Source organism: Rhizobacter sp. P2_H3, assembly GCF_056403355.1.
The window spans coordinates 1-50,549 of record NZ_JBFUFQ010000021.1 but is presented as its reverse complement, the minus strand read 5'-3'; the positions used below and the strand labels follow the sequence as shown (position 1 = coordinate 50,549).

Genomic DNA, 50,549 nt, shown 5'->3' with positions numbered 1-50,549 from the left:
CTGTGGTCGGCCGTGCCGGCCAACCCGGCCGCCTGCACGCTGCTGCCGGCCGACTGGGCGCGTGCCAAGGCGGTGGCTGGTTCGCCCGGCTGGACGGCGCTGGCCGACCAACTGGAGGGGCCGGCCGCGATCTGCTGGTACCCGCGGTCGCAGTTCCAGACGCCGCTGGTCGTCGCGCAGATGAAGGAAGGCGCCGCCGATCCGTCGGCCTCGCTCGACGCGCTGACCGACTGGCTGCTGCCCGCGAAGTCCACCAAGCTGACACCGGCCGCACGGGCCGGCAGCAACCGCTGGCAGCGCGAGGTCAAGGCGCCCTGGGGCCCGCATGGCGATGACGCGGCCACCACCTACCGTCCGACGCTCGCGCGCCAGGGCCGCTGGATCACGTTCTCGCCCGACGATGCGCTGGTCGACCAGGCGCTCGATGCCCAGGCCCGGCGCTTCCCGAGCGTCGCCGACAGCCTGCCGGCCGCCCGTGCGACGCTGGCCGTGATCGCGCCGCGCCAGGTGGCCGAACTGGCCCGGCGCGAGGCCTTCGAGGTGCTGCCGCCCGAGCAGGAGCTGTTCCGCCAGGCGGCCGAGCGCCAGCTGGTGCCGCGGCTCGATGCGCTCGCGAAGCTGCCGCTGTCGCGGGCGGTGGCCGATGGCCCGCCCGATGCGAAYGGCTGGGTCGCGGTCGAGTGGCAGTCGCTGGCGTCGAAAGCCCGCTGATGGGCCACCCGATGGATCGCCCGATGCTGACCCGGCGCGCGCTGCTGCTCGCCGGCGCCCTGGCCGCGAGCGCCGGCCACGCCGCGCCGACGCGGCTCGACCGCGAGCAGTCGCAGCGTTTCCGCGACTGGATGACGCTGCTGATCCATGCGCAGATCGAACGCGGCCCGACGCCGCGCTGGACGCACCGCGACTGCGCCGGCCTGGTGCGCTTCGCGGTCGCCGAATCGCTGCGCGAGCACGACCTGGCGTGGAAGCGCGCCAACGGCCTGCTCGGCACGCGCCTGCCGCCCGACCTCGAGGCCGGCAGCAGCCAGGGCCTGCGCCATGCGTGGCGCCGCGCCGACGGCACGCGCGATGCCTTCGTCGGCGCGCTCGAGCTGGTGCAGGAGAACACCCGCCCGGTCGCGCGCCAGCTGACGCAGGCGGTGGCCGGCGACCTGCTGTTCTACGACTTCGGCGACGAGCAGCACCTGATGGTCTGGATGGGCCGCTACATCGCGTACCACACCGGCCGCATCGAAGCCAACGACAACGGCCTGCGCGCAGTGCGCGCGGACCAGCTCCTCGGATGGAAGGACACGCGCTGGCGGCCTTCCGACGACAACCCCAACTTCTCGGGCGTCCATCGACTGGCGTTCCTCGCATGAAGCACCTGCACAAGATCTCCTGGCCCGCACTCGCTCTGGTGGCGCTGCTCGCGCTGCCGCCCGTGGCGCCAGCGGCACCGTCGTCACCGATGCCGTTGCCGAATGCCTGGGCACCGTTCTCCGGCGAGCCCTTCTTCCTGCTGTCGGACGCGACCTTCGGCAGCACCGAGCTCGCGAAGGTGCGGCTCGAGGTGAACTCGCCGCAGATGCTGGAGCAGGCCGGCGGCGTCGACGTGCTGGTCTACCGCATCCCGCAGCCGCTCGACTTCCTGCAACGCCAGAAGCACCTGCACCGCGTGCAGGTCGATGCGCGGCCGGCCGAGCCGGGCCTGTCGAACACGCTGACGCACCTGTGGGACAACTGGTCCGTCAAGTCGCGCCTCGCGTGGCAGAAGCTGTTCTCCAGCGACGCGCGCCAGGCCGTCACCGCGCAGGCGCCGCAGCTGAAGACGCCGAAGGAACTGACGAAGCCGTCCACCTTCGAGGAGCCGCCGCAGTTCAAGCCGATCGCCGGCCTCACGGTGATCGAGCGCTTCCGCTACCCGGTGCAGGCCGCCAGGCCGATCGAGCCGCCGAAGGACCTGAAGCTGGCCGGCAGCAGCAGCGAGTTCATCAACCCGTCGCAGGGCAACGTCTGGGTGCCGATCGGCAAGCGCGCGCCCGGCCTGTACCTGGTCGAGGCGATCGCCGGCCGGCACCGCGCGACGACGCTGCTGTTCGTCAGCGACACCGTCGCGCTGACCAAGGTGTCGGGCGAGCAGATGCTGGTGTGGGCCGCACAGCGCGGCAACGGTGCCGCGGTGCCGAAGACGCGCGTGGTGTGGACCGACGGCATCGGCGTGCTGAAGAGCGGCGCGGCCGATGCGCAGGGCCTGGTGCGGCTGGACCGCAAGGCGCCCGAGCAGACCTACGTGTTCGGCGAAGACCCGGCTGGCGGCGTCTTCATCTCCGAAAACTTCTACTACGACAGCGAGATCTACGCGGCCAAGGTCTACGCCGTCACCGACCGCCCGCTGTACCGCCCCGGTGACTGGGTGCAGGTGAAGGTGAGCGGCCGCGAGTTCCGGAGTGCCCGCGAATCGGTGAGCCTGAAGGACGGGCCGCTCGCGCTGCAGGCGCTCGACCCGGCCGGCCAGATGATCGCGACGCAGTCGCTGCGCTTCAGCGGCACGCAGGGGGCCGACACCCGCTTCGCGCTGCCCGACAACGCGGCCGCCGGCGGCTACGAGCTGCGCCTCGCTATGGGCGAGGACGTCTACACCGCGGCCTTCCGCGTTGCCGACTACCAGAAGCCGCATTTCGAGATCACGCTGCTGGCCGACAAGCCCGACTTCGCGACCGGCGACCGCATCGGCGGCAAGCTGCAGCTGAACTACCCGGACGGCAAGCCGGTGGCCCATGCCCGCGTCAGCCTGACGGCGCGCGCGCAGAAGCTGACGATGGTCGAGGGCGAGCTGGACTACAGCGGCCAGTTCCCGCTCAAGCTGACGCAGGACGAGCTGCAGACCGACGGCAGCGGCGTCGCGAGCTTCTCGCTGCCGCCGGCCACCGAGCCGAGCCGCTACCTGCTGACGGCGCTCGCGACCGACGGCGCGGCCTGGCGCGTGCGCGCCTCGAAGGAGATCCTGATCGAGCGCGGCAGCGGCTCGTACAAGCTGACGCCGGAACGCCAGTTCTCGACGCCCGGCGAGGCGGTGGCCTTCAAGGTCAGCGCCGGCGCGCAGGCCGCGGCCGACGGTGCGCGCCCGGCGCGCTGGGAGTGGCTGCGGCTCGAGAACCGCGCGAAGGAATCGGGCGCGATGCCGGCCGCGGCCGGCGATGCGCTGAGCCTGCGCTTCCCGCAGCCCGGCGCCTACACCGTGACGCTGCGCGACGACAAGGGCCGCATCGTCGCGGCCACCTCCCACTGGGTCAGCGGCGACGGCCTGAAGGCACCGGCCGGCAGCGTCACGATGGTGTTCAACCGCGCCGCCTACCGCGCCGGCGACACCGCCGAGCTGCTGCTCGGCTTTCCGGAGCCGGTCGACAACGCGCTGCTGACGCTGGAGCGCGACCGCGTCGAGGCGACGGCCGTGCTCGGCCAGCCGGCCGACTGGGTCAGGAGCGAGCGGCTGGGGCCCACGCAATGGAAGCTGACGCTGCCGGTGCGCGAGGCCATGAGCCCCAACATGACCGTCTCGGTCGCCTACGTGAAGAACGGCGACTACGTGTTCCAGAACCAGGGGCTGATGGTCGAGCAGCCGCGCGTCGCGGTCGGCGTGCGCACCGACAAGCCGGTCTACGCGCCGGGCGACACCGTCACCGTCGACATCGACACGCGCCTGAACGGCCAGCCGGTGGCGGCCGAGGTGGCGGTGGGCGTGGTCGACGAGATGATCTACGTGCTGCAACCGGAGATCGCACCGGCCATCGAGGATTTCTTCTACCACCCGCGGCGCAACAACGTGCGCACCAGCGCCAGCCTGTCCTTCATCGGCTACGACCTCGCGACCAGCAAGCTCGGCGTGCTGCCGTCGTCACGCCAGGTGAACCAGCGCGCGGTCAAGGTGCTGGAGCGTCCGCGGCGCGACAACGTCGACACGGCGGCCTGGGAGCCGCGGCTCGCGACCGATGCGGACGGCCATGCACGGTTCACGTTCCGCATGCCCGATTCGCTGACGCGCTGGCGCATCACCGCGCGGGCGATGCAGGCCGGCGGCGCGGTCGGCCAGCAGGTCGGCTGGGTGCGCTCGGACAAGCCGTTCTACGCCAAGTGGACCAGCCCCGACTGGCAGCGCGAGGGCGACCGCGCGCAGGCCTCGATCGCGCTGTTCAACCAGACCGGCAAGCCGGCGCGCATCGAATGGGAGGCGCGCGGGCCGGGCGTCGAGCGCAAGGACACGCTGAGCGTGCAGCCGGGCATCAACTTCATCGCGCTGCCGATCGCGGCGGATCGCATCGGTGCGGCCGGCGTCAGCCTGCTGCTGCGCCAGGACGGCCGCGTCGTCGACCAGCTCGACACCACGCTGCAGCGGCTGCCGGTGGCCTGGCGCGCCGCGCGCGAGCAGGCGCTCGACATCAGCAGCGGCAGCGCCGCGCTGAAGCTGCCGCCGGACGCGACCCGCGTGCGGGTGGCCTTCGCGCAGGATGCGGCGGCCGGTGCCTTCAACCGCTGGATGGAGGACCTGATCGACTTCCCGTACGGCTGCGTCGAGCAGACGGCCAGCCGCATGCTGCCGCTGTCGATCGCGCTGCAGTCGCTGTCGCCAGCGCAGCAGCCGCTCGCGCCGCAGTTGACGCAGCGGCTGTCGACGGCGCGGCTGTCGCTCGCGCAGATGGCCGGCCCGCAGGCGCGCTTCGGCTGGTGGGGTCGCGGCATGAGCGACGACGCCTTCCTGACCGCGTATGCCTACTACGCCGACTGGCGTGCGACGCAGGCGCTGCGCACCAGCCTGCCCGACGAGCACTGGCAGCGGCTGCTGGACGTGTATGCGAAGGAGGGCAGCGCGCTGCCGCGGATCCAGCGGGCACTGGTGCTGTCGTGGATGCAGGAGATGGGGTTGTCGGTGGGCGCGATGAATGCGAGCCTGATCGAGGAACTGGGCGCTCAGGCGGCCGCGCCCGTGCCGGCCTCGATGCGGGATGGCAGCTGGGTGATGACGGAGGGGCCCGCCGCCGGTTCGCGCGACATCGCGCTGGTGCTGGCGCTCGACACCGCGCTGCGGGCGAAAGGCTCGGTCACGGTCGACGAGCGCGCGGCGGGCGATGCGGCCGCCGCGCGACTCGGCGACTCGCCGTCGCCGTTCGTGCAGTCGCTGCTGATGGCGACGCGCCGCAGCGGCACCGAGAAGGCCGGCGAGCTGCTGGGCCAGGTGGGCGCCGACATGCCGACCTTCGATCGCGCGCAGACCTTGCTGTGGCTGCAGCGCGCGCTCGGCCGCAAGCCGGAGGCAGCCGCCGATGGCGTGACACTGGCCGCACCGTGGCAGCGCAGCATCAGCAGCAGCGGCGACGTCACGTGGACGCTGCCGGCCGGGGCCGCCCTGCCGGCGACGCTCGCGCTGCCGGCCGGTGCCAAGGCGGCCTGGGCCTACGTCAGCTACGAGAGCCGCGAGGCGCAGGCCCCGGCGCTGCCGGTCAGCATCAAGCGCACGCTGTGGCGCGTGGTGACGGAAGCGAAGCCGGCGGCGGCGTCGCAGCCGGCCGGGCAGCAAGCCTCGCCCGACAACGCCCGCATGAACGTCACGCTGGAACGGGTCGAGCCCGGCACGCCGCTGGACACCAACGCGCTGTACCTGGACCAGGTCACGCTCGGTGCGCCGAAGGCGATGCGCTGGGCGCTGCTCGAGGTGGCGCTGCCGCCCGGCGCCGCGGTGGAGGCCAGCACCTGGGGCCTGGACCTGAGCGGCCAGCCGCTGGAACGTGCGCGGCACGAGCCAACGCCGCAGGGCTATGCCGTGCCGGTCGAGAAGCTCGAGGCCGGCGGCTCGGTGACGCTGCGCCACCTGGTGCGCTTCGCGCAGCGCGGCCAGTTCAAGCTGCCGCCGTCGCGTGTGCACCGCATGTACCAGCCGGAGGCCAAGGGCGTCGACGAGAGCGGCGCCTGGTCCACCGTCGAGGTGCGCTGAGGTCGGCATGTTCATCCGCTTCCCGATCGCCATTGCCCTGTTCRCTGCCTGCAGCGTGCAGGCGGCGCCTGCCACCCGGCTGGCGTGGCTGCAAGGCGACCAGACGAGTGCGTTGCAGCGCAGCGGGGAGGGTGCGCAGCCGCTCGCTTCGCTGCCGCGCATGCCGCTCGGCAGCACCTGGAAGCTGTTCGTGCACGGCTACCTGGTGGCGCGCGGCGAGCAGGAGCCGGCCTACCGCTGCACGGCGGCGCAGCGGCCGCCCGACGATGACTACTGCTGCGACCCTGGCGCCTCCGTCGGGCGCGACGAGGCGCTCGCGCGTTCCTGCGGTCCGTATTTCGAACCGAAGCGGCTGGCGCTGTCGCCCGACGACTGGGCGCGCTTCTGGCGCGAGCAGCAGGCGCCGGCCTGGCTGCAGCGGCTGGACGCGATGCAGCCCGGCACCGAGGTCGCGCTGCCCGAGCTGCTGCAGGCGCTGCGCCATGTGCCGGCGGCGTCGCGCCTGGCGGCGCGGCAGGCGCTGCTGCCGTCGGCCACGCGCGATACCGCGGTGCTGGCAGCGCTCGGCGGTGGCCCGCGCTACAAGACCTGGTCGTGGCGCATCGATGGCGAGCGTGCCGGTGGTGCCGTCGGCTGGCTGGCCGACGGCACGCCGTTCTGGTTCGGCGCCGCCGGCACCAGCCGCACCGCATTGCAGTCACAGGCGGCGTGGATCGCGCGGCAGTGGTCGGCCCACGGGCTCGCCGCGCCGCGCGCCGACGCCGCCGCGCTGGCGGCGCAACCGTGCATCGACGTGCGCTTCTTCCAGCGCTACCCGATCCGCGCGGTGCTGCGGGCCGATGGCAGCGAGGCACCCGCCGGCCCGCTGAATGGCCGCCACCGCATCGCATTCCGCAACGGCACGCAGCTGCCGGTCGATGCGGTGCCGGCGCTGCAACTTCGCCTGGAACGCGACGGCCCGGTGATCGATGCCCGGCTGCCGCTGGAGGACTACGTCGCCCGCGTCGTCGACCGGGAAGGCCGCGCGACCGAGCTCGAAGCCGCCCGGGCGCTGGCCATCGCCGCGCGCACCTACGTGCTGCAGAACGCGCCGCAGGCCGAGGCCTGCCGGCAGATCGCCGACGACAGCCGCACGCAGCGCGTCAGCCCGAACCCGCCGAGCGAGGCGGCGCGCGCGGCGGCGGCCTTCACCGACGGCCTGGTGGTGGCCGGTGCCGTGGTGCGCTACCACCGCGACCAGGCCTCGCCCGGCGTGCTGTCGTGGCAGGCCGCGGTGACGGCGAGCCGCCGCGGCGACGGCTTCGAAACCATCCTCCGCAAGGCCTGGCCCGGCATGACGCTGGCCGGCGCACAGGTCGCCGCCGATTGCGAGGCGGTGCCGCAGGCGCACGACTGGCTGCTGCAGCGCCAGCAGCGCTGGCGCGAGCTGCTGCGCCGCGAGGCCGGCTACCAGCCGCTCGGCCCCGAGCTGCGCGTGTGCCAGCTCGCGATGGGCACGCCGCACTCCGACCAGCGGCGGCTGGAGATCCGCGTGCGCGAGTGGCTGAGCCGCGAAGGGCGCGTGACGCTGATCCACGAATACCTGCACCTCGCCTTCCGCGACCATCCGCGCGGCCAGGACGAGGCCTACATCGAACAACTGGCTCAACGACTGGCCGATTCATGAAGATGCTCATTCCCCTCGTGCTGGCCGCTTCGGCCACCGGTGCCGCGGCACAGGCCGTGATCGACGCGCCGACCTCCGGCTGGCGCAGTGCGCCGCCGCGCCAGCGCGACTTCGTGCAGGAAGTCCACTACCCGGCGGCCAGCGTCAACGTCAACGGCCGCTCGGCCACCGCGCTGATCCGCGGGCACATCGGCGCGGCCGCGAAGGCCCGTGCCGACGGGGCGCGCCAGCCGGCGCGGCTGGTGGTCGACGGGGTCGCGATGCCGCTGTCGACGGATGAAGACGGCGGCTTCGCGCGGCCCTGGTCGTTCGGCAGCGGCAGCCACGGCGTCGAGGTGCGCGCACCCGGCGGCGGGCCGGTCAAGCGCACGCAGTTCTACGAGGCGCAGGCCGGCCGCGTGCCGACGCGCCTGCGCGTCGTGCTGAGCTGGGACAGCGACAACACCGATCTCGACCTGCACGTCGTCTCGCCCGACGGCGAGCATGTGTTCTACGGCGCGCGCGTGGCCGGCAACGGCGGCGCGCTCGATGTCGACGTGACGACCGGCTTCGGCCCCGAGATCTTCGCGACGCCCAGCCCGGTGCGCGGCGCGTACCACGTGTTCGTCAACTACTACGGCGCCGGCGAGCGGCGCGACGTGATCACCACCGCGCAGGTTGCGATCGTCGAGGACGAAGGCACGCCGCGCGAGAAGCAGCAGGTGTTTCGCGTGCCGATGCGCAAGCCGGGCGAGCTGACGCTGGTGCATTCGTTCCTGGTGCCATGAAACGCAGGCTGCTTGCGGGGCTGGCCGCCGCGGCACTCGGCACCGCGATGGGCCCGGCCCATGCCGACCCGGAGGTGACGATGACGCACCCGCCCGGCGGCTGGACCTACAGCGGCATCTCCGACGACCCCGGCCGCGTCAGCTACGCCTACCCGAACAACCTGATCGAGCGCGGCGGCCAGCGCGGGCGCACGCTGATCGAGGGCCGGCTGAAGCAGGTCGGTAACGCGCGCGGCACGCCGACGATGGTGGTCAACGGCAATGCGATGCCGCTGTACACCGGCGATGACGGCCGCTTCGCGCGGCCGTATGCCTTCGGCCCCGGCTCGAACGGCATCGAGATCCGCGACGCCGAGGGCCACAGTCGCAAGCGCGTGCAGTTCTACGAGGCGAACCGGCTGAAGAGCCTCGCGAAGATCCGCATCATCCTGGCCTGGGACGACCCGCAGGCCGAGCTCGACCTGCACGTGATCACGCCGGACGGCCAGCACGCGTTCTTCGCGGCGCCGGTGCTCACCAACGGCGGCGGGCTCGATGTCGACAGCGTCGACGGTGCCGGGCCGGAGATGTTCTCGATGACCGCGCCGATGCCGGGCGTGTACCACGTGTACGTCAACTACTGGGGCAACTTCGGGCCGGGCGGCTACCACTTCGACGAGTCGACGCGCCAGCAGCCGGTGATCACCGCCCGCGTGACGCTGGTGTTCGACGAGAACACCGGCGCCGAGCGGCGCGAGACCTTCACGGTGCCGATGCGCAAGATCGGCGACCTGATGCTGGTGCGTTCGGTGCGGCGCGGCTGAGAGGCATCGAGAAGGCGATACTCCCCGCGCCATGCGCATCAAGCACGTCGAAGTCTTCAACGCCATCATGCTGACCGGCACCGTGAGCGGGGCCGCGCGCCTGCTGCACGTCACGCAGCCGGCCGTCACGCAGACGCTGCAGCATGCCGAGTTGCAACTCGGCTACGCGCTCTTCACGCGCCAGCGCAACCGGCTGGTGCCGACGCGCGAGGCGCAGGCGCTGTACCCCGAGGTGCAGCGGCTGGTCTCGCAGCTCGAATCGGTGCGGCGCCTGGCCGGCGCGCTGCGCGGCGGCCAGCAGGCGGCGCTGCGCATCCTGGTGGTGCCGTCGCTCGCGGTGCATGCGCTGCCGCAGGCGCTGGCGCTGTTCCGCCAACGCCATCCGTCGCTGCCGGTGGCGATCCGCACGCTGCACTCGCCGGAGATCGCACAGGCCATCGCGCTGCAGGAGGGCGATGTCGGCATCGTGTTCGGCCCCGGCCAGCATCCCGCGGTACAGCAGGTGCCGGTCGCGCAGGGGCGCATGGTGTGCGTGTCTGCGGCGCGCAGCGGCGACCGGCGCAGCACCGTCGAGCTGGCCGAGGTGCTGCGCAGCAGCTTCATCCGCATCGACGAGCGCGACCCGATCGGCGCGATGCTCGCCGAGCAATGCGCCCGCGAAGGCCTCGCCCCCGAAGGGGGCATCACCGTGCAGACGCACCACATCGCGATGACGCTCGCGGCGCAGGGCTTCGGGCCGGCGCTGATCGATTCGTTCACCGCCGCGGCGGCCGACGACACGCTGCAGGTGCGCACGCTGGTGCCCGAGGTGCCGGTCGTCATCAGCGCGCTGCTGCCGCAGGGCGAGCGTTCGCCGCAGCCGGTCGACGACCTGATCGACGCGTTCCGCCGCGTCGTCAGCCCGGCAGCCTGAACGGCGTCGCGTCGATCGACGGTGTGCGGTCCTGCATCAGCTGCGACAGCAGCCAAGCGCTGCCGCACGCGAGCGTCAGGCCGAGCGCGCCATGGCCGGTGTTCAGCCACAGCCCGCCGATGCGCGTCGGGCCGATCAGCGGGCGCGAACTCGGCGTCGACGGGCGCAGGCCGGCCCAGGGCTCGGGGTCGCCGGTCTGGAAGGCGCCGGGGAAGGTGTCGGTGGCAGCCTGCAGCATCGCCTGGATGCGGCGCGGATCGATGCGCAGATCGGCACCGCGCAGCTCGGCGAAGCCCGCGATGCGCACCCGCTCGCCCAGCCGCGCGTAGACCAGCTTGCGCGCCGCATCGGTCACGCTGACCTGCGGTGCCCGCGCGGCGTTCGCGACCTGCAGGCTGACGCTGTAGCCCTTGATCGGCTCGATCGGCAGCTGCACGCCGAGCGGCCGCAGCAGCGCGGCGGCGCCGGGGCCGGCCGAGACGACGAAGGCATCGGCCTCGATCTCGCGCTCGCGATCGGGTCGGCCGGCATCGACGCAGCGCAGCGCGTGCACGCGGCCATCGCGCTGCACGAAGCCCGCGACGCGCGTGTCCATGCGCCAGCGCGCACCGCTGGCCGTGGCCAGCGCCTGGCTCAGCTGCTGCGCATCGGTGACGGCCTCGTCGGGCGTCCAGATGCCGAAGGCGATCGGCGCGCGGTCGTGCGCGAGCGCGGGCTCCTGCCGCCGGCACGCCTCGGCGTCCAGCACGCGCTGCCGGCAGCCGAACCGGGCCTGCCAGGCGACCTGTCGCTGCGCCGCGTCGCGCTTGCCGGCATCGCGGTGGATCACCAGCTTGCCGGCGTGGCGCACCTGCACGCCGAGCGGCTGCTCAGCCGGCGCTTCGCGTTGCCAGCGCGCCAGCACGTCGCGGCTCAGGAACGACAGCCGCAGCAGCGCCTCGGTGGTCTGCTGCACGCGCGCCTGCGTGCAGGCGCGGATGAAGGCGGCCAGCCAGCACCAGTGCGACAGCTGCCAGCGCGGCTGCCACGACAGCGGGCTGTCGCGCGACAGCAGCCAGCCGGGCAACTGCCGCAGCGCGGCGGGTGTGGCGAGCGGCTCCACATAGCTGTAGCTGAGCTGCGCGCCGTTGGCGCGGCTGGCGCCCTGGCCGGGGCGGTCGGCGGCGTCGACCAAGGTCACCTGGAAGCCCTCGCGCGCGAGCGCCATCGCGGTCGCACTGCCGACCACGCCGGCGCCGATCACGCAGACGTGCTTCATGCCGCCAGCGCGCCGGTGGCTTCAGCTTCTCGCTGCGTGAGCGACCACGCGACGACGGCGCGCGCCAGCGCATCGGTCGCATCGATCACCGGCAGGCCGAGGCCCGCTTCGTCGAGCACCAGCGGCAGCTCGGTGCAGCCGAGCACCAGCGCGTCGGCGCCGCGCCGCCGCAGCGCCTGCGCGGCCTGCATCAATGCGTCGCGGCCGCGCGCCAGCTCGCCGGCCTTCACCGCGGCGATGCCCGGCATCACCAGCTCGACCATCTCGACCGCGGTCGGCAGCACCCACTGCACCGCACGCGGCTGGGGCCGGTTCAGGTACAGGCCCGAGGCGAGCGTCGCGTCGGTGGCGAGCAGCCCGAGGCGGGCGCCGGGCGCGCGGCGGGCGGCCTCGGCCAGCGCCGCATCGGCGAGGTGCAGCATCGGCAGGCCGAGCGCCGCCTGCAAGTCGTCGAACCACAGGTGCGCGGTGTTGCAGGGCAGCACCAGCAGCCCGACGCCGGCCGCCGCCAGCCGCTCGCCGCAGGCCAGCAGCGCAGGCAGCGGCGATTCGCCGTCGCCGCGAAAGGCTGCTGTGCGGTCGGGCACCTGCGGAATGCTGCTGACCATCATCGGCACATGGTCCTGGTCGCGGCGGGCCGGCGTCGCGGCCAGCACCTTGTGCAGGAAGTCGAGCGTCGCGAGCGGCCCCATGCCGCCCAGCACGCCGACCAGCCCCGCGCTGCGCGGCGTGCGCGCTGCGTCGTTCATGGCCGTGTTCAGGTGGCCGGCTTGTCGCTCAGCGCCTTCAGGTTGTCGCGCAGCTCCTGGCTCATCGGCGCCTGCAGGTTGATGCCCTTCGGCGGAATCGGCGACTGGAACCACTTCTTGTAGAGCGCCTCGAACTCGCCGCTCTGGATCAGCGCGGCGATCGTGTCGTCGACCAGCTTCTTGAAGGCCGGATCCTCGCGCCGCACCATGATGGCGTACGGCTCGACCTGGATCGCCTCGCCCACCACCGCCAGCTCGGCCGGGTTGGCGGCGCTCGCCTTCAGGCCGTACAGCAGGATGTCGTCCATGCCGAACGCGACCGCGCGGCCGGTCTGCACCATCAGCGCCGACTCGGCATGGTCCTTCGCGCCGAGCAGCTCGATGCCGAGCTTCTTCTCCTCGTTGAGATTGCGCAGGATCTTGTAGTTGGTGGTGCCGGTGGTCGACACGACGGGCTTGCCGGCCAGGTCGGCGAGCGACTTCACCGGCGTGCCGGCCTTCACGAGGAAGCGGGTGCCGGTGTAGAAGTAGTTGGTCGCGAAGGCGACCTGCTTGCCGCGCTCGCTGTTGTTGGTGGTGGAACCGCACTCGATGTCGATCGTGCCGTTCTGCAGCAGCGGGATGCGGTTGGCCGAGGTGACGGCCTGCAGCTGCACCTTCAGGTCGGCGCGGCCGGTGGATTTCTTCACCGCCTCGACCACCTTGTTGCAGATGTCGGCGCCGAAGCCGACCGGCTGCGCCTTGTCGTCGAGGTACGAGAACGGGATCGACGATTCGCGGTACGCGACGCCGATCACGCCGCTCTGCTTGACCTTCTCGAGCGTGGTCTCGGCCTGTGCGAGCAGCGGCAGGCCACATGACATCGACAGGGCCAGCAGCGAAAGTGCACGAACGGATTTCAGCGACATGGGGTCATCCTCGGACTGCGGTTGCGGTGCCGGGATGCTAGCCAGCTTCGTGCCCGGCCGGGCATCGGTTCTTGCCCTCAGCCCATCAGCCTGGCTTATGGATTCAACGCTCGACCTGCACGCCTTTCCAGAACGCGACCCGGCCCTTGATCTGCGCGGCGGCCTCGCTCGGTTGCGGGTAATACCAGACCGCATCCGGGTTCGCCTCGCCGTTCACCAGCAGGCTGTAGTAGTGCGCCTGCCCCTTCCACGGGCAGCTGGTGCGGTGGTTGCTGAAGCTGACGTATTCGCGCTTCAGGCTGCTCTCGGGGAAGTAGTGGTTACCCTCGACGACCACCGTGTCGTCGCTCTCGGCGATGGTCACGCCCTTCCAGACTGCCTTCATTGCGTTCCTTTCATGTCGCTGGTGTCGATCGATGGTAGCGGGGCCCGCCCGCACCCCCGTGATTGAAGGAAAAGCCCGCTGTTGCGCCAAGGCCGTTTGGGCTTATCGTGGGCACGGCCGCTCGATCGGCTCGCCCGGGGAGAACGAGACAGCCCCACACGAGGTCGTTGAACAACATGCTCACGGCGCAGGCCCGTTTTCGACGCCGCAGCCTGGCCTGGATCGGCTGGGTCCTGCCGGCGTTGGGATTGCTGGTGATCGTTTTCATGTGGGCCTACGTGCTGCACAGCCTGGAGGCCGAGCGCGACCGGGTGGTTGCCGATTCGTATGCCAGGGCGCGCAGCCTGAACCGGGCCTTCGAGGCCTACACCGAGCGTGCGCTGACCCATGTCGATCAGGTCAGCGCCTTCGTGGCCTACAACGTCGAGCAGCGCGGGCGCGATGTCGACCTGCCCGGCCTGCTGAGCCAGGGGCTGGCCCGCCAGCCCGGCCTGCTCGCGCTGTACCTGACGGACGCGCGCGGCGAGGTGATCGCGTCGACCGGCGACGGCGTCGGGGCGAGCCTGGCCGGGCGCGAGGATTTCCAGGTGCATGCCGAGGGCCGCGAACCCGGGCTGCACATCGGCAAGCCGCAGGGCGGCGGGACCGGCTCGCCCTGGACGATCCAGCTGAGCCGGCGCCTGCAGACCCGGCAGGGCGACTTTGCCGGCGTCGTCGTGGTGTCGGCCGATCCGTCGTACTTCACGCGCTTCTACGACGAGCAGCAGCACGGCCGGCTCGGCCTCATCACCTTTCTCGGGCTCGACCGGACGGTGCGTGCGCGTCGCTCCGGCGACCGGCTGTGGTACGGCGACGCGGCCGGCAGCAGCACGCTGCTGGCCGCGCTGCAACAGTCCCCCGAGGGAACGTACAGCGGAGCGAGCCGGCTCGACGGCGTGCCTCGCCTGCTGGCGTACAAGCGGCTGGCCGACCGGCCGTTCGTCGTGGTCACCGGGCTGGCGGTGTCCGAGGTGATGGCCGGGCATGAAGCGCGCCGCCGCGCGGAACTCGGCACCCTGGCGGCGGTGACGCTCGTGCTGCTGCTCGCGTTCGGCGGGCTGAGCGTGCTGGTGCAGCGGCTGCGGCGCAGCGAGGTGCAGCGCCACATCGCCGACCGGCGGCTGCGCGAGGTGACCGACAACCTGCCGGCGCTGGTCGCCTACATCGACACCGCGCAACGCTTTCAGTTCTGCAACGCGACCTTCCAGGCCTGGCTGCACCTCGACCCGGCGGCCCAGGTCGGCCGGCCGATGGCCGAGGTGCTCGGCCCGGCGCTGTACGAGGCGCGGCGCGCGGCGGTGGAGCAGGCACTGGCCGGCGAGCGCGTCGAGTTCGACGTCGAGACGCCGGTGAACGGCGAGATGCGCTGCCTGCACAACGTCTACATCCCCGACCGGGCCCGCGACGGGCGCGTGCGCGGGCTGTATGCGCTCAGCAGCGACGTGTCGGCGCAGAAGGCGGTGGAGCGGCAGCTGGCGGCGCTGGCCCGCGTCGACGCGCTGACCGGCCTGCCGAACCGCCACGCGCTGAACGAGCGGCTGCACGAGGCGCTGGCGCGTGCCGAGCGCAGCGGCGACCTGCTGGCGCTGATGTTCCTCGACGTGGACCGCTTCAAGGACATCAACGACCGGTTCGGCCACGGCACCGGCGACCGCGTGCTGAAGGAGTTCGCCGAGCGGCTGCGCGGCAGCGTGCGGGCGACCGACACCGTCGCGCGGCTGGCCGGCGACGAGTTCGTCATCGTGCTCGAAGGCCTGGGCACCGATGTGGAGCCGACCGCGGTGGCGCAGAAGATCGTCGCGCAGATGAACCGGCCGTTCGAGGTCGACGGCCACACGCTGCTGGTGACGACGAGCATCGGCGTCGCGTTCCACCGGCACGGCAACCTCGATCCGGCCGCGCTGCTGGCGCGCGCGGACGGGGCGCTCTATGCGGCGAAGACCGCCGGGCGGAACACGTTTCAGCTTTCCCTGCTGTAGCGGGCCGCCGCCTTCGCCAGCCGCGACGCGATCACCGCCGCGAGCGCCTTGTCGCCGGTCACGACGACGCTGTCGCCGTGGCGCAGGATGTCCATCGTCAGCTCGGTCGGGTCGCTGTACGGCACCTGCAGCTCGTAGCGGCCGTCGTCCAGCCAGCGCGCCTTCTGCTGCGGATGCCATTCCTCGTTGGCCACCCATTGCGCCGCATCGGCCTGGAACACCAGCGTCGCCCACTTCAGCGCGCTGCCGGCGCCGCTGTAGATGCCGTAGCCGGCGTCGAGCGCGGCCTCGAGGTCCTTCACCGCGACGTGGCGGGCGCGGCTGTCGAGCGGCCGCGCCTCCTGCACCGCGTCGAGCGCGAAGCGGCGCAGGCCGTCGCTCGCATGGCACCACGCGTCGAGGTACCAGGTGTTGCGGTAGTTCACCAGCCGCTGCGGCGAGACCTCGCGCTCGCTGGTGCTGCGGTCGGTGCGCTTGAAGTAGCGCAGCCAGATGCGCTTGCGCTGCACCAGCGCGCTGCCCAGCAGCTCGAAATGGCGGCTCGGCGTGCGGCGGCGCGCGGTGGCGATCATCTTCACGCGCCGCATCAGCTCGCGCGCCTCGCTCTCGTCGGCGCCGAGCATGCCCTGCAGCTTGTCGACCATCGGCTGCAGGTGGCGCGACAGCACGCCGTCGTCGTCCAGCCCGGCCATCAGCTGGTGCATCGTCAGCAGCGCGTGGATCTCCTTCTCGCTGAACCAGACGCCCGGCAGCTCGTGGCGGGCGCCGGGCAGCGCATGGTCGTCGCCGTGCTCGAAGCGATAGCCGTTCTCGAAACGGTCGTAGACGATGGGCGCGCTGAGGCGGTCGCGCAGGTACTGCAGGTCGCGCTTCAGCGTGGCCGGGGAGATGTCCAGCTCGTCGCGCAGCGCGTCGAAGCTGACGCAGCCGCGGCTGCGCAGCAGCAGTTCGATCTTGTAGAAGCGTTCGGTCCGGTCCATGTCGGTCCAGGTTGCTATCAGGCGGGTAGCTCACCAGATGAGCCAGCCGCGCAAGCATACCTGGATGTCTTTTCGGTGCCACGTGCACCAGTGGCTCATCTGGTGAGCTACCCGGCCGAAATACTTCGCTCCATCGCTGCTTCATGCGGCGGACCACCACGGAGCCGAACGATGACCCCCACCTTGCCGATTCCTATGCCGACCCCCGATCAGCCGACCCCCGCGCAGCCGACCCAGGTCCTGCCGAACAGCCTGACCGCGCACGAACACATCGGCTTCGAGCTGGGCTGGGACTATGCCCACTACGCCGTCACGCCGCCGGCACCGTATGCCAACGAGCCGTCACCGCTGCGCCATGGCTGGCTGTCCGGCCAGGCCGCCTTCGGCCCGCGCACGCTGCCGGCGACGCCGCATGTGCGCAAGTGGCTGCAGCTGCGCCTGCATGCCTGGCTGCGCGGCCGCAGCGTCGAGCTGGTGCAGGTGACGCCGCACTACCTGCAGCAGATCGACGTGAGCCACTGCCCGGTCACGCGGCTGGCGCTGTCGTCCGACACCGCCGAGGGCACCGATTCGACGCTCGCGTCGATCGACCGCGTGCGCAGCGACGCCGGCTATGCCGCCGGCAACCTGGCGGTGATGAGCACCAAGGCCAACCACGCGAAGGCGGCGCACGGCTATCGCGATGCGCTGCAGTTCGTCAAGCTGATCGAAGGCGGCCCGCTCGGCGGGCTGAACGGGTTGACGGCCGAGCAGTGGTCGCGGGTCGCGGTGCTGTGCAGCTTCGTCGAGCCGCTGACGCATGAAGAGGCGAGCGCGTTGCCGCTGCTGGTGCTGCCGCCGAACCGGCTGCGCCTGTTCAACCCGGTGCAGGCGCTGCAGGCCTTCATCAGCCAGCAGCTCACCGTGCCGGGCTGGAGCCACCGCATGACGCGCCTCGAAGACATGCTGCCGGGCAAGCTGCTGCGGCGCGCGTTCCAGACCTTCTTCCATGCGCTGCTGCCGCGCGTGCTCGAAGCCGGCCGCAACAGCACGCCGCAGGCGCTGCGCTGGGCCATCGAAGACGCCTGGCGCCAGCCGCTGGTGCAGCAACGCTGGACGATCTTCGCGCGCCAGCTCACCGCCGCGCAGTGCGAGGCGCTGGTGCAGCGCGCCAGCGCCCGCCAGCTCGGCACGGTGCGCATCGAATGCGTCAGCGACGAGCAGGCCACCGACGGCTGGGACATCGATTCGCGCGGCTACGTGCCGCATGCGGTGCTGATGCGCCGCAGCGCCGGCGTGCCGCGCCGCCTGCGGCCCGATGCCTTCCCGCCGGCCGCCGCCGAACCGCGCCAAGCGAGCCTGCCGCTGCAATGAACCAGGCTGGGCCGCGCCACGATCACCGGGGAGGAAGAGGAGAGCCGCAGGGAGGGGCGGGAAGGGAGTGGCCGTGCCGTGGGCATGGCCTTACAGTGCCGGGCACGGCAATCCTGTGGCCATGCGCTGATGAAATCCCTTCCGCTCCTCCCACGCCGCCACCTGGTCGAGCTCGCTGCCGCGATGCTGGTCTACGCGCTGGTGCTGTGCGCCTCGATCTTCCTGCTGAAGACCGGTTACTTCGACGGCACGGCCGCCGTGCTGGTCGCGTTGCTGCCGGCGCTGCCGTGCCTGGCCGCCGGCTGGGCCGTGCTGCGGCAGTTGCGCCGGCTCGACGAGCCCGCGCTGCGCGTGCAGCTCGAGGCGCTCGGCTTCGCGTTCTTCGGCACCGCGTTGCTGAGCTTCGGCTACGGCTTCCTCGAAGGGCTGGGCTGGCCGCGGCTGTCGATGTTCGCGGTGTGGCCGGTGATGGCCGTGCTGTGGGGCGTCGGCGGGTGGCTGGCCAGGCGACGGTCTCCCTAGAAATTAAATCAATCGTTTGATTTATTTAGGATAGAGTGCCGGGCCATGTCGGCCCACCCCCGCGAAACCACCCGGGACACCGCGCGCGCGCCGCGCAGCGACGGCGAGCAGTCGCGCATGCGCCTGCTGCTGGCGGGGTTGCGGCTGTTCGCGGAGCACGGCTACAACAAGACCTCCACGCGCGAGATCGCCGAGGCGGCGCAGGTCAACATCGCCGCCATCAGCTACTACTTCGGCGACAAGGCCGGGCTGTACCGTGCGGTGTTCGCCGGCCCGCTGAGCACGCCGGCCGACGACATCGCCCGCTACGCCGACCCGGCGATGACGCTGCCCGAGGCGCTGCACGGCCTGTACGCCGGCTTCATCGAGCCGCTGAAGCACGGCGACATGACGCAGCAGTGCATGCGCCTGCACGTGCGCGAGATGCTGGAGCCCACCGGCGTGTGGCAGGACGAGATCGTCAACGGCATCAAGCCGCGCCACGAGGCGCTGGTCGCGCTGCTGGCGCGCCACCTCGGGCTGCGGCGTGTCGACGACGAGCTGCACCGGCTGGCGATGTGCATCGCGGCGCTGGGCGTGCACCTGCAGATCGCGCAGGACGTCACCGACGCGCTGGCGCCGCGCCTGAACAGCCAGCCCCGCGCGCTCGACCTGTGGTCCGAGCGCCTGGTCATGTATGCGCTGGCGATGGTCGATGCCGAAGCCCGTCGCCGCGCCCTGAAGAAAGAGGACAGGAAATGACGACACCGATCCGCACCGTGCTCGCCGCCGTGGCCGCCCTCGCGGGCCTGACCGCCTGCGCCAGCGCGTCGCCACCGCCTGCCGTCGAGCCGGCCCAGGTGCCGGCGCAGTGGCATGCACCGTTGCCGCACAACGGCAGCGTCGCCGACCTGGCGCGCTGGTGGCAGCAGTTCGACGACCCGGTGCTGGCGCAGCTGGTCGATGCCGCGCAGGCCGTCAGCCCGACGCTCGCATCGGCGCGCTCGCGCCTGCTGCAGTCGCAGGCCACGCGCACCGGCGCTGGCGCGGCCCTGCTGCCGACGCTCGACGCCACCGCCAGCGCGACGCGCGGCCGCACCGATTTCGTCACGCCGCTCGCCACCACCAGTTCGGCCGGTCTGCAGACCGCCTGGGAGATCGACGTGTTCGGCGCCGGCCGGGCGGGCCGCGATGCGGCGCAGTACCGCCTCGAAGGGGCCGAGGCCTCGTGGCACGACGCCCGCGTGTCGGTGGCCGCCGAGACGGCGAGCGCGTACCTGGCCCTGCGCGCCTGCGAGGCGCAGCTGGTGCAGACCGAGACCGATGCCACCTCGCGCGCCGAGACGGCCCGCCTCACCGGCCTCAGCGCGAAGGCCGGTTTCGAGCCGCCGGCCACCGCCGCGCTGTCGCGCGCCAGCGCCGCGCAAGGTGCCAGCCTGCTGACCGCGCAGCGCGCGCAGTGCGACATCGCCGTCAAGAGCCTGGTCGCGCTGACCGCGATCGACGAAACCGCGTTGCGTGCGCAGCTCGCCGCCGGCAGCGCCCGCATCCCGCAGCCGGCCGAACTGGCCATCGCCAGCGTGCCGGCCGAGGTGCTGAACCAGCGGCCCGACGTGTTCAACGCGGCCCGCGAGCTGAGCGCGGCCAGTGCCGACGTGTCGCAGGCGCGGGCCAAGCGGCTGCCGCGCATCACGCTGGCCGGTTCGATCTCGCGCGCCCGCGTCGACATGGGCGACACCACGCAGAGCGGCACGGTCTGGTCGGTCGGGCCGATCGCGGTGACGCTGCCGATCTTCGATGCCGGCCTGCGCCGCGCCAACGTCGATGCGGCGCGCGCCCGCTACGACGAGGCGGCGTCGCTGTACCGCGCGAAGCTGCGCACGGCGGTGCAGGAAGTCGAGCAGGCGCTGGTGCAGCTTGACAGCACCGCGGCGCGCAACGAGAACGCCCGCATCGCCGACGAAGGCTTCGAGCAGTCCTTCCGCGCCACCGAGGCGCGCTTCAAGGGCGGCCTCGCCAGCCTGTTCGAGCTGGAAGACGCGCGCCGCAGCGCGGTGCAGGCGCACGGCACGCTGATCGACCTGCAGCGCGAGCGCGTCGCCGCGTGGATCACGCTGTACCGCGCGCTCGGCGGCGGCTGGCGCACCGGCACGCCGGTGGCCGATGCTTCGCAAGACGCCGGCCCCACGAAGGCCACCCCCTGAACATCCCGACGACCCACAGCTCACGCCCACCATGACCCAACGACTGAAGCCCCTGCTGCTGTCCCTGGCCGCTGCCGGCCTGCTCGCCACGTTGGTCGTCTTCGCGACGAGCACGGTGAAGGCCGCCGACGAGAAAAAGCCTGCTGCCGCCAAGCCCGCGCTGACGGTCACCGTGACGCAGCTGCAGCCGGCCAGCCTGCCGGTGCTGCTGGCCGCCAACGGCAGCATCGCCGCCTGGCAGGAGGCGATCGTCGGCACCGAGGCGAACGGCCTGCGCCTGGCCGACGTGAGGGTGAACGTCGGCGACGTGGTCAAGCGCGGCCAGGTGCTCGCGACCTTCGCGCCCGACACCGTCAACGCCGACCTGGCGCAGACCCGCGCCGCGGTCGCCGAGGCCGAGGCCAACGCCGCCGAGGCGGCCGCCAACGCGCAGCGCGCCCGCGACCTGCAGCCCACCGGCGCCCTCAGCGCGCAGCAGACCAACCAGTACCTGACCGCAGAGCGCACCGCGCAGGCGCGGCTCGAGGCCCAGCGCGCCGCTGCCAAGGTGCAGCAGCTGCGCCTGCAGCAGACCCAGGTGCTGGCGCCCGACCACGGCGTGATCTCGGCGCGCAGCGCCACCGTCGGCGCGGTGCTGCCGGCCGGGCAGGAGCTGTTCCGCCTGATCCGCGGCGGCCGGCTCGAATGGCGCGCCGAGGTGCCGTCGTCCGAGATCGCCCCGCTGAAGCCGGGCATGGCGGTGCGCGTGCAGCCGGCCGGCGGCGAAGCCATCACCGGCAAGCTGCGCATCGTCGCGCCGACGGTGGATGCGCAGACCCGCAACGGCCTCGTCTACGTCGACCTGCCGGCCGGCAGCGGCGCCGCGAAGGCCGGCATGTTCGCGYGCGGCGAGTTCGAGATCGGCGCGCAGCAGGGCATGACGCTGCCGCAGAGCGCGGTGCTGCTGCGCGAGGGCTTCAGCTACGTGCTGCGCGTCGGTGCCGACAACAAGGTGACGCTCGTGAAGGTGAAGGTCGGCCAGCGCGTCGGCGAGCGCATCCAGATCCTCGGCGGCGTGCAGCCGGCCGATCGCGTGGTCGCCACAGGCGGTGGGTTCCTCGGCGACGGCGACATGGTGCGCGTGGTCGACGCACTGCCGGTGCCGGCCGCCGCCTCCGCGGCCGCTGCGGCGGCAGCGCGCTGAGCCTGAACACCGAGCGCCTCACAAGGACGACCCCCCATGAACATCAACGTCTCCGCCTGGTCGATCCGCAACCCGATCCCCGCGGTGCTGCTCTTCATCCTGTTGACCCTGCTCGGGCTCTACAGCTTCAAGAGCATGAAGATCCAGAACTTTCCGGACATCGAGCTGCCGACCGTCACGATCTCGGCTGCGCTGCCGGGCGCGTCGCCGTCGCAGCTCGAGACCGACGTCGCGCGCAAGATCGAGGACTCGGTCGCGACGCTGCAGGGCCTGAAGCACGTCTACACCTCGGTGACCGACGGCCTGGTCACGATCACCGGCGAGTTCCGCCTCGAGAAGCCGGTGCAGGAGGCGGTCGACGACATGCGGGCCGCCGTCTCGCGGGTGCGCGCCGACCTGCCGGCCGACCTGCGCGACCCGGTGGTCACGAAGATGGAGCTGTCGGGCTCGCCGATCCTGACCTACACCGTGGCGTCGGACCGGCTCGATGAAGAGTCGCTGTCGTGGTTCGTCGACAACACGGTCGGCAAGCAGATGCTCAGCGTGCGCGGCGTCGGCGCGGTGGCGCGGGTCGGCGGGGTGACGCGAGAGGTGCGCGTCGAGCTCGACGCGGCCCGGCTGCTGGCGCTGAACGCGACCGCGGCCGATGTCTCGCGCCAGCTGCGCATGATCCAGCAGGAGGCCTCGGGCGGGCGCACCGATGTCGGCGGCGCCGAGCAGTCGGTGCGCACCATCGCGACGGTGCGTTCGGCTGAAGAGCTGGCCAGGATGGAGATCTCGCTGGCCGACGGCCGGCGGCTGCGGCTGGAGCAGGTTGCGCGCGTCGCCGACACGGTGGCCGAGCAGCGCTCGACGGCGCTGCTGAACGGCAAGGCCGTGGTCGGTTTCGAGATCACCCGCACGCGCGGCGCCGGCGAGACCGAGGTGGCGGCCGGCGTGCGCGCCGAGATCGAGGCGATGAAGGCGGCGCACCCGGAGGTGAAGTTCGAGGAGGCCTTCAACTTCGTCGACAACGTGCAGGAGGACTTCGACAGCTCGATGGCGATGCTGTACGAAGGCGCGGCACTGGCGGTGCTGGTGGTGTGGCTGTTCCTGCGCAACTGGCGCGCGACGCTGGTGTCGGCGCTCGCGCTGCCGCTGTCGGTGATCCCGGCCTTCGCGTTCATGGCGCTGGGCGGCTTCACGCTGAACGGCGTGACGCTGCTGTCGCTGTCGCTGGTGGTCGGCATCCTGGTCGACGATGCGATCGTCGAGATCGAGAACATCATGCGCCACCTGCGCATGGGCAAGACGCCGCTGCAGGCGGCGATGGAGGCGGCCGACGAGATCGGCCTCGCGGTGATCGCGACCACCTTCACGCTGATCGCAGTGTTCCTGCCGACCGCCTTCATGAGCGGCGTGGTCGGCCGCTTCTTCGTGCAGTTCGGCTGGACGGCGGCGATCGCGGTGTTCATGTCGCTGGTGGTCGCGCGCATGCTGACGCCGATGATGGCCGCCTACCTGCTGAAGCCGCCGAAGGGCGAGCACAAGGAAGGCCGCTGGATCGAGATCTACATGCGCTGGGTGACGGCTGCGCTGCACCACCGCGTGATCACGACGATCGCGGTCGTCGTGTTCTTCGTCGGCTCGTTCTTCCTGGCCGGCATCCTCGAGAAGGGCTTCATCCCGCCGGACGACCTGTCGAAGACGCAGGTCTCGATCTCGCTGCCGCCGGGCGCCACCTTCGCGCAGACGCTGGCGGTGGCCGAGCAGGCGCGCGAGATCGTGCAGAAGAACGAGTACGTGAAGCTGGTCTACACCGCGGTCGGCGGCGGCAACACCGGCGCCGACCCGTTCGCCGGCGCCGGCGCGGCCGAGGTGCGCAAGGCCTCGCTCAGCATCAACCTGACCGAGCGCGGCCACCGGCCGAAGAAGCAGGTGATCGAGCAGCAACTGCGCGATGCGCTGGCGGCGCTGCCGGGTGCACGGGTCGCGGTCGGCTTCGGCGGTTCGGGCGAGAAGTACGTCGTGGTGCTGGCCGGCGAGGACGGCGACGTGCTGCTCGAGCATTCGAAGCAGGTCGAGCGCGAGCTGCGCGGCATCGGCGGCATCGGCGCGGTCACGTCCACATCCAGCCTGGTGCGCCCGGAGCTGATCGTGCGGCCCGATTTCGCGCGCGCGGCCGACCTCGGCGTCACGTCGGCGGCGATCGCCGACACGCTGCGCATCGCGACCGCCGGCGACTACGACCAGAGCCTGCCGAAGCTGAACCTGTCGCAGCGCCAGGTGCCGATCGTCGTCAAGCTGACGGCCGGTGCGCGCACCGACCTCGAGCTGCTGTCGCGGCTGGCGGTGCCGGGCGCGAAGGGGCCGGTGATGCTCGCGAACGTCGCGACGCTGTCGATCGACAGCGGGCCGGCGCAGATCGCGCGCTTCGACCGCAAGCGCAACATCAACTTCGAGATCGAGCTGAACGGCCAGTCGCTGGAGCATGTGCAGACCACCGCCGAGGCGCTGCCCAGCCTGCGCAACCTGCCGGCCGGCGTCACGCTGGCGGGGGTCGGCGATGCCGAGGCGATGCAGGAGCTGTTCGCCGGCTTCGGCCTCGCGATGCTGACCGGCGTGCTGTGCATCTACATCGTGCTGGTGCTACTGTTCCACGATTTCGTGCAGCCGGTGACGATCCTCGCGGCGCTGGTGCTGTCGGTGCCGGGCGCGTTCCTCGCGCTGTTCGTCACGCACACCGCGCTGTCGATGCCGTCGATGATCGGGCTGATCATGCTGATGGGCATCGCGACGAAGAACTCGATCCTGCTGGTCGAGTACGCGGTCATGGCGCGCCGCGAGCATGGGCTGTCGCGCTGGGATGCGGTGCTCGACGCGTGCCACAAGCGGGCCCGGCCGATCGTGATGACGACCATCGCGATGGGCGCCGGCATGCTGCCGATCGCGCTCGGCATCGGCGTCGATTCGAGCTTCCGCGCGCCGATGGCCATCGTCGTGATCGGCGGGCTGATCACGTCGACCTTCCTGAGCCTGCTGGTGATCCCGGTGCTGTTCACCTTCGTCGACGACGTGGTGCAGTGGGTGTCGCGCAAGGTGCGCCGGCACCATCCGACGGACGACGCGCCGGTCGGCGTGGCGAAGCAGCCGCAGTAGCCCTTCGGGGCCGGCCTGACACGCCGGCCCGGTACACTGCGCCTCCCATGGTCTCCCGCACCCTCGTCCTCGTCGTGACGCTCTTCCTGCTGGCAGCCGGCCTGATGGCCCGCCCGCAGGCGAGCGAGATGCCGTCGGTGCAGGCCGTGATGGCCATCGTCGACGACGGCGTCGCGCAGGAGCGTGAGCCCGACGACCGCATCCAGTCGGCCGGCGAAACCGTCGCCGACGTGCAGGACCTGCTGACCGGCGTCCTGCCGGTGCCGGACCCCGGCTTCTCGCTGGCCCGTCCGTCGCTGCACGCAGGACCCGACCGGCCCGCTCCGTGGCTGGACGGCCTGCGCCGCCCCCCGAAGGCCGCCGCACTGCGCGCCTGACTGCCCGGCCGCGGCCCGCCCGCGGCCCCCGGCTGCGTCCCGACCCTCGCTTTTTTTGCCCCGTGCGTTCGCGGCATGCCATCCTGGCGGCCCCGCGAACCACCACTGCCACGCCATGGAATTCCTTCTCGACCCCAATCTCTGGATCGCCTTCGCGATGCTGACCGCCCTGGAAATCGTCCTCGGCGTCGACAACATCATCTTCATCTCCATCCTGGTCGGCCGGCTGCCGGTGCACCTGCGCGACAAGGCGCGCCGGCTCGGCCTCGGCTTCGCGATGGTCTCGCGGCTGCTGCTGCTGTTCTCGCTGAGCTGGGTGATGGGCCTGACGGCCGACCTGTTCACCGTGCTCGGCCAGGGCATCAGCGGACGCGACCTGGTGCTGCTGTTCGGCGGCCTGTTCCTGCTGTGGAAGGCATCGCACGAGATCTTCGTCGAGGTCGAGGCGCAGGAGCAGCACGGCCCGGCACCGGTCACCGACGAGGCCGCGCTGAAGGCGGCCGGCCAGCGGATGTTCTGGGGCGTGATCGGCCAGATCGCGGTGATCGACATCGTGTTCTCGCTCGACTCGGTGATCACCGCGGTCGGGATGGTCGACCAGATTGGCGTGATGGTCGCGGCGGTGGTCGCGTCGGTCGGCGTGATGCTGGTGGCGGCCAAGCCGATCGGCGAGTTCGTCGACCGGCATCCGTCGGTCAAGGTGCTGGCGCTGGCCTTCCTCGTGATGGTCGGCATGGCGCTGACGGCCGAGGCCTTCGACGCGCACGTGCCCAAGGGCTACATCTATGCCGCGATGGCGTTCTCGCTCGCGGTCGAGGCGCTCAACATCCGCGCGCGCGCCAAGCGCCGCGCGAACGCTCCTGCCTCTACGACACCCACGAACTGAAGGAATCCGTCATGAATCCCCTGTCCCAAGTTTCAACCACCGGCTACGCCGGCGAATTCACCTCGGTCGAGCAGCGCAACAAGGTGCTGCGCAACACCTACTGGCTGCTCGCGCTGTCGATGGTGCCGACCGTGCTCGGCGCCTGGATCGGCGTGTCGACCGGCCTGGCGCGCGCGATGACGCCGGGCGTCAGCCTGGTGGTCTTCCTGGTCGGCTCGTTCGGCCTGATGTTCGCGATCGAGAAGACGAAGAATTCGGCGGCCGGCGTGCCGGTGCTGCTCGCGTTCACGTTCTTCATGGGGCTGATGCTGTCGCGCCTGGTCGGTGCGGTGCTGGGCCTGTCGAATGGCGCGAGCCTGATCATGACGGCCTTCGCCGGCACCGGCGTGGTCTTCCTCGGCATGGCGACGCTGTCGTCGGTGATCAAGCGCGACCTGTCGTCGATGGGCAAGTTCCTGTTCATCGGCATGATCCTGCTGCTGGTCGCCGGCATCGCGAACTTCTTCATCCAGTCGGGCGCGCTGATGATCACGCTGTCGGTGCTGGCGATCGGCATTTTCTCGGCCTTCATCCTGTACGACCTGAAGCGCGTGCAGGACGGGCATGAGACCAACTACATCACCGCGACGCTGGGCGTCTACCTGAGCGTCTACAACGTGTTCCAGTCGCTGCTCGCGCTGCTGGGGATCTTCGGCAGCCGCGACGAGTGACCCTCGGCTGAAGCCTCAGCGCAGGTGCTCGCGCACGGGTGGCCGGTCGAGTTCGGCCGCCAGCCCGTGCGAGCGCTCCAGCCGATCCTCCAGCTCCCCGAGGTGCGCCGAAATCCCGTTCGCCGCCTCCTCCAGCGCCACCTGCTGCTCGCGCCGCAGCTGGTCGAAACGCGAGTTCACCGCCGCCCGCGCATCCAGCCCCGACTGGTTGAGCCGCGCCAGTTCCGCGCTGAGAAAGCCCTGCAGCTCGGTGAAGCGCGAGGCCTCGGCCTTGTCGGCCAGCTCGCGCTGCGCCTGCAGGTCCTTCGAGAGCCGGCGTGCTTCCAGCATCGCCTTGCCCTGCAGCTGCAGCGCCCACACCACGAACCACACGCTGATGAACACGAAGGCGCCGAGCAGCAGCATCGGCAACGGGGCCTGCACCGTCGTGAAGCCCAGCGACAGCGGCGTCGGCGCGACGAAGGCCGGCCAGTTCAGCAGCGTGAAGACGGCCATCACCAGCAGGGCGACAAACAGCACGAGCACGCGGACCATGGCGGTCTCCTCGAAGTGATGATCAAGGGCCACAGCGTACGGCGTGCCACCCCGCCGGGCGTGTAGGACAAGCGCCCGGCGTTCGCTAAGCCGCCGCCGCGGGCTCGCTGCTGCGGCCAGCCAGGCTTCTTTGCTTGGCGGCTGCGTGGTCCTGCTCGATCTCCGCTTCCGCCCGGCGGCAGGACGGTCCGGAGAACTGCGCCGCCATCGCGTCCAGCAGCACCCGCGTGCGCGCCGGCATCAGCCGCCGGCCCGGGAACACCGCCCACGCGGTCACGTCGGGCAAGGACCAGTCGGGCAGCACCGGCACCAGCTCGCCGCTGCGCACGTCGTGCACCGCGAAGTGGCTCGAGACCACGGTGATGCCCGCACCGGCCCGCGCCATGCGGATCAGCATCTCGGGCGAGTTCGCGGTCGCGCGCGGCGGCGGCGAGCCCTGCCACTGCGCTTCGCCGCGCTGCAGCGTCCACAGTGCCGGCTCGCCGGTGCGCGTCAGGATGTGCAGCGCGTCGTGCTCCATCAGGGCCTCGGGCTCGCTCGGCTCGCCGCGCCGCGCGAGGTAGGCGGGCGACGCATACAGCCCCACCTGCATCACCGCGAGCCGCCGCGCCGCGAGGCTTGCATCGTCGGGCAGGTCGCCCATGCGGATCGCCACGTCGAAGTTCTCGCCGATCAGGTCCACGCGCCGCGGCGAGAGGTCGAGTTCCAGCGTGATCGCCGGGTAGCGCGCGAGGAAATCGTTCATGAACTCGCCGAGCACGACGTTGGCGAAGTCCGCCGGCATCGAGATGCGCAGCCGCCCGCTCGGCTCCGCCTGCCGGTGCTGCGCCAGCTGCGCGGCCGCCTCTACCTCGGCCAGCACCTGGTGCGCGTGCTCCAGCACGCTGTGGCCGAAATCGGTGACGGTCAGCTTGCGCGTGGTGCGCAGCAGCAGCCGCTCGCCGAGCTGCGCCTCGAGCGCGGCCAGCCGCCGCGACACGGTGGATTTCGGCAGGCCGACGCGCGCGGCAGCGCGGCTGAAACTGCCTTCGTCCGCCACGCGGGCGAACAGCATCAGGTCATTGGCTTCGAGGCTCATTCGGGGCTCCACTGTCTCACTGATGGAACAATGTAATCCAATCCGAGGGCTTCCGGTCGGATTGTGGGACGCCTAGAGTTCATCCATCGATTCCGCCACTGATTCCCAACCCTTTCGGAGCCCTCCATGAACATCCTCCAGATCAACTCCAGCGCCCGCACCCAAGGTTCGCAATCGACCGTGCTGGCCAACGAACTGACCGCCCGCCTGCTGGCCGTGAACCCCGGCGCCACCGTGACGCTGCGCGACCTGGCCGTCACGCCGCACCCGGTGCTCGACGAGGCCGCGCTGCACGCGCTGTTCACGCCGGCCGACGCTCGCACGCCGGCGCAGGCCGAGCGGGCGGCGCTGGACGACGCGCTGATCGCCGAGATCCAGGCCGCCGACGCCGTCGTGCTGGGCGTGCCGATGTACAACTTCGGCGTGCCGGCCCAGCTGAAGAACTGGATCGACGCGATCGCCCGTGTGAAGGTGACCTTCGCGTACACCGACAAGGGCCCGCAAGGCCTGCTGACCGGCAAGAAGGTCTACGTCGCGCTGACCCGCGGCGGCCAGTACCGCAACACGCCGGCCGACACGCAGGTGCCGTACCTGAAGACCGTGCTGGGCTTCCTGGGCATGACCGACGTCGAGTTCTTCTACGCCGAAGGCCTGAACATGGGCCCGGACGCGGCCGAGAAGGGCCTGGCCTTCGCCCGCGCGCAGATCGACGAGGCCGTGCACGCCTGATCCGTTTCGAGTTTTCCTGCTGTTCCTTCCACCATCCATCAAGGAGTTCGACATGTCTTCCGCCACCACCGTTTTCCACCCCGTGACCGAGGCCGTCGCGCGCCCGCGCGAGCTGGAGCGCCTGGTGACGGGCCAGGCCACGTCGGACGGCGCCGGCGTCAAGCTGACGCGGGTGCTGACGCAGCCGCTGCAGCGCCGGCTCGATCCGTTCCTGATGCTCGATGCGTTCGGCACCGACAACGCCGATGACTACGTCGGCGGTTTCCCGGACCACCCGCACCGCGGCTTCGAGACCGTCACGTACATGATCGCCGGGCGCATGCGCCACCGAGACAACGCCGGCCACGAAGGCCTGTTGCAGAACGGCGGCGTGCAGTGGATGACGGCCGGCCGCGGCATCGTGCATTCGGAACTGCCGGAGCAGCAGGCCGGACGCATGGAGGGCTTCCAGCTGTGGCTGAACCTGCCGGCCGATCGCAAGCTGGCCGACCCGTGGTACCGCGACATCCAGTCGGACGAGATCCCGGAGTTCACGACCGACGATGGCACGACGGTGCGCGTGATCGCGGGCGAGTCGCACGGCGTGGCCGGCGCGATGCAGCGCGAGGTGACGCAGCCGCTGTACCTCGACGTGCACCTGGCGCCGGGCGCGCGCTTCGACCAGCTCGTGCCGGCGACGCACAACGCGTTCGTCTATGTGTACCGCGGCGAGGTCGAGGTGGGCGGCGCGAAGGTCGGGGCGCAGCGCATGGCGATCCTGAAGAACGGCGCCGAGCGTGACGGCATCGTGCTGCAGGCCGGTGAGGCGCCTGCCAAGGCGCTGATCATCGCCGGGCAGCCGCTGAACGAGCCGATCGCGCAGTACGGGCCGTTCGTGATGAACACGCATGAGCAGATCTTCCAGGCGGTCGAGGACTACCGCTCCGGAAAATTTGGCCCGCTGACCGCGTGACACCGCATCGGGTTACGCTCCGCTGATCCCTCAGCGAGCGTTGCCCGATGTTCCTCCAGCACCTGCCCCTCGCCCCGTGGGCCGAGCGCACCGCCGCCGGCCTGCGGCTCACGCTGCTCAGCGACACGCCGGACCTGGGTGAGGTCCATGCGCGCTTCCTGCTCGACAACGAGGAAACCTGGCAGCCGCTGAAGCGCACGGGCGACCGCGGCCGCTTCGCGTGCTTCGAGGCGACGATCCCGTGGTGCCCGACCGGGCCGACGACGCGCTACTGCTTTCGCGCGCTGCGTGGCGGCGCGCCGCACTGGCTGGCCGCGACCGGTCCGCAGCGCCGCGTGCCGAACGAGGCCCATCACTTCCGCATCGCTCGCGAGCCGCTGGTGCCGGCCTGGGCGCAGCAGCAGCTGATCTACCAGATCTTCCCCGACCGTTTCGCGCGCGGCCCCGATGCGCCGCGCGAGCGTCCGCCGCATGCCTTCGGCTACGGCAAGGCACCGGTGCATGCGCTCGAGTGGGGCGCGCCGCTCGATGTGAAGCCGGCCTGGAGCGCGTTCTACGGCGGCGACCTGGCGGGCATCGGCGAGCGCCTCGGCCACCTGCAGGCGCTTGGCGTGACGACCGTCTACCTGACGCCGGTGTTCAGCTCCGGCAGCAACCACCGCTACGACACCGAGGACTACGACCACGTCGACGCGGGGCTCGGTGGCGACGAGGCGCTCGTCGCGCTGTCGCAGCAGCTGCACGCGGCCGGCCTGCGCCTGGTGCTCGATGCGGTGCTGAACCACACCGGCGCGAACCACCCGTGGTTCAACCGCTTCGCGCAGCACGACGAACCCGGCGCGTGGCAATCGCCCGATTCGCCCTGGCACGGCTGGTATGCGCGCGACGAGCACGGCCACCCGGTCTACTGGAAGGGCCATCAGTCGCTGCCGGTGCTCGACTACGCGCACCCCGAGGTGCTGGACGCCTTCATCCGCGGCCCGCGCTCGGTGCTGCGGCGCTGGCTGCAGCCGCCGGTGTCGGCCGACGGCTGGCGGCTCGATGCGGTGCACATGCTGGGCGAGGGCCCCGGCGCCGGCAACAACGCCGCGATGCTGCGCGCGATGCGCGAGGCGGTGCGCGACGAGAACCCCGAGGCCATCCTGGTCGGCGAGCACTTCAGCGAAGCGAGTTCCTGGCTGCAGGGCGACCAGGAAGACGCCGCGATGAACTACTGGGGCTTCACGCTCCCGCTGTGGCAGTGGCTGGCGGGGGTCGATTTCGGCGGGCGCGCGGCGCCGGTCGCGACAGCCGACCTCGCGGCCTGGCTCGGCGAATCGCGGGCGGTCGTGCCGCACGAGGTGGCGCTCGCGCAGTGGAACGCGCTCGACAGCCACGACACGCAGCGCCTGTTCACGCTGCTTGGCACCGACGAAGCACTGCACGGCGTCGCGCAGGCGCTGCAGTTCGGCTACCCCGGCGTGCCCTGCATCTACTACGGCGACGAGGTCGGGCTGCAGGGCGGCAACGACCCGGACAACCGGCGTTGCTTCGACTGGAGCGGTGCGAGCTGGCGGCCGGCGATCCTCGAGCGCGTGAAGCGCCTCGCCGCGTGGCGCCGTGATCGGGCCGAGTTGCGCGAAGGGGCGTGCCTCACGCTGGCGCATGGCGACGACTGGATCGCGTTCGCGCGGGTCAACGCGGCGGCCGTCACGCTGCTGGTGCTCAACCGTGGCGATGCCGCCGAGGCGGTCGTGCCGCTCGATGCGCTGCCGTTCGATGTCGCCCGCTGGGCGTCGCCGAGCGGCCACGGCTGGACGCGCGAAGGCCGCGCGATCCGCCTGCCGCTGCCGGCCCGCGACGCGGCCTGGCTGTGGAGCGTCGACGCCTGAGGTTCAGCGCGTCGGCGGCGTCATCGCCGCGCGCGCCTGCAGCGCCGCGTCGCGCGACGCGCAACCTTCGCGGTGGTCATTGACCAGCCCCATCGCCTGCATGAACGCGTAGACGGTGGTCGGCCCGACGAAGCTCCAGCCGCGTTTCTTCAGGTCCTTCGACATCGCGATCGCCTCCGGCGAAGTCGTCATCGCGACCAGCGCCTCGTGCGTCAGCTTCTTCGGCCGCGACCGCGCCGCCGGCTCGTAGCCCCAGGCATAGGCGGCGAACGAGCCGAACTCCTGGCGCAGCTCCAGCACGCGCTGCGCGTTGTTGATCGTCGATTCGATCTTGCCGCGGTGGCGCACGATGCCGGCGTCGGCCAGCAGCCGCTCGACATCCTTCTCGGTGAAGCGCACGACCTGGTCGGCCTCGAAGTTCGCAAAACCGGCGCGGAACGCCTCGCGCTTGTTCAGGATCGTCAGCCAGCTCAGCCCGGCCTGGAAGCCTTCGAGGCAGATCTTCTCGAACAGCCGTCGCTCGTCGGTGACCGGGAAGCCCCATTCATGGTCGTGGTAGTGCTGGTAGCCGGGCGTCGCGCGGCACCAGTGGCAGCGCGGGGTGCCGTCGTCGGCGATGAAGAGGCCGCGGCGTTCGGCCGCCTGGTGCTGGGCTGGGGTCGTCATGGCAGCGTATCGGACAAGAGGGCAGGGGCTTCAGAGGGTTCCGGCACAACCCGGCGCGCCGCAGCGGCACGCGAGCCGGCCCAGGTGGTGCGAGCGGCCGTAGCCGACGGTCAGTTCCTCGCCGGCATTGATGTCGCGCAGTGCATGGAAGGCGACGCGGCCCTGCTGCAGCTTCAACACCATGTTCGGCCGGCAGGAGTGGTTCGCGAAGCGCAGTGCGTCGGTCGACGCCGACGCATCGATCGCGCGCCGCTCGGACACCTCGACGATCATGATGCGGGCCACGCCGCGGGCGCGCCGGCGGGCCTCGGCGACGCTGATCGGCTCGCCGCGCAGCTCGCCGATCTTGCGGCGCGCCGGGATCGCCTCGGCCGCGAACACGCCCTGGCCGTCGATGGTGCTCGGGGCCACGGTCAACGCGAACTTCTGCGGATCGGCGGGGATGCCGCGCGGGCGCTGCGGCACGAGCGGCGCGGGGGCCGGCTCGGGCGGAGAGAGGGGCTGCAGGCGCGGCATGCGGCGATTGTCAGCGAGCGGGTTGCCACTCTGCTGACAGCAGCCCGTGCAGTTCGACGTCATAGGTCTTGCCCTTGCCGACCCAGCGCTGGCGCAGCAGCCCCTCGCGCGTGAAGCCGAGCGATTGCAGCAGCCGCACCGAGGGCTGGTTCAGCGGATTGACCTCGGCCTCGAGGCGGCGCACGCCCATGGCCCCGAACGCGGTGCCGACCAGCGCGCCAACCGCCTCGCGCGCCAGGCCGCGGCCCCACTGCGCCTGGCCGAGCACGTAGCCCAGCTCCGCGCGGGCGCTGCCTTCGTTGAAGTTGAACAGCAGGCAGGCGCCGACCACCGAGGCGTCGTCGCGCGAGAGGATCACGAACTGCACCGCGTTGCCGCTCGCCTGGATGCCGGTGATGCGCTGGTACCAGGCGGTGGCGTCATCGATCGATCGCCAGGTGGCGTAGGGCAGGAACTGCGTCACCGTGTCGTCGCCGTTCACCGCCATCAGCCCGGGCAGGTCGGCTTCGGTGATCTGCCGCACCACGAGGCGCGGCGTCTCGATCGGGGCGGGCGGCATCAAGGGCATGCGGGGACCTCGTTGTGGAGCGAGCGGCAGACGGCGTCGAAGGCGGCGCGCGGATCGCGCGATTCTGTCTCAGTCGGTCCGGGCGGAGGGTCGTCACAACCCGACACAGCCGGGCGCCGAACGCGCCCGTTTCGACCGATTGCCGCGGGCGCCGCCCGCTGAAGATGCGTCGCCATGCAGATCGATCTGGTCACCCGGCGCGCCCACAAGGGCCTGATCCTGTCGTTCGGGCTGCGGGCCTGGGCCGCGTGGCTGAAAAATGGCGGGCGTTGCAGCCGCTTATCGCCGGCACCTCGCCGCGGGCGGGCGGGTACGCTTCATTCCCATCAGCAGCCCGTCTGACACCACGCCGCCATCATGAACCGCTCGACCGCCCCGCAAAGCCCGACCATCCAGTTCCGTTCGCTGCCGTCCAACGACGCCATCGAATGGGAAGAGATGCCGAAGCTGGCGGTGCGTCGCACCGGCGAGGAGCATGAGGGCGGTGCCGCGTGGAAGAACACGATGCCGGCCAGCCTGATGGAAACCATCGCGCCGCCGAAACCGTTCCGCGAAGCGCTCGACGGCCTGTCGATGCGCGAGGTCGACGAGCCGGAAATCTTCCAGCACTTCTTCGGGAAGTAAGGACAGCGCCCTCAGCCGGCGAAAGCCGTCGCCGCCCGTCCCGGGCTGTCGACATCCACCGAGAACAAGGCGCCGGCCAGCGGCTGTGCCGCCAGCTGCGCCTCGGTCAATTCGAAGCGCGCGCTCGTGATGAACAGCGTGCGCAGGTCCGGCCCGCCGAACGCGACGTTCGTGACGTGGCTGGTCGGCAGCGCGACGCGTGCCAGCTCCTCGCCACTGACCGGGTCGTGGCAGCTGACGCAGGCGGCACCCCAGTGCGCGATCCACAGGCGGCCGGCCGCATCGGTCGTCATGCCGTCCGGGTGGCCGTCGCCCTTCGCGAAGCGCAGCCACAGCCGCTGGTTCGAGATCTCGCCGCTGTCGGCGTCGAAGTCGAACGCATGGATGCGCTGCTGCGCCGTCTCGTTGAAGTACAGCGTGCGCCCGTCGAGCGACCAGGTCGGCCCGTTGGTCACCGCGAAATGCGCATCGAACATCTTCTGGCACTGCCGCTTCGCATCGAAGCGGTACAGCGATCCGGTCGGCTCGGTGCAGCCGAAATCCATCGTGCCGCCCCAGAAGCGGCCCTGCGCATCGCACTTGCCGTCGTTGAAGCGGTTGCCCGGCAGGTGCGCCTCGGGGTCGTGCAGCTTCTCGAGCGCGCCGCTGTCGGTGTCGAAGAACGCGAAGCCGCTGCGCAAGGTGACCAGCAGCCCCGGCGCGCCGGCCCGCTCGGCCACCGCCGAGATCTCCTCGTCGAACGGCCAGCTCTCGCGGGCGTCGGTGGCCGGGTGGTAGCGGTACAGCGTGCGCCCGAGGATGTCGACCCAGTACAGCGACTGCCGCCGCACCGACCACAGCGTGCCCTCGCCCAGCGTGGCCCCCGCCGGCCACAGCACGCGGGGTTCGGACAACAGCTTCGGGGCGGTGGCGGTCATGCAGCTTTCAGCAGGGATCAGTGGGAGTCGCGCGGCACCTCGGCGCCGCTGCCGCCGACCAGGAAGTCGAGGTCGGCACCCAGGTGGGCCTGCTGCACATGGTCGACGTACAGCTTGTACCAACCGCGCTTCGGCGCCTCGGGCGGCTGCCATTGTGCGCGCCGCGCGGCCAGCTCTTCGTCCGACACCTCCAGGTGCAGCCGGCGCGCATGCACGTCGAGCTCGATCATGTCGCCGTCACGCACCAGCGCCAGCGGACCGCCGGCGGCCGCTTCCGGCGAGGTGTGCAGCACGACGGTGCCGTAGGCGGTGCCGCTCATGCGTGCATCCGAGATGCGCACCATGTCGGTGATGCCCTTCTGCAGCACCTTCGGCGGCAGTGGCATGTTGCCGACCTCGGCCATGCCGGGGTAGCCCTTCGGGCCGCAGTTCTTCAGCACCATCACGCAGTTCTCGTCGATGTCCAGGTCCGGATCGTCGATGCGGGCGTGGAAATCCTCGATGGTCTCGAACACCACCGCGCGGCCGCGGTGCTTCAGCAGGTGCGCCGACGCCGCCGACGGCTTGATCACCGCACCGTTCGGCGCCAGATTCCCCCTTACCACCGCGATGCCGGCCGAGGCCATGAACGGCTCCTCGGGCGTCTTGATGACCTCGCGGTTGTAGCAGGGGATGTTCGCGATGTTCTCGCCCAGCGTCTTGCCGTTGGCGGTCAGCGCGCCGGTGTGCAGCTTGTCGGTTATCTGCGTCAGCACCGCCGGCAGGCCGCCGGCGTAGTAGAAGTCCTCCATCAGGAACTTGCCCGAGGGCTGCAGGTTCACCAGGCAGGGCACGTCGGCACCGAGCTTGTCCCAGTCATCGAGGTCGAGCTTGACGCCCATGCGCCCGGCCACCGCGATCAGGTGGATCACCGCATTGGTCGAGCCGCCGATCGCGGCATTGGTGCGGATCGCGTTCTCGAAGGCCTCGCGCGTCAGGATCTTCGACATGCGCAGGTCTTCCTTGACCATCTCGACGATGCGCCGGCCGGTCAGCTGCGCGAGCCGGTTGCGCCGCGTGTCGGCTGCCGGGATCGCGGCGTTCTCGGGCAGCGACATGCCCAGCGCCTCGACCATGCTGGCCATGGTGGAGGCGGTGCCCATCGTCATGCAGCTGCCCTTGGAGCGGTGCATGCACGATTCGGCGGCGGTGAACTCGTCCATCGTCATCTCGCCGGCACGCACCATCTCGCTCATCTGCCACACGCCGGTGCCCGAGCCGATGTCCTTGCCGCGGAACTTGCCGTTCAGCATCGGCCCGCCCGACAGGCCGATGGTCGGCAGGTCGCAGCTGGCCGCGCCCATCAGCAGCGACGGCGTGGTCTTGTCGCAGCCCATCAGCAGCACGACGCCGTCGATCGGGTTGCCGCGGATCGATTCCTCGACGTCCATGCTCGCCAGGTTGCGGAACAGCATCGCGGTCGGCCGCAGCTGCGTCTCGCCGAGCGACATCACCGGGAACTCGAGCGGGAAGCCGCCGGCCTCGTAGACGCCGCGCTTGACGAACTCGGCGAGCTCGCGGAAGTGCCCGTTGCAGGGCGTCAGCTCGCTCCAGGTGTTGCAGATGCCGATGATCGGGCGGCCGTCCAGCAGGTCGTGCGGATAGCCCTGGTTCTTCAACCAGCTGCGGTGCACGAAGCCGTCACGGTCCTGCTTGCCGAACCAGGCGTGGCTGCGCCGCTTCGGCGGAGCGGGCGGTTTCTTCGAATCCATGGGGTCTGTTGTCTCCGGGGGGTGGGCGGCCGATCGGTGGTCGGACAGGTTGTCGTACGACGGCCCTTGACGCGGCGGATCGTATCAAGGCACATTGATAATAGAAAAATAAATAAATTCGCTCTTCACATATCCAAATTGCAATAGATCAAGGACAAACCCCCATGGCAATTGCCACGACAGCCACTCTGGCGATCTTTCCAAGCCTGCGCGGACGCCGCGTTTTCATCACCGGCGGCGGCACCGGCATCGGTGCGGCGCTGGTCAGCGCGTTCGCGGAGCAGGGCGCCCAGGTGGCGTTCGTCGACGTCGCCGAGGCCGCCAGCCGCGAGCTGGTGCAGCAGGTGGAGGCGGCCGGGCATCCGGCGCCGTGGTTCCGGCCCTGCGACGTGCGCGACGTGGCGGCGCTGCAGAAGGTGATCGCCGACGCCGAGGCGGCGTTCGGCGACTTCGCGGTGCTGGTCAACAACGTCGCGAGCGACGACCGCCACACGCTGGAGTCGGTGACGCCGGAGTACTACGACCAGCGCATGTCGATCAACGAGCGGCCGGCGTTCTTCGCGATCCAGGCGCTGGTGCCGGGGATGAAGCGGCTGGGCTTCGGCTCGGTCATCAACTTCGGCTCGACCGGCTGGCAGGGCAAGGACGGGGCGTACCCCTGCTACGCGATCGCGAAGTCGTCGGTGAATGGGCTGACGCGCGGGCTGGCCAAGCCGCTCGGCGAGCACCGGATCCGCATCAACACGGTGTCGCCGGGCTGGGTGATGACCGAGCGGCAGGTCAAGCTGTGGTTCACCGCGGACAGCGAAGAGGTGCTGAAGCGCAACCAGTGCCTGCCGGACAAGCTGCAGCCGGGGGACGTGGCGCGCATGGTGCTGTTCCTGGCGGCCGATGACGGTGCGATGTGCACCGCGCAGGAGTTCAAGGTCGACGCGGGCTGGTCCTGATCAGGACTCGGCACTCATGTCGAACCTGGCGCCGTAGACCGTCACCGCCGCCGTCTTCAGCGCCTTCAGCATCACCTTCGCCGCCGGTGACAGCAGCCGGTCGGTGCGGGTGATGATGCCGAACGCATCCATCTGGCAGGGCAGCGCGATCGGCAGCATCGACACGATGCCGTGCGCCGCGTAGTAGCGCGCCACGTCGGTCGCCACCACCGCGATCATGTCGCTCTGTTGCAGCATCTTCGTCATGAACAGCAGGGCCGAGGTCTCGATCACGTTGATCGGCGCCTCCAGCCCGTCTTCCTGGAACATCAGCTCGAAGCGGTGCCGCAGCACGCTGCCGCTCGGCGAGACGATCCAGCCGGCGTTCACCACGTCGCGCAGCCCCAGGTGGGCCACCGACAGCAGCGGATGCCCCGGCCGCGTGATCGCGCACACCGGCTCCTCGGTCAGCGTCTCGTAGCGCAGGTCGGTCTTGTCGTGCTGCGCAAAGAGCCGCGCCACCAGCATGTCGAGCTTGCCCTGCGCGAGCCGCTCGAGCAGCACGTCGCTGGTCTCGATCTGCACGCCGATGCGCAGGCTCGGGTGCGACTGCTTCACCAGCGCCACCGCCGGCGGCAGCAGCACCAGCCCGGGCGCGGTGATCGCGCCGACGCTGACCTGCCCGAAGCGCCCGGCCTTGATCGCCTCCAGCTCGTCGTGCGCCTGGTTCAGGCTGCTGAGTGCGACGCGTGCGTGGCGGATCATCGTCTCGCCGTACCAGGTGGGCCGCATGCCGCGTGGCAGCCGCTCGAACAGCGGCACCTCCAGCACGTCTTCCAGGTCCTTCAGCAGCTTCGACGCCGCCGGCTGCGTCATGTTGAGCACCTGCGCCGCGCGGTGGATGTTGCCTTCTTCGTCGAGTGCCACCAGCAGCAGCAGTTGCCGTGTCTTCAGGCGGGCGCGGATGAACCAGTGCGTGTAGTTCGTCATGCGGGGCGCGTTGTCTCGGGACGCGACCAGGGGTTTTTATGGATGCCGGATCGTATATGTGTTTGCGGCAAATATCTATTAGAAAGTTATAGCTCCGCTCATTAGGATGCGGCACCTTCACCCGAGCCCCCGCTCGCCCGACCGAGACGCGACTGCCCCATGAGACTGATCCAGTTCCTCGCCGAGAACGGCACGCAGCATGTGGGCGGCGTCGCCGACGACGGCCGTTCGGTGCGCGCCGTGGGCGGTTTCGTCAGCACCTACGAACTGGCGCAGGCCGCGATCGCCCGCCGGGTGCCGGTCGACGTGCTGGCGCAACCGGCCCTCACCGGCGACGCGCTGCCGTACGAGGCCCTGCTGCGCGAGCAGCGCGTGCTGACGCCGCTCGCGCACCCCGATGTCGCGCACTGCTTCGTCACCGGAACCGGCCTCACGCACACCGGCAGCGCCTCGGCACGCGATGCGATGCACCAGAAGCTGTCGACCGGCGAGGAATCGCTGTCCGACTCGATGCGCATGTTCAAGTGGGGCATGGACGGCGGCCGCCCGGCCGACGGCCAGCCCGGCGTGCAGCCCGAGTGGTTCTACAAGGGCAACGGCAGCATCGTCGCCGCGCCCGGCGCGCCGCTGGCGATGCCCGATTTCGCGCTCGACGGCGGCGAGGAGCCCGAGCTGGTCGGCCTGTACGTGATCGGCCCGGACGGCCAGCCGTACCGCCTCGGTTACGCGATCGGCAACGAGTTCTCCGACCACGTGACCGAGCGCCAGAACTATCTGTACCTCGCCCACTCGAAGCTGCGCGTCTGCGCGGTCGGCCCCGAGTTGCGCAGCGGCGCGCTGCCGGCGCATCTCGAAGGCACGAGCCGCATCCGCCGCGGCAACGAGATCCGCTGGGAGAAGCCCTTCCTGACCGGCGAGGCCAACATGTGCCATTCGCTGGCCAACCTCGAATACCACCACTTCAAGTACGCGGCGCACCGCCAGCCGGGCGACGTGCACCTGCACTTCTTCGGCACCGCGACGCTGAGCTTCTCCGACAACATCCGCGTCGAGCCGGGCGACCGCTTCGAGATCGACCTGCCGGCGCTCGGTGCGCCGCTGGTCAACCCGCTGTCACTCGTCGACCGCGGCTTCGCGATCGGCGGCGTGCGCGCCCTGTGAACGAACGCCCGACCGAAAGCCCGACCGCCATGGCGCAAAGCTGCAAGAACTACATCAACGGGCGCTGGGAGACCGGCGTCACGACCGGCATCAGCAGCAACCCGTCCGACCTGGACGAGGTGGTGGCCGAGTACGCCCGCGCCGACGGCAACCAGGCCGAGATCGCGATCCGCGCCGCGGCCGACGCCGCGCCGGCCTGGGGCCTGAGCACGCCGCAGCGGCGCGCCGATGCGCTCGACCAGATCGGCAGCGAGATCCTCGCCCGCAAGGATGAGCTCGGCCAGCTGCTCGCCCGCGAGGAAGGCAAGACGCTGCCCGAGGCGATCGGCGAGGCGGCGCGCGCCGGCAACATCTTCAAGTTCTTCGCCGGCGAGGCGCTGCGCGCGGCCGGCGAGCACCTGCCGTCGGTGCGCCCGGGGGTCGAGGTCGACATCACGCGCGAGCCGGTCGGCGTGGTCGGCATCATCGCGCCGTGGAACTTCCCGCTCGCGATCCCCGCTTGGAAGATCGCGCCGGCGCTGGCCTACGGCAACAGCGTCGTCTTCAAGCCGGCCGAGCTGGTGCCGGCCTGTGCGGCGGCGCTGGCCGAGATCATCAGCCGCGCCGGCCTGCCGGCGGGCGTGTTCAACCTGGTGATGGGCAGCGGCCGCCAGGTCGGCCAGGCGATGGTCGACAGCCCGCTGGTCGATGCGATCAGCTTCACCGGCTCGGTGGGCACCGGCGAGCAGATCCTGAAAGCCACCGCTGCCCGGCGCGCCAAGGTGCAGCTCGAGATGGGCGGCAAGAACCCGCTGGTGGTGCTGGCCGATGCCGACCTCGACCAGGCCGTCGAATGCGCGGTGCAGGGCTCGTTCTTCTCGACCGGCCAGCGCTGCACGGCGTCGAGCCGGATCATCGTCGACGCGACGGTGCACGACCGCTTCGTCACGAAGCTGCGCCAGCGCACGCTCGCGCTGAAGGTCGGCCACGCGATGGAGCGCGGCATCGACATCGGCCCGGTGGTCGACCGCGCCCAGCTCGACACCAACCTCTCTTACCTCGAGATCGCCCGCAGCGAAGGCGCCGAGCATGTCGCCGGCGGCGAGCTGCTGGAGCGCGCGACGCGCGGGCACTTCATGGCACCGGCGCTGTTCCTCGCGCAGCCGCAGCACCGCATCGCCCGCGAGGAGGTCTTCGGGCCGGTCGCCTGCGTGCTGAAGGCCGATGGCTTCGACCACGCCGTCGCGCTCGCCAACGACACGCCGTTCGGCCTGTGCGCCGGCGTCGTCACGCAATCGCTGAAGCTGTCGACGCAATTCAAGCGGCAGGCCAAGGTCGGCATGGTGATGGTCAACCTGCCGACCGCCGGCGTCGACTACCACGTGCCGTTCGGCGGCCGCAAGGGATCGAGCCACGGCCCGCGCGAGCAGGGCCGCTACGCCGCAGAGTTCTACACCACGGTCAAGACGGCCTACACGCTGGCTTGAACCAAGGAAAGAGGAGTTCCACCCGCCTGAGCCTCACCGCCCTTGCGCTTTGATGCGGCAGCAAAAGCCGCGCGTGTTTCATGCCACCCACCAAGAGGAGACAACCGTGAAATTCCAAAGACGTTCCCTGTTCGCAGCGATGGCTGCGGCATCCCTGGCCGCGGCCCTGCCGTTCAAGGCCTTCGCGCAGAAGAAGATCGTGCTCGGCTTCAGCCAGATCGGCGCCGAGAGCGAATGGCGCACCGCCAACAGCGAGTCGATCAAGTCGTCGGCCAAGGAAGCCGGCATCGACCTGAAGTTCTCCGACGCGCAGCAGAAGCAGGAGAACCAGATCAAGGCCATCCGCAGCTTCATCGCGCAGAAGGTCGACGTGATCGCGTTCTCGCCGGTCGTCGAATCGGGCTGGGGCACGGTGCTGCGCGAGGCCAAGGCCGCCAAGATCCCGGTGATCCTGTCGGACCGCGCGGTCGACGAGAAGGACAGCAGCCTGTGGGTCGCCTTCATGGGCTCCGACTTCGTCGAGGAAGGCCGCCGCGCCGGCCGCTGGCTGGTCGAGAAGATGAAGGACCAGAAGGGCGAGGTGAACATCGTCGAGCTGCAGGGCACCGTCGGCTCGGCGCCGGCGATCGACCGCAAGAAGGGCTTCGAGGAAATCATCAAGGCCGATCCGAAGTTCAAGATCATCCGCTCGCAGACCGGCGACTTCACCCGTGCCAAGGGCAAGGAAGTGATGGAAGCCTTCCTGAAGGCCGAGGGCAAGAAGATCAACGTGCTCTACGCGCACAACGACGACATGGCCATCGGCGCGATCCAGGCGATCGAGGAAGCGGGTCTCAAGCCCGCGAAGGACATCGTGATCATCTCGATCGACGCCGTGAAGGGCGCCTTCGAGGCCATGATCGCCGGCAAGCTGAACGTGTCGGTCGAATGCAGCCCGCTGCTCGGCCCGCAACTGATGCAGGCTGTCAAGGACCTGGTGGCCGGCAAGACCATCCCGAAGCGCATCGTGACGCAGGAAGGCGTCTTCCCGATGGAAGTCGCAGCCAAGGAATTCCCCAATCGCAAGTATTGAGCGATGGGGTAAGACTGGGCTTCGCAGTGAACCGCGAAGCCTGCCGGAGCAGGCCGCGCTCCGGCCGCCGCCCAGTGGAGCGGCGATGACGAACCCCCCATGAATGGAGACAGAGAAGTGAAAAACATCCGTACGATCCTGGCCTCGCTGGCCACTTTTGCCGTCGTGGCCATCGCGCCGCTGGCAGCCCACGCGCAGGACAAGGGCCCGATCGCGATCTCGATGCCGACGAAATCGTCCGCACGCTGGATTGCCGACGGCTCCAACATGGTCAAGTACCTGCAGGAGAAGGGTTACAAGACCGACCTGCAGTACGCCGAGGACGACATCCCGAACCAGCTGGCGCAGATCGAGAACATGATCACCAAGGGCGCCAAGGTGCTGGTGATCGCCGCGATCGACGGCACCACCCTGACCGACGTGCTGCAGAAGGCCGCCGACAAGGGCGTCAAGGTCATCGCCTACGACCGCCTGATCAAGGGTTCGAAGAACGTCGACTACTACGCCACCTTCGACAACTTCCAGGTCGGCGTGCTGCAAGCCAGCTACATCGAGCAGAAGCTCGGCCTGAAGAGCGGCAAGGGCCCGTTCAACATCGAGCTGTTCGGCGGCTCGGCCGACGACAACAACGCGTTCTTCTTCTACAACGGCGCGATGTCGGTGCTCGATCCGTACATCAAGAGCGGCAAGCTCGTCGTTCGCAGCAAGCAGGTCGGCATGGACAAGGTCGCCACGCTGCGCTGGGACGGCGCCGTCGCCCAGGCCCGCATGGACAACCTGCTGAGCGCCTACTACTCCGGCGCCCACGTCGACGCCGTGCTGTCGCCGTACGACGGCCTGTCGATCGGCATCATCTCGTCGCTGAAGGGCGTCGGCTACGGCACCCCGAAGTCGCCGATGCCGGTGATCACCGGCCAGGACGCCGAAGTGCCGTCGGTCAAGTCGATCCAGAAGGGCGAGCAGACCTCGACGATCTTCAAGGACACGCGTGAGCTGGCCAAGGTCACGGTCGGCATGGTCGACGCGGTGCTCGGCGGCAAGAAGCCCGAGATCAACGACACCAAGACCTACAACAACGGCGTGAAGGTGGTGCCGTCGTACCTGCTGAAGCCGGTCAGCGTCGACGCGAGCAACTGGAAGCAGGTGCTGGTCACCAGCGGCTACTACACCGAAGCGCAGCTCAAGTAATTTCAAGCGCAAGCGGCATTGGTTCTGCGCACGACGCGCAGAACCTTTTTTGCAGTCGGAGAGAGCAAGAGGACTACGGATGGATGCCATCCTGGAGATGCGCGGCATCACCAAGAAATTCCACGGCGTGACCGCCCTGAACGACGTCAACCTCGTCGTGCGCCGGGGCGAGATCCATGCCGTGGTCGGCGAGAACGGCGCCGGCAAGTCGACGCTGATGAAGGTGCTGAGCGGGGTCTACCCGCACGACTCCTACACCGGCGAGATCCACTACCGAGGCGAGCTGCGCAAGTTCGCCGGCATCTCCGACAGCGAGAAGCTCGGGATCATCATCATCCACCAGGAGCTTGCGCTGGTGCCGCTGCTGTCGATCGCCGAGAACATCTTCCTCGGTAACGAATGCGCGAAGCTGGGCGTGATCGACTGGTTCGAATCGCACCGGCGCACGAAGGAGCTGCTGGAGAAGGTCGGGCTGAAGGAATCGCCGTCGACGCTGGTCACCAACCTGGGCGTGGGCAAGCAGCAATTGATCGAGATCGCGAAGGCCTTGTCGAAGGAGGTCAAGCTGTTGATCCTCGACGAGCCGACCGCGAGCCTGAACGAGAGCGACAGCAATGCGTTGCTCGAGCTGCTGCTCGAGCTGAAGGCGCACGGCATCTCGGCGATCCTGATCTCGCACAAGCTGAACGAGGTCTCGAAGGTGGCCGATTCGATCACCGTGCTGCGCGACGGCGGCACCGTCGAGACGATGGACTGCCGGGCCGGCGCGATCAGCGAGGACCGGATCATCCGCAACATGGTCGGCCGCGAGATGGCCGACCGCTACCCGAAGCGCACGCCGCAGATCGGCGAGACCGTCTTCGAGGTGCGCGACTGGAAGGTGCACCATCAGGTGCACGCCGACCGGCTGGTCGTGAAGGGCGTGAACCTGAACGTCAGGCGCGGCGAGATCGTCGGCATCGCCGGCCTGATGGGCGCCGGGCGCACCGAGCTCGCGATGAGCGTGTTCGGCCGCTCGTACGGCCAGCGCATCAGCGGCGAGGTGCGCATGCACGGCGAGGTGATCGACACCTCGACGGTGCAGAAGGCGATTCGCCACGGCATCGCCTACGTCACCGAGGACCGCAAGGGTCTGGGCCTGGTGCTGGCCGACGACATCAAGAAGAACACCACGCTCGCGAACCTGCCGGCGGTGTCGCGCCACGGCGTGATCGACGACGGGCGCGAATTCACCGTGGCGAGCGATTTCCGCCGCCGGCTGAACACGCGCTCGTCGAGCGTGTACCAGCCGGTGGTGAACCTGTCGGGCGGCAACCAGCAGAAGGTGGTGCTGAGCAAGTGGCTGTTCTCGCAGCCCGAGCTGCTGATCCTCGACGAGCCGACGCGCGGCATCGACGTCGGCGCCAAGTACGAGATCTACACCATCATCGACGCGCTGGCCGCCGAGGGCAAATGCATCCTGATGATCTCGTCGGAGATGCCCGAGCTGCTGGGCATGTGCGACCGCATCTACGTGATGAACGAAGGCCGCTTCGTCGGCGAGTTCCCGGCCGCCGAGGCGTCGCAGGAGCGCATCATGCGCGCCATCATGAGGGCCGGATCGCACGACGGCATGGATGCGCCGCCGAAGCTGGACACTGAACACGGCCTGCTGGCCGGAGAAACGAATCATGGCAACTGACATCGCCGCGGCGGCCGCCGTGCCGCCCAAGGAGTACCGCGGCTTCCTGAAGAACAACATGCGCGAGTACGGCATGCTGCTGTCGCTCGTCGCGATCATGGGGCTGTTCCAGTACCTGACCGACGGCACGCTGCTGAAGCCGCTGAACCTGACGAACCTGGTGCTGCAGAACAGCTACATCGTCATCATGGCGCTGGGCATGCTGCTGGTCATCGTGGCCGGGCACATCGACCTGTCGGTCGGCTCGGTGGCCGGCTTCATCGGCGCGCTGGCCGCGGTGATGATGGTGAACTACGAGATCCACTGGATCTGGACCATCCTCGGCTGCATGGTGGTGGGCGGCGTGATCGGCGCCGCGCAGGGCTGGTTCGTCGCGTACTTCCGCATCCCGTCGTTCATCGTCACGCTGGCCGGCATGCTGGTGTTCAAGGGCCTGGCGCTTGCGCTGCTGCAGGGCCAGTCGGTCGGGCCGTTCCCGGTCGAGTTCCAGCGCCTGAGCTCGGGCTTCATCCCCGACCTGTTCGCCGGCGCCGAGCTGCGGCTGACCTCGCTGCTGCTGGGCGTGATCACGGTGCTGGTGATGGTGGTGCTGAAGGTGCGCGGGCGCATCGCGCAGACCCGCCACGGCATGGAAGAAGAGCCGTACCCGTTCTTCCTCGGCAAGACGGCGGCGTTCGCCGCGGTGATCCTATTCTTCAGCTACCTGCTGGCCTCGTACCGCGGCTTGCCGAACGTGCTGATCATCATGGTGCTGCTGATGGTGGGCTACGACTTCGTCACGCGGCGCAGCACGATCGGCCGGCGCATCTACGCGCTGGGCGGCAACGAGAAGGCGGCCAAGCTGTCGGGCATCAAGACCGAGCGGCTGTCGTTCTACACCTTCATCAACATGGGCGTGCTGGCGGCGCTGGCCGGGCTGGTGTTCGCCGCGCGGCTGAACACCGCGACGCCGAAGGCCGGCGTCGGCTTCGAGCTCGACGTGATCGCGGCCTGCTTCATCGGCGGCGCCTCGGCCTCGGGCGGCGTCGGCAAGGTGATGGGCGCGGTGATCGGCGCGTTCGTGATGGGCGTGATGAACAACGGCATGTCGATCATGGGCATCGGCATCGACTACCAGCAGGTCATCAAGGGCCTGGTGCTGCTGGCCGCGGTGTTCCTCGACGTCTACAACAAGAACAAGGCCTGACATGAGCACCACGTCGCCGATGCTGGAGCTGCGTGGCGTCAGCAAGCAGTTCCTCGGCGTGCGTGCGCTCAGCAACGTAGGCCTGCGCCTGTTCCCGGGCGAGGTGCATGCGTTGATGGGGCAGAACGGCGCCGGCAAGTCGACGCTGATCAAGGTGCTGACGGGCGTGCACCCGCCCGATGCCGGCGAGTTCACGCTGGCCGGCGCGGCGATCCGCCCGACCACGCCGCAACAGGCGCAGCAGCTGGGCATCAGCACCGTCTACCAGGAAGTGAACCTCTGCACCAACCTGTCGGTGGCGGAGAACATCTTCGCCGGGCGCTATCCGCGCAAGGGCGCGGCCGGCGGCTGGCGCATCGACTGGGCGCGCATGAATGCCCAGGCGCGCGAGCTGCTGACGCGGCTGAACCTCGACATCGACGTGACGCGCGGCCTGGCCACATACTCGGTCGCGGTGCAGCAGATGGTCTCGATCGCGCGCGCGCTGAGCGTCGAAGCCAAGGTGCTGATCCTCGACGAGCCGACCTCCAGCCTCGACGAGGACGAGGTCAAGCGCCTGTTCGCGGTGCTGCGCCAGCTGCGCGGCGAGGGCCTCGCGATCCTGTTCGTCACGCACTTCCTCGAGCAGGTGTACGCGATCTCCGACCGCATCACGGTGCTGCGCAACGGCGAATTCGTCTGCGAGAAGCCGGCCGCCGAGCTGAACGCGCCGGCACTGATCACCGCGATGATCGGGCGCGAGCTGGCGAGCCAGTCCAGCGCCGCGCCGAGCGCCCGCCCGCACGACAGCCAGCCCTTCCTGCGCGCCCAGGGCCTCGGCCAGCAGGGGCAACTGCAGCCGGTCGACCTCGACCTGTACCCGGGCGAGGTGCTGGGCCTGGGCGGCCTGCTCGGTTCCGGCCGCACCGAACTCGCCCGGCTGCTGTTCGGCCTGGCCGCCAACGACCAGGGCACGCTGCAGGTCGACGGCCAGCCCGCCAGCCTGCACAGCCCGGCCGACGCGGTGCGCCACGGCATCGGCCTGTGCCCCGAAGACCGCAAGACCGACGGCATCGTGGCCGAGTTGTCGGTGCGCGAGAACATTGCGCTCGCGCTGCAGGCCCGCCACGGCCTCGCGAAGACGCTGTCGCGCGAGCAGCAGGCCGAGATGGCCGAGCGCTTCGTGAAGGCGCTGGGCATCAAGACCGCGAGCATCGAGACGCCGATCGGCCTGCTGTCCGGCGGCAACCAGCAGAAGGCGATGCTCGCGCGCTGGCTCGCGACCGAGCCGCGGCTGCTGATCCTCGACGAGCCGACGCGCGGCATCGACGTCGCGGCCAAGCAGGAGATCATGGACGAGATCCTGCGCCTCGCGCAGCAGGGCATGTCGGTCCTGTTCATCTCGTCGGAGATGAGCGAGGTCGTGCGCGTCTCGCACCGCATCGCGGTGCTGCGCGATCGCCGCAAGGTCGCCGAGCTGCCGGCAGGCAGCAGCGAGCAGGCGGTCTACCACGTGATTGCGGCACAGGCATGAGCGCACTCTTCAAACATCGCCTGGCGTGGCCGCTGGTCACGCTGCTGCTGTTGCTGCTGCTGAACGCCGTGTTCAACAGCAGCTTCCTGCACCTCGAATGGCGCGACGGCCACCTGTACGGCAGCCTGATCGACATCCTGAACCGCGCGGCACCGCTGATGCTGGTGTCGCTCGGCATGACGCTGGTGATCGCGACGCGCGGCATCGACATCTCGGTCGGCGCGGTGGTGGCCATCGCGGCGGCGATCGCGGCCTGGATGATCGGCGGCTCGCTGGTGATCGTCGACGGCGTGGCCACGCATGCGAGCCGCTTCCCGATGTGGGCCGCGCTGCTCGGCGCGCTCGGCGTCGCGCTGCTGTGCGGGCTGTGGAACGGCGTGCTGGTCGCGCGCGTGGGCATGCAGCCGATCATCGCGACGCTGATCCTGATGGTGGCCGGCCGCGGCATCGCGCAGCTGATCACCGGCGGGCAGATCATCACCATCTACTACGGGCCGTACTTCTTCCTCGGCAGCGGCTACCTGCTTGGGCTGCCGTTCTCGCTGTTCATCGCGGCGGCGGTGTTCGTGCTGCTGTGGTGGGTGACGACGCGCACCGCGCTCGGGCTGTTCATCCAGGCGGTCGGCGTGAACCCGTCGGCAGCGCGCGTGGCCGGCGTGCGGGCGCGCCGCATCACGGTGTGGGTGTACGCCTTCTGCGGGCTGTGCGCCGGCGCGGCCGGGCTGATCGTCAGCTCGAACGTGAAGAGCGCCGACGGCAACAACGCCGGGCAACTGATGGAGCTGGACGCGATCCTCGCGGTGACGCTGGGCGGCACGGCGCTGACCGGCGGCCGCTTCAGCCTGGCCGGCAGCGTGATCGGCGCGCTGATCATCCAGACGCTTACCTATGCGATCTACTCGCTGGGCGTGCCGCCCGAGGTCAACCTGGTCGTCAAGGCCGGCGTGGTGTTCGCGGTGATGCTGCTGCAATCGCCGGAATTCCGGCAGAGCCTGCGCTCGCTGGTGCAGCGGCCCGCGATGGCAGAACGGCCGGGAGCGAAGGCATGAATACGCACGCCCAATCGATGAGCGCCGCGCCAGCGGCTGCGTCCGCAAAGCGCCTGCGCCTCGACCCGAAGTTCATCCCGCTGGCGGCGACCGTCTCGCTGTTCCTCGTGATGGCGCTCCTCGGCTCGGTGCTCTACACCGGCTTCTTCTCGGCCCAGGTGTTCCTGAACCTGCTGATCGACAACGCCTTCCTGTGCATCGTCGCGGTCGGCATGACCTTCGTGATCCTGTCGGGCGGCATCGACCTGTCGGTGGGGTCGGTGATCGCGCTGACGACGATGGTGTCGGCCTCGCTGGTCGAGAAGCACGGCTGGAGCCCGGGCGCGGTGCTCCCGCTGGTGCTGCTGATGGGCACCGGCTTCGGCGCGCTGCAGGGCGTGCTGATCCAGCGCTTCCGGCTGCAGCCGTTCATCGTGACGCTGGCCGGCATGTTCCTCGCGCGCGGCCTGTGCTACCTGATCAGCATCGATTCGGTCAGCATCACGAACCCGTTCTACACCGAGGTCTCGCAGCTGCGCGTGCCGCTGTGGGAGGGCGCCGAGCTGTCGGTCAGCGCGATCATCGCGCTCGCCGTGGTGGTGCTGGCGGTGTTCGTCGCGCACTACACGCAGTTCGGCCGCACGGTGTATGCGATCGGCGGCAACGAGCATTCGGCGGTGCTGATGGGCCTGCCAGTGCGCAGCACGCTGATCGGCGTCTACACCGTCAGCGGCTTCTGCTCGGCGCTGGCCGGCGTGGTGTTCACCTTCTACATGCTGTCGGGTTACGGCCTGCACGCGGTCGGGCTGGAGCTGGACGCGATCGCCGCCGTGGTGATCGGCGGCACGCTGCTCACCGGCGGCGTCGGCTATGTGCTGGGCACGCTGTTCGGCGTGCTGATGCTCGGGATCATCCAGACGCTGATCATGTTCGACGGCAGCCTGAGTTCATGGTGGACCCGCATCGTGATCGGCGGGCTGCTGTTCATCTTCTGCCTGCTGCAACGCATCTTCGAAACCAGCCGCAAGCGCGGCTGACGCACCCGTTCCCCCTGCAGGGCTCCCCCAGGCCCTGTGTTCTACCTGTGCTTCCAAAAACCAAGGAGACGATCCGTGAAGACATTCCCCCACCGCCAGACCGTGCTCGCCCTGGCTGCCGCCGCAGCCAGCCTGCTGAGTGCCACCTCTGCACAAGCCGTCGATTGGGGCGGCTACTTCCGCACCGGCCCGGGCGCGGCGAAGAAGGACGATGCGCGTGCGTGCTACGGCCTGAGCGGCGCGGGCATGAAGTACCGGCTCGGCAACGAGTGCGACTTCTACGGTGAGTTCCTGCTGAGCCAGGGCTTCAAGTCGGACGGCGTGGAAT

The 50,549-nt window shown here is 70.2% G+C and carries 46 protein-coding genes; 33 read left to right on the top strand and 13 right to left on the bottom strand.

All coding sequences use genetic code 11. The features are described 5' to 3' along the window. The 7 genes from AC1D1T_RS06885 to AC1D1T_RS06855 form a co-directional block, all read left to right on the top strand. Positions 1 to 711: DUF2138 family protein (locus AC1D1T_RS06885; protein WP_477991674.1), on the top strand; the 711-nt coding region annotated here is incomplete at its 5' end. Between the two features lie 23 nt (positions 712 to 734). After that, positions 735 to 1,361: a DUF1175 family protein gene (locus AC1D1T_RS06880; protein ID WP_082004287.1), complete on the top strand. Its 627-nt coding sequence runs from the start codon at positions 735 to 737 to the stop codon at positions 1,359 to 1,361. Beyond that, entirely contained in the window at positions 1,358 to 5,968 is a 4,611-nt protein-coding gene (locus AC1D1T_RS06875; RefSeq protein ID WP_477824552.1) for an MG2 domain-containing protein, read from the top strand. Before AC1D1T_RS06880 ends, AC1D1T_RS06875 begins: the two co-directional genes overlap by 4 nt. Positions 5,969 to 5,975: 7 nt before the next feature. Next, a complete protein-coding gene (locus AC1D1T_RS06870; RefSeq protein WP_477991673.1) occupies positions 5,976 to 7,634 on the top strand; it encodes a DUF2300 domain-containing protein in 1,659 nt (552 codons plus the stop codon). After that, complete coding sequence (locus AC1D1T_RS06865) at positions 7,631 to 8,401, top strand: YfaP family protein (protein ID WP_477838885.1); 771 nt, start codon at positions 7,631 to 7,633, stop codon at positions 8,399 to 8,401. Before AC1D1T_RS06870 ends, AC1D1T_RS06865 begins: the two co-directional genes overlap by 4 nt. After that, positions 8,398 to 9,204: a YfaP family protein gene (locus AC1D1T_RS06860; protein ID WP_477824549.1), complete on the top strand. Its 807-nt coding sequence runs from the start codon at positions 8,398 to 8,400 to the stop codon at positions 9,202 to 9,204. Before AC1D1T_RS06865 ends, AC1D1T_RS06860 begins: the two co-directional genes overlap by 4 nt. A 31-nt stretch (positions 9,205 to 9,235) precedes the next feature. Further along, complete coding sequence (locus tag AC1D1T_RS06855) at positions 9,236 to 10,117, top strand: LysR family transcriptional regulator (RefSeq protein ID WP_477824548.1); 882 nt, start codon at positions 9,236 to 9,238, stop codon at positions 10,115 to 10,117. Here AC1D1T_RS06855 and AC1D1T_RS06850 read toward each other — a convergent pair. The 4 genes from AC1D1T_RS06850 to AC1D1T_RS06835 form a co-directional block, all read right to left on the bottom strand. Next, positions 10,101 to 11,375 carry a D-amino acid dehydrogenase gene (locus AC1D1T_RS06850; protein ID WP_477838887.1) on the bottom strand — a complete coding sequence of 425 codons (1,275 nt, stop codon included), beginning with the start codon at positions 11,373 to 11,375 and terminating at the stop codon, positions 10,101 to 10,103. The two genes, AC1D1T_RS06855 and AC1D1T_RS06850, sit on opposite strands and share 17 nt — an antisense overlap. Beyond that, positions 11,372 to 12,124: a cysteate racemase gene (gene cuyB, locus AC1D1T_RS06845; RefSeq protein WP_477824546.1), complete on the bottom strand. Its 753-nt coding sequence runs from the start codon at positions 12,122 to 12,124 to the stop codon at positions 11,372 to 11,374. The genes AC1D1T_RS06850 and cuyB overlap by 4 nt, the downstream gene beginning before the upstream one ends. An 8-nt stretch (positions 12,125 to 12,132) precedes the next feature. Next, positions 12,133 to 13,032, bottom strand: coding sequence for a transporter substrate-binding domain-containing protein (locus AC1D1T_RS06840; RefSeq protein WP_465110038.1), 900 nt, complete (start codon positions 13,030 to 13,032; stop codon positions 12,133 to 12,135). 103 nt (positions 13,033 to 13,135) lie between these two features. Further along, complete coding sequence (locus AC1D1T_RS06835) at positions 13,136 to 13,417, bottom strand: DUF427 domain-containing protein (RefSeq protein WP_047503591.1); 282 nt, start codon at positions 13,415 to 13,417, stop codon at positions 13,136 to 13,138. A gap of 176 nt (positions 13,418 to 13,593) precedes the next feature. Here AC1D1T_RS06835 and AC1D1T_RS06830 point away from each other — a divergent pair, with 176 nt between their 5' ends. Continuing rightward, positions 13,594 to 15,435, top strand: coding sequence for a sensor domain-containing diguanylate cyclase (locus tag AC1D1T_RS06830; protein WP_477824555.1), 1,842 nt, complete (start codon positions 13,594 to 13,596; stop codon positions 15,433 to 15,435). Here AC1D1T_RS06830 and AC1D1T_RS06825 read toward each other — a convergent pair. Beyond that, positions 15,417 to 16,415: a helix-turn-helix transcriptional regulator gene (locus tag AC1D1T_RS06825; RefSeq protein ID WP_047503588.1), complete on the bottom strand. Its 999-nt coding sequence runs from the start codon at positions 16,413 to 16,415 to the stop codon at positions 15,417 to 15,419. The genes AC1D1T_RS06830 and AC1D1T_RS06825 overlap by 19 nt on opposite strands. A 171-nt stretch (positions 16,416 to 16,586) precedes the next feature. Between AC1D1T_RS06825 and AC1D1T_RS06820 the strand changes: the two genes are divergently transcribed. The 9 genes from AC1D1T_RS06820 (at position 16,587) to AC1D1T_RS06780 (ending at position 26,767) form a co-directional block, all read left to right on the top strand. Continuing rightward, entirely contained in the window at positions 16,587 to 17,768 is a 1,182-nt protein-coding gene (locus AC1D1T_RS06820) for a hypothetical protein (protein ID WP_477824544.1), read from the top strand. A 129-nt stretch (positions 17,769 to 17,897) separates the two neighbouring features. Further along, a complete protein-coding gene (locus AC1D1T_RS06815) occupies positions 17,898 to 18,290 on the top strand; it encodes a hypothetical protein (protein ID WP_477824543.1) in 393 nt (130 codons plus the stop codon). A 45-nt stretch (positions 18,291 to 18,335) separates the two neighbouring features. Continuing rightward, positions 18,336 to 19,031, top strand: coding sequence for a CerR family C-terminal domain-containing protein (locus AC1D1T_RS06810; protein WP_477824542.1), 696 nt, complete (start codon positions 18,336 to 18,338; stop codon positions 19,029 to 19,031). Further along, a complete protein-coding gene (locus tag AC1D1T_RS06805; RefSeq protein ID WP_477824541.1) occupies positions 19,028 to 20,473 on the top strand; it encodes an efflux transporter outer membrane subunit in 1,446 nt (481 codons plus the stop codon). The genes AC1D1T_RS06810 and AC1D1T_RS06805 overlap by 4 nt, the downstream gene beginning before the upstream one ends. Before the next feature lie 31 nt (positions 20,474 to 20,504). After that, positions 20,505 to 21,656: an efflux RND transporter periplasmic adaptor subunit gene (locus AC1D1T_RS06800; RefSeq protein WP_477991672.1), complete on the top strand. Its 1,152-nt coding sequence runs from the start codon at positions 20,505 to 20,507 to the stop codon at positions 21,654 to 21,656. A 36-nt stretch (positions 21,657 to 21,692) separates the two neighbouring features. Further along, the gene (locus tag AC1D1T_RS06795) at positions 21,693 to 24,794 is read left to right on the top strand and encodes an efflux RND transporter permease subunit (RefSeq protein WP_477824539.1); all 3,102 of its coding nucleotides are present in this window, start codon (positions 21,693 to 21,695) and stop codon (positions 24,792 to 24,794) included. A gap of 47 nt (positions 24,795 to 24,841) precedes the next feature. Further along, positions 24,842 to 25,171, top strand: a complete 330-nt coding sequence (locus tag AC1D1T_RS06790; protein WP_477824538.1) for a hypothetical protein — start codon at positions 24,842 to 24,844, stop codon at positions 25,169 to 25,171. Positions 25,172 to 25,286: 115 nt separating this feature from the next. Beyond that, the gene (locus tag AC1D1T_RS06785; protein WP_477824537.1) at positions 25,287 to 26,057 is read left to right on the top strand and encodes a TerC family protein; all 771 of its coding nucleotides are present in this window, start codon (positions 25,287 to 25,289) and stop codon (positions 26,055 to 26,057) included. Positions 26,058 to 26,068: 11 nt separating this feature from the next. Beyond that, on the top strand, positions 26,069 to 26,767 hold the full coding sequence (locus AC1D1T_RS06780; RefSeq protein WP_465110031.1) for a Bax inhibitor-1/YccA family protein: 699 nt from the start codon (positions 26,069 to 26,071) through the stop codon (positions 26,765 to 26,767). A 15-nt stretch (positions 26,768 to 26,782) separates the two neighbouring features. On the opposite strand, the gene AC1D1T_RS06775 is transcribed toward AC1D1T_RS06780, so the two are convergent. Together AC1D1T_RS06775 and AC1D1T_RS06770 are read right to left on the bottom strand one after the other, a co-directional pair. Next, positions 26,783 to 27,301, bottom strand: coding sequence for a LapA family protein (locus AC1D1T_RS06775; RefSeq protein ID WP_465110030.1), 519 nt, complete (start codon positions 27,299 to 27,301; stop codon positions 26,783 to 26,785). 85 nt (positions 27,302 to 27,386) lie between these two features. Further along, positions 27,387 to 28,379: a LysR family transcriptional regulator gene (locus tag AC1D1T_RS06770; protein ID WP_477839093.1), complete on the bottom strand. Its 993-nt coding sequence runs from the start codon at positions 28,377 to 28,379 to the stop codon at positions 27,387 to 27,389. A gap of 126 nt (positions 28,380 to 28,505) precedes the next feature. Between AC1D1T_RS06770 and AC1D1T_RS06765 the strand changes: the two genes are divergently transcribed. The 3 genes from AC1D1T_RS06765 to malZ are packed head-to-tail and all read left to right on the top strand — an operon-like array spanning position 28,506 to position 31,931. Further along, on the top strand, positions 28,506 to 29,108 hold the full coding sequence (locus AC1D1T_RS06765) for an FMN-dependent NADH-azoreductase (protein ID WP_477824534.1): 603 nt from the start codon (positions 28,506 to 28,508) through the stop codon (positions 29,106 to 29,108). Positions 29,109 to 29,160: 52 nt separating this feature from the next. After that, positions 29,161 to 30,060, top strand: coding sequence for a pirin family protein (locus AC1D1T_RS06760; protein ID WP_465110027.1), 900 nt, complete (start codon positions 29,161 to 29,163; stop codon positions 30,058 to 30,060). A 47-nt stretch (positions 30,061 to 30,107) separates the two neighbouring features. Beyond that, positions 30,108 to 31,931, top strand: a complete 1,824-nt coding sequence (gene malZ, locus AC1D1T_RS06755) for a maltodextrin glucosidase (protein ID WP_477824533.1) — start codon at positions 30,108 to 30,110, stop codon at positions 31,929 to 31,931. 3 nt (positions 31,932 to 31,934) lie between these two features. On the opposite strand, the gene AC1D1T_RS06750 is transcribed toward malZ, so the two are convergent. Genes AC1D1T_RS06750 through AC1D1T_RS06740 form a run of 3 tightly spaced genes read right to left on the bottom strand, consistent with a single transcriptional unit; the run spans position 31,935 to position 33,681 of the window. After that, positions 31,935 to 32,597: a DNA-3-methyladenine glycosylase I gene (locus AC1D1T_RS06750; protein ID WP_477824532.1), complete on the bottom strand. Its 663-nt coding sequence runs from the start codon at positions 32,595 to 32,597 to the stop codon at positions 31,935 to 31,937. 30 nt (positions 32,598 to 32,627) lie between these two features. Then, the gene (locus tag AC1D1T_RS06745; RefSeq protein ID WP_465110024.1) at positions 32,628 to 33,113 is read right to left on the bottom strand and encodes an SET domain-containing protein; all 486 of its coding nucleotides are present in this window, start codon (positions 33,111 to 33,113) and stop codon (positions 32,628 to 32,630) included. Between the two features lie 10 nt (positions 33,114 to 33,123). Next, on the bottom strand, positions 33,124 to 33,681 hold the full coding sequence (locus AC1D1T_RS06740; protein WP_477824531.1) for a GNAT family N-acetyltransferase: 558 nt from the start codon (positions 33,679 to 33,681) through the stop codon (positions 33,124 to 33,126). Between the two features lie 174 nt (positions 33,682 to 33,855). On the opposite strand from AC1D1T_RS06740, the gene AC1D1T_RS06735 reads away from it, so the two are divergent. Both AC1D1T_RS06735 and AC1D1T_RS06730 read left to right on the top strand, forming a co-directional pair. After that, positions 33,856 to 34,023 carry a hypothetical protein gene (locus tag AC1D1T_RS06735; protein WP_156154777.1) on the top strand — a complete coding sequence of 56 codons (168 nt, stop codon included), beginning with the start codon at positions 33,856 to 33,858 and terminating at the stop codon, positions 34,021 to 34,023. Positions 34,024 to 34,038: 15 nt separating this feature from the next. Continuing rightward, entirely contained in the window at positions 34,039 to 34,305 is a 267-nt protein-coding gene (locus AC1D1T_RS06730) for a hypothetical protein (protein WP_047503536.1), read from the top strand. Positions 34,306 to 34,316: 11 nt separating this feature from the next. On the opposite strand, the gene AC1D1T_RS06725 is transcribed toward AC1D1T_RS06730, so the two are convergent. Further along, positions 34,317 to 35,222 carry an SMP-30/gluconolactonase/LRE family protein gene (locus tag AC1D1T_RS06725; RefSeq protein WP_465110022.1) on the bottom strand — a complete coding sequence of 302 codons (906 nt, stop codon included), beginning with the start codon at positions 35,220 to 35,222 and terminating at the stop codon, positions 34,317 to 34,319. 17 nt (positions 35,223 to 35,239) lie between these two features. Then, positions 35,240 to 36,973 (bottom strand): L-arabinonate dehydratase, encoded by a 1,734-nt coding sequence (gene araD, locus AC1D1T_RS06720; protein WP_477824530.1) that lies wholly within the window; start codon positions 36,971 to 36,973, stop codon positions 35,240 to 35,242. Positions 36,974 to 37,137: 164 nt separating this feature from the next. Between araD and AC1D1T_RS06715 the strand changes: the two genes are divergently transcribed. Continuing rightward, positions 37,138 to 37,920 (top strand): SDR family NAD(P)-dependent oxidoreductase, encoded by a 783-nt coding sequence (locus AC1D1T_RS06715; protein ID WP_477991671.1) that lies wholly within the window; start codon positions 37,138 to 37,140, stop codon positions 37,918 to 37,920. On the opposite strand, the gene AC1D1T_RS06710 is transcribed toward AC1D1T_RS06715, so the two are convergent. Next, positions 37,921 to 38,889 carry a LysR family transcriptional regulator gene (locus AC1D1T_RS06710; RefSeq protein WP_477991670.1) on the bottom strand — a complete coding sequence of 323 codons (969 nt, stop codon included), beginning with the start codon at positions 38,887 to 38,889 and terminating at the stop codon, positions 37,921 to 37,923. A 159-nt stretch (positions 38,890 to 39,048) separates the two neighbouring features. On the opposite strand from AC1D1T_RS06710, the gene araD1 reads away from it, so the two are divergent. The 10 genes from araD1 to AC1D1T_RS06660 form a co-directional block, all read left to right on the top strand. Beyond that, a complete protein-coding gene (gene araD1, locus AC1D1T_RS06705) occupies positions 39,049 to 40,050 on the top strand; it encodes an AraD1 family protein (RefSeq protein WP_477824527.1) in 1,002 nt (333 codons plus the stop codon). A gap of 29 nt (positions 40,051 to 40,079) precedes the next feature. Beyond that, positions 40,080 to 41,516: an aldehyde dehydrogenase family protein gene (locus tag AC1D1T_RS06700; protein ID WP_047504046.1), complete on the top strand. Its 1,437-nt coding sequence runs from the start codon at positions 40,080 to 40,082 to the stop codon at positions 41,514 to 41,516. A gap of 139 nt (positions 41,517 to 41,655) precedes the next feature. Beyond that, positions 41,656 to 42,588, top strand: a complete 933-nt coding sequence (locus tag AC1D1T_RS06695) for an ABC transporter substrate-binding protein (protein WP_047503522.1) — start codon at positions 41,656 to 41,658, stop codon at positions 42,586 to 42,588. Positions 42,589 to 42,753: 165 nt separating this feature from the next. Beyond that, complete coding sequence (gene chvE, locus AC1D1T_RS06690; RefSeq protein ID WP_465110789.1) at positions 42,754 to 43,776, top strand: multiple monosaccharide ABC transporter substrate-binding protein; 1,023 nt, start codon at positions 42,754 to 42,756, stop codon at positions 43,774 to 43,776. Between the two features lie 79 nt (positions 43,777 to 43,855). Beyond that, the gene (mmsA, locus tag AC1D1T_RS06685) at positions 43,856 to 45,457 is read left to right on the top strand and encodes a multiple monosaccharide ABC transporter ATP-binding protein (protein ID WP_477824526.1); all 1,602 of its coding nucleotides are present in this window, start codon (positions 43,856 to 43,858) and stop codon (positions 45,455 to 45,457) included. Further along, entirely contained in the window at positions 45,447 to 46,643 is a 1,197-nt protein-coding gene (gene mmsB / locus AC1D1T_RS06680) for a multiple monosaccharide ABC transporter permease (protein WP_047503517.1), read from the top strand. The genes mmsA and mmsB overlap by 11 nt, the downstream gene beginning before the upstream one ends. Position 46,644: 1 nt before the next feature. After that, complete coding sequence (locus AC1D1T_RS06675; protein WP_477824525.1) at positions 46,645 to 48,156, top strand: sugar ABC transporter ATP-binding protein; 1,512 nt, start codon at positions 46,645 to 46,647, stop codon at positions 48,154 to 48,156. Then, entirely contained in the window at positions 48,153 to 49,205 is a 1,053-nt protein-coding gene (locus AC1D1T_RS06670) for an ABC transporter permease (RefSeq protein ID WP_477824524.1), read from the top strand. The genes AC1D1T_RS06675 and AC1D1T_RS06670 overlap by 4 nt, the downstream gene beginning before the upstream one ends. Before the next feature lie 17 nt (positions 49,206 to 49,222). After that, a complete protein-coding gene (gene yjfF / locus AC1D1T_RS06665; protein ID WP_477824554.1) occupies positions 49,223 to 50,221 on the top strand; it encodes a galactofuranose ABC transporter, permease protein YjfF in 999 nt (332 codons plus the stop codon). Positions 50,222 to 50,296: 75 nt separating this feature from the next. Further along, the coding region (locus AC1D1T_RS06660) for a carbohydrate porin (protein WP_477991669.1) at positions 50,297 to 50,549 on the top strand (253 nt) is incomplete at its 3' end.

What these genes read in the sequence shown, in the direction of transcription:
- AC1D1T_RS06695 (WP_047503522.1), top strand. Translation starts at nt 41,656, where the DNA reads ATGGCTGCGGCATCCCTGGCCGCGGCCCTGCCGTTCAAGGCCTTCGCG.
- AC1D1T_RS06855 (WP_477824548.1), top strand. Translation starts at nt 9,236, where the DNA reads ATGCGCATCAAGCACGTCGAAGTCTTCAACGCCATCATGCTGACCGGC.
- AC1D1T_RS06700 (WP_047504046.1), top strand. Translation starts at nt 40,080, where the DNA reads ATGGCGCAAAGCTGCAAGAACTACATCAACGGGCGCTGGGAGACCGGC.
- AC1D1T_RS06820 (WP_477824544.1), top strand. Translation starts at nt 16,587, where the DNA reads ATGACCCCCACCTTGCCGATTCCTATGCCGACCCCCGATCAGCCGACC.
- AC1D1T_RS06835 (WP_047503591.1), bottom strand. Translation starts at nt 13,417, where the DNA reads ATGAAGGCAGTCTGGAAGGGCGTGACCATCGCCGAGAGCGACGACACG.
- AC1D1T_RS06880 (WP_082004287.1), top strand. Translation starts at nt 735, where the DNA reads ATGCTGACCCGGCGCGCGCTGCTGCTCGCCGGCGCCCTGGCCGCGAGC.
- AC1D1T_RS06740 (WP_477824531.1), bottom strand. Translation starts at nt 33,681, where the DNA reads ATGCCCTTGATGCCGCCCGCCCCGATCGAGACGCCGCGCCTCGTGGTG.
- yjfF (WP_477824554.1), top strand. Translation starts at nt 49,223, where the DNA reads ATGAGCGCCGCGCCAGCGGCTGCGTCCGCAAAGCGCCTGCGCCTCGAC.
- AC1D1T_RS06765 (WP_477824534.1), top strand. Translation starts at nt 28,506, where the DNA reads ATGAACATCCTCCAGATCAACTCCAGCGCCCGCACCCAAGGTTCGCAA.
- mmsB (WP_047503517.1), top strand. Translation starts at nt 45,447, where the DNA reads ATGGCAACTGACATCGCCGCGGCGGCCGCCGTGCCGCCCAAGGAGTAC.
- AC1D1T_RS06790 (WP_477824538.1), top strand. Translation starts at nt 24,842, where the DNA reads ATGGTCTCCCGCACCCTCGTCCTCGTCGTGACGCTCTTCCTGCTGGCA.
- araD (WP_477824530.1), bottom strand. Translation starts at nt 36,973, where the DNA reads ATGGATTCGAAGAAACCGCCCGCTCCGCCGAAGCGGCGCAGCCACGCC.
- AC1D1T_RS06670 (WP_477824524.1), top strand. Translation starts at nt 48,153, where the DNA reads ATGAGCGCACTCTTCAAACATCGCCTGGCGTGGCCGCTGGTCACGCTG.
- AC1D1T_RS06865 (WP_477838885.1), top strand. Translation starts at nt 7,631, where the DNA reads ATGAAGATGCTCATTCCCCTCGTGCTGGCCGCTTCGGCCACCGGTGCC.
- AC1D1T_RS06730 (WP_047503536.1), top strand. Translation starts at nt 34,039, where the DNA reads ATGAACCGCTCGACCGCCCCGCAAAGCCCGACCATCCAGTTCCGTTCG.
- AC1D1T_RS06840 (WP_465110038.1), bottom strand. Translation starts at nt 13,032, where the DNA reads ATGTCGCTGAAATCCGTTCGTGCACTTTCGCTGCTGGCCCTGTCGATG.
- AC1D1T_RS06825 (WP_047503588.1), bottom strand. Translation starts at nt 16,415, where the DNA reads ATGGACCGGACCGAACGCTTCTACAAGATCGAACTGCTGCTGCGCAGC.
- AC1D1T_RS06850 (WP_477838887.1), bottom strand. Translation starts at nt 11,375, where the DNA reads ATGAAGCACGTCTGCGTGATCGGCGCCGGCGTGGTCGGCAGTGCGACC.
- AC1D1T_RS06710 (WP_477991670.1), bottom strand. Translation starts at nt 38,889, where the DNA reads ATGACGAACTACACGCACTGGTTCATCCGCGCCCGCCTGAAGACACGG.
- AC1D1T_RS06795 (WP_477824539.1), top strand. Translation starts at nt 21,693, where the DNA reads ATGAACATCAACGTCTCCGCCTGGTCGATCCGCAACCCGATCCCCGCG.
- AC1D1T_RS06715 (WP_477991671.1), top strand. Translation starts at nt 37,138, where the DNA reads ATGGCAATTGCCACGACAGCCACTCTGGCGATCTTTCCAAGCCTGCGC.
- AC1D1T_RS06725 (WP_465110022.1), bottom strand. Translation starts at nt 35,222, where the DNA reads ATGACCGCCACCGCCCCGAAGCTGTTGTCCGAACCCCGCGTGCTGTGG.
- AC1D1T_RS06805 (WP_477824541.1), top strand. Translation starts at nt 19,028, where the DNA reads ATGACGACACCGATCCGCACCGTGCTCGCCGCCGTGGCCGCCCTCGCG.
- AC1D1T_RS06735 (WP_156154777.1), top strand. Translation starts at nt 33,856, where the DNA reads ATGCAGATCGATCTGGTCACCCGGCGCGCCCACAAGGGCCTGATCCTG.
- AC1D1T_RS06675 (WP_477824525.1), top strand. Translation starts at nt 46,645, where the DNA reads ATGAGCACCACGTCGCCGATGCTGGAGCTGCGTGGCGTCAGCAAGCAG.
- mmsA (WP_477824526.1), top strand. Translation starts at nt 43,856, where the DNA reads ATGGATGCCATCCTGGAGATGCGCGGCATCACCAAGAAATTCCACGGC.
- AC1D1T_RS06775 (WP_465110030.1), bottom strand. Translation starts at nt 27,301, where the DNA reads ATGGTCCGCGTGCTCGTGCTGTTTGTCGCCCTGCTGGTGATGGCCGTC.
- AC1D1T_RS06780 (WP_465110031.1), top strand. Translation starts at nt 26,069, where the DNA reads ATGAATCCCCTGTCCCAAGTTTCAACCACCGGCTACGCCGGCGAATTC.
- AC1D1T_RS06760 (WP_465110027.1), top strand. Translation starts at nt 29,161, where the DNA reads ATGTCTTCCGCCACCACCGTTTTCCACCCCGTGACCGAGGCCGTCGCG.
- AC1D1T_RS06860 (WP_477824549.1), top strand. Translation starts at nt 8,398, where the DNA reads ATGAAACGCAGGCTGCTTGCGGGGCTGGCCGCCGCGGCACTCGGCACC.
- AC1D1T_RS06770 (WP_477839093.1), bottom strand. Translation starts at nt 28,379, where the DNA reads ATGAGCCTCGAAGCCAATGACCTGATGCTGTTCGCCCGCGTGGCGGAC.
- AC1D1T_RS06815 (WP_477824543.1), top strand. Translation starts at nt 17,898, where the DNA reads ATGAAATCCCTTCCGCTCCTCCCACGCCGCCACCTGGTCGAGCTCGCT.
- cuyB (WP_477824546.1), bottom strand. Translation starts at nt 12,124, where the DNA reads ATGAACGACGCAGCGCGCACGCCGCGCAGCGCGGGGCTGGTCGGCGTG.
- AC1D1T_RS06745 (WP_465110024.1), bottom strand. Translation starts at nt 33,113, where the DNA reads ATGCCGCGCCTGCAGCCCCTCTCTCCGCCCGAGCCGGCCCCCGCGCCG.
- AC1D1T_RS06810 (WP_477824542.1), top strand. Translation starts at nt 18,336, where the DNA reads ATGTCGGCCCACCCCCGCGAAACCACCCGGGACACCGCGCGCGCGCCG.
- AC1D1T_RS06875 (WP_477824552.1), top strand. Translation starts at nt 1,358, where the DNA reads ATGAAGCACCTGCACAAGATCTCCTGGCCCGCACTCGCTCTGGTGGCG.
- AC1D1T_RS06830 (WP_477824555.1), top strand. Translation starts at nt 13,594, where the DNA reads ATGCTCACGGCGCAGGCCCGTTTTCGACGCCGCAGCCTGGCCTGGATC.
- AC1D1T_RS06750 (WP_477824532.1), bottom strand. Translation starts at nt 32,597, where the DNA reads ATGACGACCCCAGCCCAGCACCAGGCGGCCGAACGCCGCGGCCTCTTC.
- araD1 (WP_477824527.1), top strand. Translation starts at nt 39,049, where the DNA reads ATGAGACTGATCCAGTTCCTCGCCGAGAACGGCACGCAGCATGTGGGC.
- AC1D1T_RS06785 (WP_477824537.1), top strand. Translation starts at nt 25,287, where the DNA reads ATGGAATTCCTTCTCGACCCCAATCTCTGGATCGCCTTCGCGATGCTG.
- malZ (WP_477824533.1), top strand. Translation starts at nt 30,108, where the DNA reads ATGTTCCTCCAGCACCTGCCCCTCGCCCCGTGGGCCGAGCGCACCGCC.